Below are 57,671 nucleotides of genomic sequence, written 5' to 3'. Positions count from 1 at the left end.
CCCGGGCCGCGGCGGCCTCCAGGATCGCCCGGTGCTCGGCCGCCTCCAGCTCCCAGGAGGGCTGGCGCGACCAGGCGGCACTGGACAGCAGCGCGGTCTGGTCGCGCAGGTCGTCGAGCGACTTCACCAGCAGCGGGTTGCCGCAGCCCGCGTACAGCGCCCGGTGGAAGGCCCGGTTGGCCAGCGAGCGGTCCGCGGTGTCCGCCGCCCGGTCGGCCTGGTCCAGCGCCTCCGCCGCGTCCTGCCCGACCCGCCCGGCCGCGGCGCTGCGGGCGGCCGCCGCCGGTTCGAGCAGCAGGCGCATGTCGTAGACGCAGCGCGCGTGCGCCTGGTCGACCTCGCGGACGACGGCGCCCCTGTACGCGCTCGTGGTCACCAGACCCGACGCGGCCAGCGCCTTGAGCGCCTCGCGCACCGGGGTCTTGGACACCTGGAGCCGCTCGGCGAGGTCGGCTTCCACCAGCGCCTGACCGGGCTTCAACTCCCCGGTCAGGATCGCGTGTTTGAGGGAGCCCAGCACCGCCTCCGCGCGGGAGGGCGGGATGCCGGGGCGGGGGGACTGGCTGCTGTGGGCGAGAGTGTCGGACACGGTGACTGCTCCCAGGGCCGAACCAGGTCATGCCGCGAGATGGTGCATGGCATCTGATATATGATGTGCCGCAGACCGTAGGCGCCCCCGGGTGGGCGGTCAAGAGGTCGCGCAGCGGTCGATCCGTGGCGGGTGGCCCGGCGACCTGGGAGATGCCCTGTTGCTGACCGTTTGTCAGCCGGCGGCCGCAGCCGACTTCTTGCGGGCGCGGTAGGCCGCGGCCTTGATCTTGTTGCCGCAGGACTCCATGCCGCACCACTGCCGCCGCATCCCGCGCGAGCGGTCGATGTAGACCCGGGTGCACTCGGGATTGCCGCACTCCTTGAGCAGCGGCACGTCGGGGCCGCTCAGCAGCTCGATCGCCCGGCGGGCCACCGTGGACAGCGCCTCGGCGGGCGTCGCGTCCGTCCGCCGCCCCTCCGCGGTCAGCTGCGGGACCGCGGAGGGGGTGCGTGCGGTGCTGTTGACCAGGGCGAGCGCCCCGGGGTCGAACTCCTCCCCGAGGCGGCGGGCGGTGACCAGCAGGTAGAGCGCCTCCCGTACGGCCGTCGCCCGCGCCACGTCGCCCTCGTCGCCCGGCGTGACCGTGTCGACCACGCCGGACTCCACGTACCAGGCGTCCAGCCGCTCGGGCGAGGCGAACATCTCGAAACGCGCGGAGCGGCGGGCACGCAGCGTCGCGGCGAAGTCCAGGGCCGGGTCGCCGCAGACGAAGACGTGGTCCAGGTTCATGTCACCAGTCTGGCAGGTGACCGATGGCCCGGCAAGAATCGCCGCTTCCCACGGGACCGGGTCCATGGCTCGTACGGGACCGGGCACATGGCCCGTACGGGGTCGGGCACGCGGTCCTCTTCCCGCCCCCGCGGGTCCTCATCCCTCGGGGGCGCCGGTCTCCCGCAACTCGCCGCCGGACAGCCGCAGCCAGCGGTTCACCCCGATCTCCCGCAGGAAGCGGTCGTCGTGGCTGACCACGACGAAGGCACCCTGGTAGGAGTTCAGCGCGCTCTCCAGCTGGGCCGTGCTCGGCAGGTCGAGGTTGTTCGTCGGCTCGTCGAGCAGCAGCAGGTGCGGGGCCGGCTCCGCGCACAGCACGCATGCCAGCGTGGCGCGCAGCCGCTCACCGCCGGACAGCACCCCGACCGGGAGGTGCGCCCCGGCGCCGCGGAAGAGGAAGCGGGCCAGCAGGTTCATCCGCTCGGCTTCGGGCCGGTCCGGGGCGTAGGCGGCGAAGTTCTCGGCGACCGTGCGGTCCGGGTCGAGCAGGTCGAGCCGCTGCGACAGGTACGCGATACGCCCGTCCGCCCGCCTGACCTCGCCGCCGTCCGGGGCCAGGTCGCCGGTGAGCAGGCGCAGCAGGGTGCTCTTGCCCGCGCCGTTCGGCCCGGTCAGCGCGATGCGCTCAGGGCCGCGCACCGCCAGGTCCAGGCCCGTGAAGATCTCCCGGCCGCCGAGCCGCACCCGCAGCTGCTCGCCGAGGAAGACGCCCCGCCCGGCGGGCACGTGCGTGTCGGGCAGGTCGAGGGTCAGGCGCTGCTCGTCCCGCAGCGCCCGCCCCGCCTCGTCCAGACGCGCCCTGGCCTGGTCGACGCGTCCCGCGTGCATCTGCCCCGCACGCCCCGCGGACTCCTGGGCGCCGCGCTTCATGTTCCCGGCGAAGATCCGCGGCAGGCCCGCACTACCGAGGTTGCGGGCGGCGTTGCCCGCCCGGCGCTCGGCGCGCTCGCGGGCCTGCTGCATCTCCCGCTTCTCCCGCTTCAGCTCCTGCTCGGCATTGCGGACGTTCTTCTCCGCGACCTCCTGCTCGGCCTGGACGGCCTGCTCGTAGTCGGCGTAGCTGCCGCCGTACAACCGCAGCTCGCTCGCGCCGAGTTCGGCGATGCGCTCCATACGGTCGAGCAGCTCCCGGTCGTGGCTGACCAGCAGCAGGCAGCCGTGGAAGTCGGCGAGCACGTCGTAGAGCCGGTGGCGGGCCTCCCGGTCGAGGTTGTTGGTCGGCTCGTCAAGCAGCAGCACGTCGGGCCGCCTGAGCAGCTGCGCCGCGAGGCCGAGCGACACGACCTGGCCGCCGCTGAGCGTGCCCAGCCGGCGGTCCAGGCCGAGTCCGCCCAGGCCCAGCCGGTCCAGTTGCGCCCGGGTGCGGTCCTCGATGTCCCAGTCGTCGCCGATGACGGCGAAATGCTGCTCGCCCACGTCACCGGACTCGACGGCGTCCAGCGCACGGATCACCTCGGCGACGCCGAGCACCTCGGCGACGGTCAGGTCGCCGGCCAGCGGCAGCGTCTGCGGCAGACAGCCGAGCGTCCCGGCCACCGACACCGACCCGGCGCCGGGCCGCAGCTCCCCGGCGACCAGCCGGAGCAGGGTGCTCTTGCCGGCGCCGTTGGGCGCGACCAGCCCGGTGCGGCCCGGGCCGAGAGCGAAGGAAAGGTCCTGGAAGACGGGCGTGTCGTCAGGCCAGGAGAAGGACAGGTTCGAGCAGACGACGGAAGCGTCGGACATGGCAGTGACCTCGGAGAAGCGGGGCAGCGCAGACAGCTGTGCCCCGGCGGCAGACATGGAAAGAGCAGAAACGACGACATGGCCCCGTCGGCGGCGCACCTGCGCCCCACCCGGCGGCCTCTCCGTTCCGGGATTCACCCGGAGATGTCGTCGTCCACCATGCCCGCACTCCTCCACGAAACGATCAACGTCCCCGCAAGTCTAACAGCGCCCCCCGACATCCCCCCTGACCAGCCCCGACGCCCCGGCGCGCCGGGGCTGCGTCCGGTCGTCGCGGCCCGACCCGGTGCCGAAAGCGGGCATCTCTGGCACGATGACGTGATGTTCGATTTCGGCATCGCGGGCTACCAGCCGGCATGGTCGGAAGGCCGCAGCGGCGTCGTACGCCAGCACGGGCATCGTCTGCGTGGCCTGGCGGGCCGGACGCTCACGCGGGTCTGGATGGTCTGGGACCGTGAGGACGACGAGTGGTTCTGCGACTGCCCGGTGCTGTTCGACTTCGACGGTCAGCAGGTCGAGGTCAACCACCAGAAGCTGGGCGACCTCTCCCTGACGTGGAACACGATCGACCCCACCCGCCCGGTCCGGTGGCCCGGCTTCGACCTGCAGTGGCGCTCCGACCCCCTTCCCGGGCTGCTGGCTCTGCGGGGGCTGCCGCTCACGTCGGCCGAGCTGCTCGAATGGACCGGCAGGGACGTCGCCCACGGCAACGTCGACATCAGCTTCGCCTTCGAGACCGGTCGCGTGACGGTCTTCAACGCGCTCGACGAGAACGGCGTGAGCTTTGACCGCCCCGGTCCGAACCAGCGATCCCACCCCTTCCGCTGAGGCAGCAGGGGGCCTGCGGGCTGTCGACGGCAGCCGGCCCGACGTCCGGGCTGGGCAGGGTAGTTGGGCCGTCGGCGGCTCTAGACTGGAATCGCCGGGGCTGCCGTGCCGTACGGGTGCGGGTGCCTGGCCGGCGGGGGAGGGGCGTATGGGGGAGGACCCACCGGAGGAGTCGCACGGGGGCGAGCCCGGGCCGGAGGCACCTGCGGCGGACCGCGGGGGGCTCGCCGTCAGCGGGGACGTGCAGGTGCGGGCCGGGGGCGGCGGCGTGGCCGGCGGTGTCGTCAACGGCGACGTCCACATGGCGTCCCCTCGCCCGCCGGCTGCGACGCAGGGCTGACCGCATCCGGCACCGTACTTCCCAGCCCGCGGCCGGGCGCGGACCTGGCCGTCACCGCCGACCGCGGCGCCCTGGCGGCCCTCCGCGTCGACGCCGTGCACCAGCACTTCCACACGCCCGCCGGTGCGGGACCCGCGGCCCGCGTGCTGCCGCGGCCCGTCGGGCAGTGGACGGCGCTCCAGGCCGGCGTCCACCCCGCCGTACCAGGCGACGGGGGAGGCGGGAGCCGGTTCGTGCTGCCCGCCCACGTGGTGCGGGCGCACGACCGCGTCCTGCGCGAGCGGCTGGCGCAGGCCGCGGACAGCGGCAGGCCCGCGCTGGCGCTGGTACGCGGCGGAGCCTGCACGGGGAAGACCCGCAGCGCATGGGAGGCGGTACGCGCCTGCCTCGCCGACTGGCACCTGGCCTTCCCCAAGACGGCGGAAGAACTCCTCGACCTGCTCGCGAGCGGCGCCGCCCTCGGGCCGCGGACGGTCCTGTGGCTGGACGAGGCCCAGATCCATCTGGGCGGACCCGGCGGCGAGGACGCGGCCGCGGCCCTGCGCACCCGGCTGGAGCAGCGGGAGCCGCTCGTCGTCGTGGCCACGCTCTGGCCCAGCATCCACCGCGAGCTGACGACCAGGCCCGCGCCCGGGCGGCCCGACACCCATGCGCAGGCCCGCGCCCTGCTCGCACCCTGGCCCGCGGTGGACGTGCCCGCGGCGTTCAGCGCGGACGACCTGGCGCGGATGCGTACGCTCGCCGGCCCCGGCGGCGACCCGGCGCTCCGCGTCGCCGAACGGACCAGCCCGGACGGGGCCGTCGCCCAGACCCTGGCCGCGGGACCCCAGCTGGTGGACCACTACGAGCACGCCGAGGAGCCCCCCGGCTGCTACGGCCGCGCGCTGATCACCGCGGCGATGGACGCGCGCAGGCTCGGCTGGGAGTCCCCGCTGCCCGCGGCCTTCCTGCGGGACGCGGCCCCCGGCTACCTCACCGAGCGGCAGCGCATGCAGGCATCACCGGACTGGTTCGACCAGGCGATGGTGCACGCCAGGACCACGATCAAGGACGTCGTCCGGGCGCTGGACGACGTCCCGCACCCCACCGGCATGGGCGCCCTGCCCGGCCACCACCGGCTCGCCGACTACCTGGCCCACCACGGGCGCGCCACCCGGGTCTTCGACGTCCCGCCCGCCTCCTTCTGGGATGCGGTGCTCCACCACCCGCCGACGCCGGGCGAGTTGGCCGTACTCGCCAGGAACGCCGTCGACCGCGGCCGGCTGCAGGTCGCCGCCACGCTGGCCGAACTGGCCGTCGCAGCCGGCGACACGTCCTGCTTGCTGGAGCTGGCGGACCTCCACGAGCGGCGCGGCGACCTCGCCGCCGCGCTCCCGCTGACCGAGCGGGCGGTCGCCACCGACGGCACCTATGCCCTGGCCCGACTGGTGCGCCTGCACGACCAGTTGGGCGAGCACGAGGCGGCGGACCGGCTGCTTCCCGCGCCCGGGACACCCGGCCGCGCGGCGGTCGCGATCGCGCTGGCCTGGTCGCGGGAGGAGTCCGGCGACGAGGAGGGGGCCGCGCGGCTGATGGACGTCGCCGGGGAGGGCGACAGCGTCGTCATCCCCGTGATGGAGGCGCTGATCCATCTGACCGGTGGCCACGTCAGGCGGGGCGAGGAGGAGTTGCGCCGCGTGCTGCTCCTGCACGACGAGCGCCTCGACGCGGACCTGCGTACGGACTGGCTCCCGCTGTTCGCGTTGGACGACGGTGATGTCGGCACCATCGAGGAATTCCAGCGCGTCGCCCAGTACGAGGACTTCCCCGTGCTGCGCATCGTGCTGCTGAGTCTTCTCAACGGCCGCGAGGACCGGGCGGAACTCGAGATGCTCCACCGCCGGGCGGCGGAAGCGGGGAATCCCTACGCGGTCGTGCAGCTCATGCATCTGCGGTGGGAGGCCGGTGACCGCTCGGAGGCCGAGCGGCTGGGCCGTGAGGCGCTGGCCGCGGGGAACCCCCGGGCGCTCGTGGAGCTGGCGCTCCAGCGGGAGGACGCCGGACTGCCCTCCGAGGCCGAGGAGTTGGCCCGCCGGGCCGCGGGCGAGGGGCTGCCGCACGCACTCACCGAACTGGGCCGGAGCCGCAAGAAGGCCGGCGACCTGCTCGGGGCTCGCCGCCTCTTCGAGCTGGCGCTCGATGCGGGTGACCGCTACGCCCTGGGTGACCTGGCCCCCCTCCTGCCGGCCCCGCCCGCCCGCCACCTAGGCCGTGTTGTGGAAGTCCCGCCTGCCCCGCGGCGTCTGGCACGCACGCTCGCTGCGTTGTCGGAGTCGTCCGAGTAGGCCCACTACGAGGACGACCCTCCGCCTTGCGATCGCACGCACCGGACGCCGCGGGGCCCGCCCTGTGGGCGGACGGCGCTACTTCCAAAACACGGCCTAGGCCTCACCCCGGCGGGTGCCCCCGCGTCCCCCTGACCCCCGGCGACTGGTCGCGCCGTTCCCCGCGCCCCTGAAAAACGCTCACCCTCTTGTGCAGAGGGCAACCGCCAGGGGCGCGGAAAACTGCGCGCTCAGCCCCCACTGGGCGCGGGTCGTCACCGACCCGAAGGGGCAATTCGGTCCGTGCCGGACCACCGGCCGGTGGCGGGGAGGGCCCCCGCCGAAGGGTCAGCGGACCCCGCCCGTCAGGGCGGCCACGCGGCGGCGGTAGGTCCAGATCGCGTATCCGGCGATACAGGCCAGGATGCCCTCGAAGGCCACCACGTCGGTGCCGTTGAGGTCGACGCCGGCCAGGGACAGCAGGCTCGTGGTGCAGTCGCCCGCGGTGACGGCGAGGAACCAGACGCCCATCATCTGGCTGCCGTACTTGGCCGGCGCCATCTTCGTGGTCACCGACAGGCCGACCGGGGACAGCGCCAGCTCGCCGACGGTCTGGATCATGTAGATCGTGACCAGCCACATCGGGCTGACCTTGGTGCCGTCCGAGGCGATCGCCATCGGCACGATGAAGACCAGGAAGGACGCGCCGACCAGGAACAGGCCGAGCGCGAACTTCACGGTCGTGCTCGGCTCGCGGTTCCTGCGGGCCAGCCACACCCACACCCAGGCCAGCACCGGGGCCAGCGCCATGATCCACAGCGGGTTCACCGACTGGTACCAGGACGAGGGGAAGCCGAAGCCGAACAGGGTGTCCCGGCTCTTGGTGTCGCCGAAGATCGACATCGTCGAGCCGCCCTGGTCGTAGATCATCCAGAAGACCGCGGCGGCCACGAAGAACCAGACGTAGCCCTTCATACGGGAACGCTCGGTCCCGGACAGTTCGCGGTCGCGGCTGATCCGCACCAGGACGCCGACCGGGATGACCAGGCCGATCACGGTGATCGGCACCAGCGCCCAGTTCAGCGTGTAGACGCCGGTGGCGGCCACGACGCCGTAGAAGACGGCCGCGGCCAGCAGCCACAGCATGCTCTTGCGCAGCGTCGCGTCGCGCTCGGCGCGGCTGAGCGGCTTGGGCACGACGCTGCTGCGCTCGCTCAGGTGCCGGGTGCCCAGCAGGAACTGCACCAGGCCGAGGCCCATGCCCACCGCGGCCAGCGCGAAGCCCAGGTGCCAGCTGTAGTTCTGGCCGACGGTGCCGATGACCAGCGGGGCCGCGAAGGCGCCGACGTTGATGCCCATGTAGAAGACGGTGAAGCCGCCGTCCCTGCGCGGGTCGTCGGGGCCGTCGTAGAGGTGACCGACCATGGTCGAGATGTTGGCCTTGAGCAGCCCCGAGCCGATCGCGACCAGGGCGAGCCCGCCGAAGAAGGCGCCCTCGCCGGGCACCGCCAGCGTCAGGTGCCCGGCCATGATGATCGTGGCGGAGATCACCACGGTCTTGCGCGGCCCCCAGACCCGGTCGCCGAACCAGCCGCCCGGCATCGCGAGCAGGTAGACCATCGCCATGTAGATCGAGTAGATCGCGGTGGCCGTGGCCGCCGTCATGGCCAGCCCGCCGCCCTGCGAGCCCTTGTCGGCCGCGGGGCCGCCGGCGATCAGGTAGAGCGGCAGCAGCGCGCGCATGCCGTAGAAGCTGAAGCGCTCCCACATCTCGGTCATGAAGAGCGTGGCCAGGCCACGCGGGTGGCCGAAGAAGCCCTTCTCACCGCCGGGAGCCGCCGCACTGCTCTGCCGCGCGGCGTCCTTCGTCAGGCTGGACGCCATGGGTCGTTCCTCGCTCACTGGAGACGCGCCGCTTGAGCGGCGTTTTGCACATAAAGATGCCCGGGAATCCGGTACGGGTGCTTGATAACTTTATGGCAACGCGAGGTGTGGTATATGGCGGCTTGAGACCATGGTCACAGCCCGTGAACGCACCTGGGGTGTCCGCTAGGGGTGACGTGCGGCCGTGCGCCGCGCGGTGCAGGGCGGGAGATGGTCCGTGACCCACAGATGTACGAGCCTGCCCCAGGTGATCTGCTGGTCAACCAGTGACTCTCCGTCGTGTGCCACCAGGGTGACCCGCAAGGACGTCGTCGCGGCGTCGTCGGGCATGGCCGCGACCAGTGCGACGAGCCGTCTCGTGCTCTCCCGTACCAGCCGGAGGTTCTCCCGGAAGGCCTCCGGTGTCGGCACGCCGGTGCCTGCCGGACCGCCCATGGCCGGCCTGTTGTCGAACCGGACCGGCCGGCCCTTGCCGAGCTCTGCGGCTGCCGTCGCGAGAACGCCGTCGTTGAGCCGCACGCAGGCGATCGCACGGTCGGCAGCGGACCAGTCGGTCGTGTCCTCTCCGTCGCGGGCAGTGCTTACGTCCTCTGCGGCTGCGAGCAGGAACAGGTACGCGGTTTCCAGTGGTACGACATCCATGGGGAAGCCTCCGGGAGGGAAGGTGGGGGAGCTGCGGTCACGCGGCGGAGGTTTTTGCGGGTTCCAGGCCCGGGCGGTCCACGAATTCCGGAGTGGTTCGAGCACTCTTTTTCACGAACGGGGTGTCACCCGACTGCCATCCGAGGTACGAGTACGTTTTCGGCGCCAGAATGATGTAGTCGCGCGGTAGAGGGCGGCAGCGGCCCTCGGCGGCATGGCTTTGCACTTTGCGAAGACGTTCGGGATGCGCATGAACTGCTCGCTCGGCCCGTCACCTGCTCTCAGCGGAGTGCCGAAGTACGGGTCGGTGGTGATCTCCCGCAGGACTGCGCTCGGCTTGGTCGGTAGCTTCCCCAGTTCGTATGCGTCCCTGCGGGGACTGCCTCCCACGTGTGCCAGGGCGGACCGGGTCGTCGAACACGAGCCCGAAGGCTTCGGAGTCCCCGGCGTGCAGCCGGATCCGCAAACTCATCTCCGCACCCTTGGACTGTCCGGACCGCCGCGGGCGGTTCCGAGAAGGTGACCTACGTCACGGAGTGTGGTGCGTCGGGCTCGGGCTAGGTGTCCTCGGCCTTGCGGACTCCTGGCCAGTCCAGGCGGAGTTGCCGGGCGCGGGGGAGTTTGGCGACGATCAGGTCGTAGGAGTCCTCGACCAGCTCCTCGACCAGGGCGTCGGGGAGTGAACCGTCGAGCCGCACCGTGTTCCAGTGGCGCTTGTTCAGATGCCACCCCGGGGTGATCGCCGGGTGGGCCTCGCGCAGCCGCACCGCGATCTCGGGTTCGCACTTCAGGCTCACGCTGAGGGGGTCGGAGTCCAGGGCGCTGATCGCGAAGATCTTCCCGCCGACCTTGAAGACGGACGTCTCCGCGTCGAAGGGGAAGGTCTCGCTTGCCCCGTTCAGCCCCAGGCAGAGCGCTTTGAGCGCGTCGGGTGTCATGGGGACAGTGTGCCGTGCGGCACCGACAGCGGCGGGCACCGTCAGGCCTCTTCGGCCTGCCTGAGCACGTCGTAGCCCACGAAGGTGAACATGCGCGTGCCCGGCGTGAGCGGCTGCGGTTCGCGGGTGGAGCGGTGGACGCCGACGCCGTAGCCCGCCTCCGCGTCCGACAGCCACCGCCGCTCGAACCCGAGCCGCTCGAACTGGTCGCAGATCATCGGCACCCGGTCGGGCGCGCCGCGGTGCCGGGTCCAGATGACGGTGCCGCCGTTGCGGCACAGTTGGGCGCACGACGCGATCGTCCGCTCGATGTCCGCGTCGGTGATGTTGCCGAACACCCCGCAGACCAGGACGAGATCGGCGGGAACCATGCCGGCGTAACCGTCGACGAGCGAGGCGTCCGCCGTGACCACCTCCACCTGGTGCAGGCCCGCCGAGCGGGCCGACTCCTCGGCGAACGCGGTGTTGCGCGGGTCCAGTTCCACCAGCCGCGCGGACACGTCGTCGCGGCGCGGGTGGCCGGCCAGCACCTCCAGCAGGTCACGCCCCTGCCCGGCGCAGAGGCTGACGACCCGCAGGCGGCCGGGCGGGCTGCCGTCCAAGGCCTCCCGGATCTGCGCCTGTACGGCGAGCAGCCGCCGGGCCATCCAGGTGTCGGGCCGGTCGTACGCGTCGTGCCAGGTTCGCCAGTCCATGGCGGGACCTTAGAGCGCCCGCCGCTCGCGGGGCGACTCAATTCGGCGCGCTCAGCCGGTGACGGCCACCGGGGCGTCCCAGGCGTCGCGGTCGACGGTGATCGTCGCGCCGCCGTAGCTCTCCTTGGAGTTGACCTGGTACTGGTGGCCGCGGCGGTGGCCGGTCCACAGGCCGGAGGAGAAGGGGAAGCCGGCCGTCGTGCTGTCGTTGCCGTCGTAGCGGGCGTACCACAGGACGTCGGGCATGTCGGGGGTCGTCGGTTTGGCCTTGGCGACGACCGCGGCGCTGGAGGAGCTGAAGCCGTAGAAGCCGGCCCAGTAGCCGCGGGTGTGCAGGGCCTTGTCCCACGCCTGCACGTAGGTGAGCACGGAGGTGACGCACGCGCTGTCGCTCGCGTCGAAGGCCTCCATGTCGAGGTAGACGGCGCTGCCGCCGCGCATGCCCAGGGCCTTCGCCTTCGCGACCGCGTCGGCGCCGTCGGACGCGCCGAGGGAGGCCGCGTCGGCCGCGGTGATCCGCTCGGGGCTGCCGCTGGTCTGGCACGGCGGCTGGGCGCCGACGTAGATCGGTATGAGCTTCCAGCCGGCCGCGCTCGTGCTGCTCACCCAGGAGGAGGTGAGGTTGGGCTGCGAGCAGCCGCGGTTGCGGCCGCCGATGTAGACGGCGGCGCCGCCGTAGGGGCTGCTCGCCTTCCATGCGCTCATCTTGCTCGCGCTGGGGGCGGTGCAGGTGTCGAAGGCGAGGCCGGTGAAGACCCGGGCCGACGCGGGGTGCGGCGGCCCCGCCACCGTGGCGGGGGTCGCAGTGCCCGCGGGCGGTGCGGTGGTCTTGGCAGCTCCCTGCGCCGAGGGGGTCGCGCTCGCGGACGCAGTCGCCGTACCGGACGCGGACGCCGAGGCCCGGGCGGACGGGCTCGCGGACCCGCTCGGACGTGCGGTGCCGGACGCGGACGCGGCGGGCGAGGCGCCGGCCGGGAGGACGCCGGCGCTGTCGGCGCCCTGCGAGGCGGTGGCGCCGGCGGCCGCGGGGCCGCCCGACCCCGACCCCGACCCGGACCCCGATCCGGCTTCCGCGGCGACGGCAGCGCCCGCGCCGATCACGACGACGGCGGCGGCGATTCCGACATAGCGGTGCCACGCGGGTTTGGGCAGGCGGCGCTTCGACACGTGCGTCCTTGGGATGAGTGCGGCAGAGCGGAGCAAGTATGACCGCAGGCCGCAGACTTGACAATTCCGCTTCTGCGGGGGGTCGTCGCAGGTCGCAGCGGGTGGACGGACAGGTCGGCGGGCCGGACGGCCGCCTGGCGCGGGGGAGTCCGCGCGGCCGGGTTCCGGCCCCGGCGGGTCGGGTCAGCGGGGGTCGTCGCTGCGGCCGAGGGAGTCGGCAGGAACGGCGCCCGGGCGGGTCCACTGGGGGGCGGGGCGGCTGGTCGGCCCCCAGGTGGCGTTGCCGTCGGCGTCGGTACGCCAGTACCAGCAGGCCTGGTCGCCCTGCGCCGGGTAGCCCTCGCGGACCCGGCCGAGGACCGGGCGGCCCGCGGGGATGTCCTCCCAGGCCTCGCCGCGGCCGTAGGGGGTCATGTCGAGCAGTGCGAGGGAGCCGTTGACGGCCTCGTTGCCGCGGCCGGTGGTGGAGTACGTCAGGAAGGCCCGGTCGCCGTCGCGCAGGAAGCAGGACAGGTGGCCCATCTGCTCGCCTGCCGGCGCGGCCGGAACTCATCGGTGCGGCCGCGCGGTCTGCCGAGGCCGCGGTGTGCCGGAGCCGGGGGCTGCCAATGCCGGGGTCCGTCGTGCGCGTGCTCCTGACGTGGCGGCTGGGGCGAAGTTACGCTGCCGGGACGGTCGTCGAGTGGAGGCTCCGTCATGGGAAGCAACCGTCGCAAGTACCCGCACTCACCCCGGCAGCGCGTACGGCTCAGGGCCGTACGCGCGGTGGCCGCGCTCGCCGTCACCGCGGTGGCCGGCGCCCTCACCGCTGCCGCCCCCGCCCCCGCCCACCACGGCCCGGGGGCACCCGCGGCCAAGTCGCCGCTCGCGGTCGGCTACGGCGGCGCCGTGGTCAGCGTCGACGCCGACGCCACCGCGGCCGGGATCGAGGTGCTGCGGCACGGCGGGAACGCGGTGGACGCCGCCGTCGCCACCGCGGCGGCCCTCGGCGTCACCGAGCCGTACTCCTCCGGTGTCGGCGGTGGCGGCTACTTCGTCTACTACGACGCCCGACAGCACAAGGTCTTCACCGTCGACGGCCGGGAGACCGCGCCGCACAGCGCCACCGACCAGCTCTTCGTGGAGGACGGCAAGCCGCTGGCCTTCGCTGACGCGGTCACCAGCGGGCGCAGCGTCGGGGTGCCCGGCACCGCGGCGACCTGGCAGACCGCGCTCGACGCGTGGGGCACGCGGTCGCTGGGTGAGGTGCTGCGGCCCGCGGAGGCCATCGCCCGCAAGGGCTTCACGGTGGACGCGACCTTCAACTCCCAGACCGCGGCCAACCAGGACCGCTTCAAGGACTTCCCCGCCACCGCCGCGCTCTTCCTGCCGGGCGGGCAGCCGCCGGCCGTCGGATCCACCCTGCACAACCCTCAACTGGCCCGAACCTACGAGGAGTTGGGCGCCAGGGGCATCGGGGCGATCTACCACGGCGACATCGGCGCCGACATCGTCCGCACCGTGCGCAGGCCTCCGGTGGACCCGGCCGCCACCCGCGTGGTGCGCGCCGGCGACCTGACCGCCGCGGACCTGGCGTCGTACACCGCGAAGAAGCAGCCGCCGACCCACACCGCCTACCGCGGTCTCGACGTGTACGGGCCCGCGCCGTCCTCGTCGGGCGGCACCACCGTGGGCGAGGCGCTGAACATCCTGGAGGACACCGACCTCTCCGACGCCTCGCAGGTGCAGTATCTGCACCACTACATCGAGGCGAGCCGCATCGCCTTCGCCGACCGCGGGCGCTGGGTCGGCGACCCGGCCTTCGAGCAGGTGCCGACCGCCGGGCTGACCTCGCAGGCCTTCGCCGACTCGCGGGCCTGTCTGGTCAAGGACGACGCGGTGCTGACCAGCCCGCTCGCCCCGGGTGACCCCGCGCACCCCGCCGCGTGCGGCGGTACCGGAACGGCGGCGCCGACCACGTACGAGGGCGAGAACACCACCCACCTGACGGTCGCCGACAAGTGGGGCGACGTCGTCGCGTACACCCTGACGATCGAGCAGACCGGCGGCAGCGCGATCACCGTGCCGGGCCGCGGATTCCTGCTCAACAACGAGCTGACCGACTTCTCCTTCGTGCCCGCCAACCCGGCCGTGCACGACCCGAACCTGCCGGGACCCGGGAAGCGCCCGCGCTCGTCGATCTCGCCGACCATCGTGCTCAAGGACGGCCGCCCCGACTTCGCGATCGGCTCGCCCGGCGGCGCCACCATCATCACCACGGTGCTCCAGGTCCTCACCGAGCACGTCGACCGCGGACTGCCGCTGCTCGACGCCATCGCCGCGCCCCGCGCCAGCCAGCGCAACGCGGCCACCACGGAACTCGAACCCGCCCTGTGGAACAGCCCGTTGAAGACGGAGCTGGAGGGCATCGGCCACCGGTTCAAACAGAACCCGGAGATCGGCGCGGCCACCGGCATCCAGCGGCTGGCCGACGGCCGCTGGCTGGCCGCGGCGGAGCCGGTACGACGGGGCGGCGGCTCGGCGATGGTGGTGCGCCCGGGCCGGTAGGGGCGCAGGCGGCCGCCGGGGGCGTACGGAGCCGGGCCGCCGACGTGCCGGAAGCGGATCGGAAGCGGGCCGGTTCTGGCCGGGGAAGCGGCGCAGCCGGTGGGATCGACGGGTCAACAGCCCTTCCGCACACCGGCGCCGGCCGGCCCGGCCTCGCAGGCCGGACGGCGGCGGACCGGTGGGGGTCGCGCATCGGCCCCCACCGGCCTACTGACATTGGACGATATGGCAACAACCCGGTCACAGCGGGTGAAGCCGACGTGTAAGCAGGCGGGTGAGCGAGTCGGCGTACCACCATGACCGAGGGAGTCACCCGTGCACGATCCAGCACCGCCGCCCCCGATACCCCGCCCCGACCTGCCGCCCGACCCCGTCAAGCCGGGGCCGCCGGAGTCCTACCGCCACGTCGGGCTGGTGCCCGCCGCCGGACCCGCCCGCACCTGGGGCCTGGCAGTCGTCGGCGTGCCGCTGCTCGTCCTCCTGCTGATCGGCCTGGCCGTCGGCGGGTCGGGCGGCGGCTCCGACTCGGCGGCCCCGCACGGCAGTTCCGTCGTCCTGGGCGCCGACACCTCGGCGGGCGGCGCCGTCGCCGACTCCTCCTCCGGCGGCGACCTCCTCCCGACGTGGACACCGCAGGACCTGCCCGGCCCCGCGACCACGGCGCCCGAGGAGGACACACCCGCACCGGAGACGACGGCGCCGACCGACCCGGCCGGTGGCACGGACGTCACCACCGATCCGGCCGCCGACCAGGCCACCGACACGGCGAGCAGCACCGACACGCCCACCGCATACGCCGGTTCGCAGGCGGTCGTCGCCGCCTACTTCGACGCGATCAACAACCGCGACTACCGCACCGCCTGGAATCTGGGCGGCAGCAACTTCGCCGCGGACTACGACTCCTACGTCGCCGGCTTCTCCACCACCTCGTCCGACGCCGTCACCTTCCGGTCCGTCCAAGGGGACGTCGTCCAGGTGTACTTCGACGCCTGGCAGACCGACGGTACGGCGGACTCCTACGACGCCACCTTCACCGTCAGCGGCGGCCGGATCACCGGCGGCAAAGTGACCCCGACCTCCTGACCATCCCGCGCCCGCACCCCGCGCGGGTGCGGCGGCACAACCGGAGCGATCCACCGTGACCATCATCCAGGCACCGCACCACCGTCCCCCCGACCCGCCGCAGACGCCGCCGCCGGCCCGTGCGTACGCGCGCACCAAGGCCACCCGGCTGCTGTCCGCCGGCACCTACCTCGACCCCGGCTACCGCAAGGCGGTCATCCGCGAACTGGTCAAGAACCGCTTCCGGGTCGTCGCGCCCTCCTACGGCTACGACGCCGTGTCGGTCCTCGCGCACGCCCTCGCGGCCCGCCGGCTGCGCCGCCTCCAACTCTGGCTCAGCGCGGGCTCGGTGGCGCTCTTATGGATACTCCGCGACAGCGTGAACCTGCTGACCGCGGTGCTGCTGATGTGCTGGGCGGTGTGGGCGCTCGCCTACCTGCGCCGGATCGCCACCCTGCACATCCTGATGGGCCCGCTCAAGGAGACCGGCACCGACGGCGGCTTCGACGGGGCCTACCCCGCCAACCGCACCCTGACCGCCCCGCTGATCCACAAGATCGACAGCGAGCAGTCGGCCAGCGAGAGCCTGGTCTTCTACGGCGGCTTCGTGCCCTTCGTCGGCGCGGGATACGGCACCCGCGACTGGGCGAACGCCCAACTGCTCATCGGCGCCCGCAAGTTGCGCGTCACGCCGAAGGACCGCGGCGCGAACGGGGAGGGCGCGGGCCGGAGCCGGGGGATCGGCGTGGACACCGATGAGCGCAAGCCCGTCGTGCCCTTCACCGTGGACGAGATCACCGGCTACGTCGCCCGCCGCATGGCGGAGGACCTGCGCGAGCGGGCGCGGCACGACGAGCGCATCGAGGGGCTGACCGTCGAGCGGCGCCGTTTCACCACCGCGGTCAGGACCAACGACCGCACCCGCAGCCCCGGTTGGTCCCGGCTGCCCGGCCTCGACGACCTGCCGGACGTGCACTGGCGTGAGGACTACGACGCGGCCCGCGAGTACCTGTGCGTGCGGATCGGCTCGTGGAACGAGGAGCTGGTGACCTCGATCTTCGTGGGTTTCGACCTCAAGGGCAGCACCCTGCACACCGAGTTCTACCCGCACGTCCTGGGGCCGCTGGTCGAGGACTTCCACCTCGTGGACCGGCTGCCCGACGCCTTCGACGGCCGGCTGGCGGTGCGGGTGGCGTGGGACATGGTCACGTCGGCGCCGCTGTGGGTGCTGGGCCTGGGGCTCTTCCCGCTGCGGGCGGTCCCCGACCGGTACCTGCCCTCGGGGATGCGGTCGCTGGTACGCCCCGGGCGGCGCGGAAGCGCGCTCAGCGTGGGCGAGGAGGCGGCGCAGAAGTCGGACAGCAGCGAACTGCGCCTGGGCCGCTACGTCACCAAGTCCGTCAACTGCGGTGCGCTCACCAGCGTGCGGGAGATGGCGACGAACGACCACTACCACCACTTCTTCCAGCGCTCCGACGCCCTCAAGTACACCCAGATCGTGGAGCGCCGGCTGCTGGAGATCATCCGCACCTTCCTGGACGAGCACAACGTGGACCTCACCGACCACGACCGGGCGCAGAACAACATCCTCAACTACGAGGACAAGAGCATGAACGTGTCCGGCGGGAACAACAGGAACTTCAGCTACGAGCACGGACCGTCGGACGGCGGTTCCGCAGGAAGCCAGGGGGAGTGACGCCCATGGGCGACAACGACGGCGACGGCTACCAGGACCGGCGCATGACCGTCTCGGGCGGCAGGAACAGCGACTTCGGCTACGTCTACCGTCCGGGACGGACCAGCCGGGCTCAGGACAGCGGTACGTCGGGCACGCCGAGCGCGTCCGGCACGGTCCAAGGCGACCGCAGCCGCAACGTGTTCGTGGTGCACGGCCGCGACGAGGAGGTGCGGCGGGAGATGTTCGCGCTGCTGCGCCGGCTCGACCTGCGCCCGCTGGAGTGGGAGGAGCTGGTGCGGGCCACCGGCAAGACCTCGCCCTACCTGGGCGAGGTCGTCGCCAACGCGCCCTCCCAGGCGCAGGCCGCCCTGGTCCTGCTCACCCCGGACGACACCGCCAAGCTGCACCCGGACCTGCTGGGCGACGAGGAGCGCGCCGACGAGATCCGCTACACCGGCCAGCCGCGGCAGAACGTGCTCATCGAGCTGGGCATGGTGCTGATGGCCTACCCCGAGCGGACGGTCATCGTGGAGGTCGGGCGGCTGCGGCACGCGGCCGACATCGAGGGGCTCAACGTCATCCGCTTCGACGGCTCGCTGACCTCCCTCGCCAAGATCGCCGCACGGCTGGAGCTGGCCGGCTGCCGGCTCGACGACTCAGGTCCCGAGTGGCGGGAGACCCGGCACTTCCGCGACCTGGCGGCCTACCGGCGCCTGGCCTGAGGCGCAACTGCCGCAGCGGGCGGCGGGAAGGGCCGGCCCCTTCCCGCCGCCCGCTGTTCGTCCCCGGCGGGCGGCCTCACCCCCGGTCCAGCCCCGACGCCAGTGTGCGCAGGAAGGCCGCCACCTCGGGCATGTTGATCCGCGCCAGGTCGGCCGGGCGTACCACGACCCGCAGTTCGCGGCAGATCGCGCCCTCGCGGGAGCGGGCGACGAAGGACATCAGGATCAGCCGGAGCAGGCTCTCCTGGTCCAGGTGGTCGAGCCGGGACAGCCCGGAGCCGACCAGCGGCATCGCCACCGCTTCCGGCCGGGCGTGCCGACTCACCGTGTCCCACAGGCGGTTGAGGCTGAACCACAGGTCCTCGACGCTGGAGGCGGCCACGAGGTCGTTGCCGATACGGCTGTAGGCGGTGGCGAAGGTCAGCCGCGGCCGGGCGCCCAGCACCGCGACGGTGCCGACCGGGTAGCGGTCCAGCTTGCCCAGCGGCTTGCCCGTGCGGTCCTCGCGCGCCACGGGCTCGACACCGCCGAGCGCGCTGTCCAGCGCCGCGTCGAGCCTGCGCACATCGCCGCCGTAGCGCCGCAGCAGCAACTGCGCCTGCACACTGGACCCGTCGATGACCGCCCCGCCGTCCGACGCGGTGTCGAAGGTGTCGCAGAAGCCGACCACGAGGCTCGCGTCCTGCTGCTCGAACAGGTCGCCCTCCTCGACCACGATCGCCATGTCGGGCCGACGGAACTCCTGCCGCACCCGCCGTACCGGCCGGGCACGGCTGAGCCCCCACACCAGGCACGCGGCCAGCGACACCGCGGCCACGGGGCCGGAGTCGGGGAAGCTGCGCGGGAAGAACTGGGCCACGAACTGCAGGACCGCGGATATCCCGCCGAAGGCCGCCATGGCATTGCGCAGCAGCACCTGTCGCCCGCGCCGCGTCAGCACGTCCGCCCCCGCTGCCCTGCCCCGTCCGGCAGTTGCCGAACGCCTACGGCGGGATTCCCGTAACGCAGGGTTTGTCCCGGGTGTGTTGGTAATCTGGCGGACGCTCCCGGGGGTGTCCGGTGCGGGGGCAGGGGCGGGCGGTGGTGGCGATGACGCGGATCCGGATCAGGGTGCTGGGGCCGGTGCAGCTCGAAGTCGACGGCGCCGAGGTCCGGTTGACGCCGCTGACCACCCGGCTGCTGGTCCGGCTCGTCGCCGCGGAGGGCGAGGCGGTTCCCGTACGCACACTGCGCCGCGACGTGTGGGGGATGGCCGACGAGCCGCGGCATCTGGCCCAGCGCGGGCGCAACGAGGTGCAAAAGCGCGTCCTGGAGCTGCGGCGCGCCCTCGACCCGCGGCAGGACGGCACCGCAGCCCGGGTCCTGCGCACCGAGCAGCAGGTCACCGTGGCAGGCCCGGAGACCGCCTACCGCCTGGTGCCGGGTCCTGGGGAGGTGGACAGCGAGGAGTTCACCGCGGTCGTCGGCGCCGCACTGCTCGCCCCGCCCGCCACCGCGGCCCACCGGCTGGGCGAGGCGCTGGCCATGGTGCGCGGCCGGCCGCTGGCCGAGGTGCACGGCGAGGAGTTCGCGGCAGCGTACATCCGCCGGCTTGCCGCACTGCAGGACTCGGCCCGCCGTGAACTGGTGAGTGCCAGGACCCGGCTCGGCCGTCCCGACCTGGCGCTGCCGGTCGCCGAGTCGATCGCCCGCGACCACCCCGACGACCGGGAGGCGGCCCGCACCCTCGACGCGCTGCGCGCCGAGCTGCGGGCGCGGCACGGGGACGAACTGCTGCGGCACGCCGTGCCGCTGCCCGGCCGGCGGGTGGACGTCGTGCTGCTGCGCGGCGACCTGTTCGAGCAGCAGGACGCCAACCTCGTGGTCGGCTTCACCGACACCTTCGACACGGCCACCGACCAGGACGTCGTGATCAGCCGCGGGAGCGTCCAGGGGCAGCTGGTCGACCACCTCTTCGCCGGGCAGCGCCGGCTGCTGGACGAGAAGCTGCAGGCAGGGCTGCGCGGGGTGCCGGCCCTCGGCACCGAGAGCGTCAGGGACAAGCCGCGCGGCCGGCGGGTGCGCTACCCGGTCGGCACCACGGTCGCCGTCCCGGTGGACGGCCGCCGGGTGTTCGCGACCGCCTACTCCCGGCTCGGCAACGACCTGGTGGCCCGCTCCCGGCACGAGGACCTGCGGACCAGCCTGGAGAGCCTGTGGGCAGCGGTGGCCGTGCACGGCCAGTTCAGGCCGCTCGCGCTCCCGCTGATCGGCGCGGGCCTCGCCCGTGTCACGGAGCTGGACCGGGGCCAGCTCGCGGCCCTGATCGTCGACTCCTTCATCGCCGCCTGCCGCCGCGATCCCGCGCTCACCCCCGAACTGCGGATCGTGATACGGGCCGAGGACCTTGCGGGCACCGACCTGGGGCCGGTCGAGAAGCGCTTCCAGCAGGCGGGGCCGGGAGAGGGCGAGACTTAGCCGGGGCGGGGCCGGGCGGCGTGACCGCGGCCGGTGCGGACCGTTCGACAGGTGCATCCGCATCCCCCCGACCCCACGCGGCATGGTCCTGCCGGTCCCCGAGTGCCGGTCCCGAACGCCGGCCGCGGCGGCCCGGCCCCGCAGACCCAGTGGACCCCCGCGACCGCTTCCGCGGGTAGCCGCGCCCCGCTTCCGGTCCGCTTCCGGCGGCGCCGCGGGCCGGCTCGGCCCGTGACGCCGCCGGCCCTGCCGCGCCGCCCGGCGCAGGCCCGAACCGCCGCCCCCGCAGAGCCCGTTCCGGGCGGCGGGCCGCACCGGCCGCCCGGGGGAGAGCCGGCCGCCCTGGCACATATGAGACGTGGCGCTTTCGTGCCAGCCGAACGCCGTTCCCTTCCGCCGCCGGCGGCCGGTAGGACCTGCGCATGACCTCCCTCACACCTTCCCGCAGACGTGGCCGGCGGGCAGCGACGGCGACGGCCGCCACCCTTGTGGCCGTCCTCGCGTCGCTGTCGGGGCCGGCCGGACCGGCGGCAGCGGACACCCCCGCACCGGCCCCGGCGCCCGCGGCCCCCGCGGCGGGCGGCCCGCACACCGTCACCCTGCTCACCGGCGACGTGGTCCGGGTGTCGGGACCCGGCACGGGTCCGCAGCAAGTCGACGTCACCCGCCCGCACGGCGCCACCGGCGGGGTCAGGACCGAGGTCGTCGGGGGCGACCTGTACGTCTACCCCGACGAGGCGATGCCGTACCTGGCCGCCGACCGGCTGGACCGGCGGCTCTTCGACGTCACCGCGCTGATCGGGCAGGGCTACGACGACCAGCACAGCGACGGCATCCCGCTGATCCTCGGCTGGCGCCCGGGAGCGGCCCAGCCGCTGGCGACGCGCACCCTGCCCAGCGGCAGCACCCGGGTGCGGTCGCTGCCCAGCATCGACGGGACCTCGGTCAAGGCCGCCAAGAAGCACGCCAGGCAGCTGTGGACCTCGGTCGTCCCGGCCCCGGCGGCACCGCAGGCCGTGGCGACGGCCGCCACCGGGACCCCGGCGCCGCTGCTGCGGGACGGCCTGGCCAAGGTCTGGCTCGACGGCAAGGTCCGCGCCGACCTGCAGGACAGCACCGCGCAGATCGGCGCCCCCGCCGCCTGGGCGGCGGGCGACGACGGCAAGGGCGTCAAGGTCGCCGTGCTGGACACCGGAGTCGACTCCCACCACCCCGACCTGGCAGGCCGGGTCAGCGAGGCCGTCAGCTTCGTGCCCGGTGAGTCGACGCAGGACGGCAACGGCCACGGCACCCACACCGCATCCACGGTGGGCGGCAGCGGTGCCGCCTCCGGCGGTGTGGAGAAGGGCGTGGCGCCCGGCGCCGACCTGCTGGTGGGCAAGGTGCTCTCCGACGAGGGCTCAGGCGACGACTCCTGGGTGATCGCCGGTATGGAGTGGGCGGTGGCGCAGGGCGCCAGGGTGGTCAGCATGAGCCTGGGCGGCACCGACCCCAGCGACGGCACCGACCCGATGAGCCAGGCGGTGGACCGGCTCTCGGCGCAGAGCGGCGCGCTGTTCGTGGTCGCCGCGGGCAACACCGGCGCCGAGGCCTCGATGAGCGCCCCCGGCACCGCCGACTCGGCGCTGACCGTGGCCGCCGTGGACTCCGGTGACCAGCTCGCCTCCTTCTCCACCCTCGGCCCGCGCTTCGGCGACTACGCCCTCAAGCCGGACATCGCCGCCCCCGGTGTCGACATCGTCGCCGCCAAGGCGGGCGGCAGCGCGGAGACCGGCTGGTACCAGACGATGAGCGGTACGTCGATGGCGACGCCGCACGTGGCGGGCGCGGCCGCGATCCTGGCGGAGGAACACCCCGACTGGACGGCGCCGCAGCTCAAGGACGCGCTGATGAGCACCGCCAAGGAGCTTCCCGGCAGCACCGCCTACCAGGTGGGCGCCGGCCGCGTCGACGTGCCCGCCTCGCTCGGCGCGGCCGTGACCGCGACCGGCTCCGCCTACTTCGGCTTCGACAGCTGGCCCTACGATGACCAGGCGCCGGCCGAGCGCACCGTGACGTACCGCAACAGCGGCTCCGGCGCGGTCGACCTGCACCTGTCGCTGAGCGCCGAGGTGGCCGGCGGACCCTACGACGTGGACCCGGGCGCCGACGCCGGCACCCCCGCACCGGCCGGGATGTTCACGCTGTCCGCCGACACCCTGACGGTGCCCGCGCACGGCTCCGCATCGGTCACCGCCACCGCCCGGCCGCACCTCGGCGCGGCAGGCCGCCGCTACCTGGGGCAGGTCACCGCGAGCGACGCCGCGGGCGCGGTGCTGACCCGCACCCAGGTCGGCCTGTACAAGGAGGACGAGCGGCACGCGCTGGACATCACCGTCAAGGACCGGGCGGGCAGGCCCGCCGCCGCCCTGGTCGAACTCCAGCAGTTCGGCACCGACGCCGACCCCCAGCTGATCCAGGTCGGCGACACCGGCCGGCTCACCGTACGGCTGCGCTCGGGCACCTACAGCGCACTGACCTACCTCGACGTCGCCGGCAGCCACGGCCCCGACTCGGTGGGCATGGCGCTGCTCGGCGACCCGGAGATCACCCTCGACCAGGACCGGCAGCTGGACCTGGACGCGAGCCAGGCACGCGAGGTCACCGCGCAGGTGCCGCGCACCACCGAGGACCGGACGCTGTACATGGACTGGCACCGCTCCGACGGCGGGCTGAGCACCCTGGACTCGCAGTACCTGCTCGGACCCGCCTACGACAGCATGTTCGTGCAGCCCACCCGGCAGGTCACGCAGGGCATCTTCGAGTACGAGACGCGCTGGCGCAAGGCCCAGCCGCTGCTGACGCTCACCCGCGACGGGAAGCCGGTCACCGTACTGGCCCAGAGCGGCAGCGCCTTCTACGACGGCAGGAAGCGGCTGGACACCGTCTACGCGGGAGCCGGCGCCCCCGCCGACTACAGCGGCCTCGACGCCGAGGGGAAGGCGGTGCTGGTCACCCGCAGCGACGCGGTCACCGGCTCCCAGCGGGCACAGGCCGCAGCCGACGCGGGTGCGGCCCTGCTGGTCGTGGTGAACGACACCCCCGGCAAGCTGCTGGAGTGGGTCGGCACCGACGCGGGCGACTACAGCGCGGTGCCCGTGGTGACGGTGACCGCACGCGAGGGGGCACCGCTGGTCGCCCAGGCCCGCCGCGGCGGGCTGCGGCTGGCCGCCGACGGGGTGCCCAACTCGCCGTACGTCTACGACCTGGCCGACCCGCACCCGGGCCGCATCCCGGCCACCGGTCTGACCTACCGGCCCAAGCCGTCGGAGCTGGCCACCGTGGACATGCGCTTCCACGGCACCACCTCCTACCCCAGCGGCGAATTCCGCTGGGACTACCGGCCCTACCGCACGTACTCGCTCGGCTCCCCGCTGCGGATCGACATGCCCGGCACGCGCACCGACTACGTCTCGGCGCAGCCCGGCACCACCTGGGCCGGGGACGCGATCACCGGTCCCGGCATGGCCCTGGAGTCCAACGGCGCCATCACCGCGTACAAGGCGGGCAGCAAGGTGACCGAGGACTGGTTCGCCCCCGTCGCGCACCCGCGCAACGGCGGCGGCTACTGGTGGTCGGAGCGGCAGCAGGGCTTCCTGTCCTTCAACGTCCAGCCCTGGACCGACAGCGCCGGCGGGCAGGAGCACGGCGGCACCATGCAGGACGGCAGCGACACCCTGGCCTTCACCGTGTGGCAGGACGGCGAGCAGGTCGCGACCTCGGCCTGGCCGTCGGCGACGCTCTACCCGATCCCGACGACACCGTCCACGTACACCCTCGACCTCAAGGCGGAGCGCGACCCTGCCGCCTACCGGCTCTCGCCCCGCACCCACACGGTGTGGACGGTGAAGTCCGCCCCGGTCACGGACCCGGACCGGATCGACCGCATGGCGCTGCTCCAGCTCGACTACGGCGTCGCCACCGACCTGGCGGGCGACGCGCACGGCGGCCGGCAGACCCTGCGGCTCACCGGCAGCCACCTGCCGGACGCGGCAGGCGCCGGCCGGATCAAGGGCGCCACGCTGGCCGTCTCCTACGACGACGGGCGCAGCTGGCACCCCGTCGCCCTGGACGAGGCGGCCGACGGCAGCTGGACCGCCCGCTACGACGCGCCGCACCGGGGCTTCGTGTCGCTGAAGGCGCAGGTCTGGGACGACGCGGGCAACCGCATCAGCCAGGAGGTGACACGGGCCTACGGCCTGACGTGACCTGGCACGGGGCCGCCCGCCGCCCACCGGACACCCGGTGTCGGGGCCGCGGGCGGCCTCCGTATCCTCCAGGGACTTCCATCCGCACCACAGGGGGTCCCATGCTCGCCGCGCTCGGTCTTGCCCGCGACGAGGAGGAGGTCTACCGCCTCCTCGTGTCCCGCGCCGGCACCCGCCCCCAGGAGCTGGCCGCCGAGACCCGGCGGGCGCCCGCCGAGGTGCTGCGGCTGCTGACCGCGCTGGCGGAACGCGGTCTCGCGGTGGCCGACGCGCCCGCCGCCGCGCAGGGGCCCGCGACCCTCTTCCGGGCCGCGCCGCCCGCGGTCGCGCTGGGCGGGGTGCTGCGCTCGCGGCGCGACGAACTGCACGCGGCGGAGCTGGAACTGCTCGTGCTGGCCGACCAGCACAGGGCCGCCACCGCCGGCGGCAGCGTGGTCGAGGTGATCACCGACGTCGAGGCGGTCAGGCACCGCTTCGCCCAGCTGCAGGAGTCCGCGCGGCACGAGGTGCGGTCGATGATGGTGCCCGAGCTGAGCGTCGTACCGCCGCGCAGCAACGCGGCCGAGGAGTCAGGGGTGCGCCGCGGGGTGCTCTACCGCACGATCGTGCAGCGTGACGCGCTCCAGGAGCCGGGGATGGTCGCCCAGGCGCTGGCGGCGCTCTCGGCCGGGCAGCGGGTCAGCGTCACCGACGTGGTGCCGGTGAAGTTCATGATCGCCGACCGCGAGCTGGCGATGCTGCCGCTGCTGCCCGGGCGCAACACCGACGCCGCCTCCGTCCTGGTGCACGCCGGCGGACTCCTGGAGGCGCTGGTCGCCTACTTCGAGCTGGCCTGGGAGCAGGCCTACCCGCTGTCGCTGAACATGATCGGCGACGCGGTCACCGAGGCCCGGCCCGACGCGATCGACCCGCTCGACGCCCGGGTGCTGAACCTGGTCCTCGCCGGGCTGACCGACCAGGCGGCGGCGAGCCAGCTCGGCGTCTCCCGGCGCACCGTCCAGCGGCGCATCGGCGAGCTGATGGTCAAGGCCGGGGCGGAGAGCCGTATCCAGCTCGGCTGGATCGCCGCCCGCAAGGGCTGGGCCTGAACGCGGTCCGTGCGGGGCCGCCTCAGGCGACCGCTTCCGCCAGCAGGTCCACCTGGTCGGGCCCGGAGCCGGTCGGGACCAGGATCAGCTCGTCGCAGCCGGCCTCGGTGAAGGCGGCGACGTAGGACTTCACCATGTCGGCGGTGACCGCGGCGCCCGCCGCGACCTGGCGGGCGCCGTCGCCCATGTAGCCGTAGTAGTGCAGCAGGTACCGGTCGGCCTGGGCGCGGGCGTCGGGTCCCAGCGCGAAGTAGGCCAGCGACAGCTTGCGCGGGGTGCCCTTGCGGCCCGCCTCCTGCCAGGCGGCGTCCACGCCCCCCGCGGCCTCGGCGAACATCTCCGGGGTGCCGCCGCCCATGATCCAGCCGTCGGCCAGCCGGGCGACGCGGCGGAAGGTGGTCGCGGTCGCCCCGCCGAGGATCAGCTCGGGGCCGCCGTCGCGTACGGGCACCGGCCCGATCGCCCCTGCCACCCCGCGCTCGCCGCCGGCCCACACGTCCTTCATGTCGGTGATCTGCTCCTCCAGGCGGTGCCCCCTGCCCTGGGTGGACATCCCGCCGGCCGCGTAGTCGTCGTCGCGACCGCCCAGGCCGACGCCCAGGACCAGCCGCCCGCCGGAGAGCCGGTCGAGTGAGGCGGCCTGCTTGGCCAGCAGCGCGCTGTTCTCGTACAGCGGGCCGATCAGCACGCTCGTCGTGAGCCGGATCCGCCGGGTGACGGTCGCCGCTGCGGTCAGGGCGATCAGCTCCTCGTACCCCGGGTACACCAGCCGGCCGATCGTGCCGAGGGTGCTGAAGCCCGCCGCCTCGGCGCGCTGCGCCCAGCCGGTGAGTGCGTCCGGTTCCGTTCCTGGAACCGCGTTCGGCAGGCCGATCCCGATCTCCACCACATGCCTCCAGCCACCAGCAGGGACACCCCTCCCAGCCAGCATGCGCGACGGCGGCAGGTCCCGCCTTCGCTCGCGGCCGGGCGGGTCGGTTTGGGACACTGGAAGTGCAGCGACGGAGGAAGAAGACGAGGCGGATGACCTCCCAGGCGGTCACGGTGCCCGTCGGCGACGCCGACCTGGCGGGCGACCTGGAGCTGCCCGCCGCCGCGCGGGCGGTGGTGCTGTTCGCGCACGGCAGCGGCAGCTCCCGGCACAGCCCGCGCAACCGCGCGGTCGCAGCAGAGCTGCGCACCGCCGGTCTCGGCACCCTGCTGATGGACCTGCTCAGCGCGGACGAGGAGCGGCGGGACCGGGCGACCGGTGAGCACCGCTTCGACATCGCGCTGCTGGCCCGCAGGCTGGCGGCCGCGGTCGGCTGGCTCGCGGATCAGCCGGCGACCCGGGACCTCCCCGTGGTCCTGTTCGGCGCCAGCACCGGTGCGGCTGCGGCCCTGGTCGCCGCGGCGGAGCGCCCTGAGAAGGTGCTCACCGTGGTCTCCCGCGGGGGACGCCCCGACCTGGCGGGCGGCGAGGCGCTGCGGGCCGTACGCGCCCCGGTCCTGCTGATCGTCGGCGGGCGCGACGGCCACGTCCTGCGGCTGAACGAGGAGGCCGCCCGCAGCCTGGGCGGCCCGCACACCCTGCAGGTCGTCCCCGGCGCCACGCACCTGTTCGAGGAGCCGGGAGCGCTGGAGGAGGTCGCGGCATCGGCCCGGCGGTGGTGCGAGGAGCACCTGGGGTGACCGCGGACACGTCCCGGGGGGCAGAGAGGAGTGGCAGCCGCCATGCAGTTCCACGACCGGCAGCAGGCAGGGCGGCGGCTGGCGGAGCAGCTGGCCGTCCGGCAGGAGCGGGGCGCGCTCCCCGACCCCGTCGTCCTCGCCCTGCCCAGAGGCGGGGTCCCCGTGGCGCGGGAGGTGGCCAGGGAGCTGGCCGCCCCGCTCGACGTGCTCGTCGTCCGCAAGATCGGCGCACCCTTCCAGCCGGAGTTCGGCGTCGGCGCGATCACCGGGGACGGTGAGCCGCTGTTCGACGAGGCCGTCCTGGACCGGCTGGGCCTGAGCCGCGCCGACCTCGCGGCGACGGTCGCGCGGGAGCGTACGGAACTGCGGCGCCGCGAACAGCTCTACCGGCAGGGCAGGCCGCCCGCCGACCTGCGCGGGCACACCGCGGTCGTGGTGGACGACGGGCTCGCGACAGGCGTGACGGCCCGCGCCGCGGTGCGTGCGGTGCGGCGGCAGGCGCCGTCCGAGCGGGTCGTGCTGGCGGTGCCGGTCTGCTCGCCGCAGGCGTCGGCGCTGCTGCGCACCGAGGCGGACGACGTCGTGTGCCTGCACTGCCCGCCCGCCTTCACCGCGGTCGGCCTGTGGTACGACCGCTTCGACCAGCTCTCCGACCAGGACGTGCTGGACGCGCTGCACACCGGCGCCGGGCGGTGACCTGCCGATCGCGGAGGCGCGCTTCCCGCTGAGCTGAACTCCGACGGTGGCGGCGGCACTTGCCCGGTTCTGCCCTTGTGGCCCGACTGAGCGGCTCCTGATACTGGTGTGTCGTGCCGATGTGTCAGGTCCATGGCGTGTACGGGCACCGGTCCGTGGCGTCCACAGGGGCCAGTGCGGCACGGCGACGCGACCCGCCCACCCAGGAGGTCCTGTTGAGGATCGGACACCGCTTCACCGCCCGGGCCGCCGCCCGCCGCATCGGCCTCGCCGCGGTCGCGCTCGCCGCCGTCGCGGGCGGCCAGACCGCGGCCGCGGCCACACCTTCCGCCCAGGCCGCCCCCTCGGCTGCGGCCGCTTCTTCCGTCTCGGCCGCCACCGTACGGCCGCAGGTCTCCGCAGGCGACACGATCTACGCGGACAACGGCACCGCCTGCCGCACCGTGGTCAACGCCCGCAACGCGAGCGCCTACTTCATCATCATGCCCGGCCACTGCACCCTGGGGACCTCGGCCTGGTACGCGTCCCCCGCCCTCACCACCTACATCGGCCCCACCGTCGCCACGTCCTTCCCCGGCAACGACTACGGCCTGATCCGCTACGACAACCCGGCCGTCCCGCACCCCGGCGGCGGCTACACGCCCGGCAGCCCCTACGTCGGCGAGCGGGTCTGCCGTACGAGCCCGGTCAGCGGTGTGCACTGCGGCACGGTCACCGCACTCAACGCCACCGTCAACTACGGCGGCGGCCAGATCGTGACCGGCCTGATCGCCACCACCGTCTGCACCGAGCCCGGCGACACCGGCGGCCTGCTCGTCGCGGGCTCCACGGCCCTCGGCCTCTTCTCCGGTGGATCGGGCAACTGCACGTCGGGCGGCACCAGTTACTACCAGCCCCTCGCCGAGGTCCTGGCCGCCTACGGCCTGACCCTGTACTGAGCCCGTATCGGGCACGTACCGAGCCGCACCCGCGCGGCCGGTGACGTACACGCCGCCGACATCGCCGTACGCGTGCAACTAGGCCGTGTTTTGGAAGTAGCGCCGTCCGCCCACGGGGCAGGCGGGACTTCCAAAACACGGCCTAGGCCTGCGCGACGGCTGGTTGTAGAGTTTTCCAATCAGCGGGAATTCGTGCAGCCACCGGAGGCGGTCGATGGGGGAGCAGGGGCAGGGCAGTACGCAGCGGAGCTGGCACGGGGTGCACAAGGCGCTCGCCGACCCGTTGCGCATCCGGCTCCTCGAAGCGCTGTGGGAGGAGCCGCGGTCCGCACGCGAACTCGCCGACCGCACCGGCCTCCCCGCCGACCGGCTCTACTACCACCTGGGCCGGCTGGAAGCGGCAGGCCTGGTCGGGATCGCCGAATACCGCCCGCTCGCGCACGGCAAGGTCGAGCGCGTCTACGCCCCCGCCGTCACCGAACCCCCCGGCGACGCCGCGACCCCCGAGGAGATGGCCGACTTCCTCGGCTCGATGCTGGACGCCACCCGGGCCGACATCAGCGCCGCCTACCGCTCGCGGCAGGCCGGCGGCCGCCGGGAGGTCGACCTGCACCGCGGGGCGCTGCGGCTGACCGACGAGGCGCTCGCCGACCTCCGCGAGCACATCGCGGGCCTCGCCGAGCGCTTCGGGGACCGCGACGCTCCCGGCTCCTGGACGCGGGTGGTCGTCGCGCTCGTCGACCTGCAGGACCGCCCGCCTCCGCCCGACCCGCACACCCCGCCCGCCGCAGACCTGCCCGGAAGGCAGCCATGACGGACCACGAGGAGCACCTGGCGCCCATACGCGCCTCGGACGCGGAACGCGACGCCGTCGAGGCGCTGCTGCAGCACCACTACGCCGTCGGCCGGCTGACCCTGCCCGAGCTGGAGGAGCGCGTTGCCCTGGCCTACCGGGCGCGCAGCCGCGCCCAACTGGACGCCCTGGTACGGGACCTGCCCGCCGAGGCGGAGGCGACCCGGCAGGGCGGGGGCGTCGACTCCCGCCTGCTGGTCGTCCTGCTGTGCGTCGCGCCGCCCGCCGCGCTCGTCTACTGGCTGATCGCCCGCCGCCCGGCCCCCGGCAGGAGACCGAGCGGGGGCGCGGCCACCGGGCAGAGCTGAACCTGACGCCCGGAACTGGCGGTTGTCATTCCATGGAACTGGGCGACTACCTGCGGAATCCGCGGCCGGGTCGGCCCTCCGGGTGACTTTGACCAGGCGAACCGGCACGCTGCGGCAGCGCAGCAGAACGGCCTTGTATCCCTTGGGCGTCGGGTGAGCCGAGGGAAGGCCGGGAGAGATGGTCGCACGCAGGAGAGTCCTCATGGCCGGTGCCGCGGGAGGCGCCGCCATGCTGCCACTGGGCGCGGCGGAGGCGCAGGCGCGGGTGCCCGCGATGGGGGGCGGGACGGCCGCGGACACGGCCATCCCGACGACACCGCCGCTGGAGAAGTTCGTCGACCCGCTGCCCGTACCGCCGACGGCCGTCGCCGACACCTCGGCCTATCCGGGGGCGGACTACTACGACATCACCATGCGCCAGGGCTCGTGGTGCTTCCACCGCGACCTGGGACCGGCCACGGTGTGGGGCTACTGGGCGGCGAACCCGCACGACCGGCACCAGCCGATCGGCATGGGCTACCTCGGGCCGACCCTCGACGTGACGGTGGACCACCCCACGGTCGTCAAGTGGCGCAACGAACTGCCCACCGAGCACCTGTTCCCCGCGGTGATCGACGCCATCCGCAGCGGCAACCCGCAGCTGACTCCGACCCCGCCGCCGCCCTACCAGCCGGTGCAGCCCTTCCCCGCCGACGTCGACGTGTGGAACGTCGTCCACCAGCACGGCGGTTACACGCCACCGCAGTCCGACGGCATGCCGAAGCAGTCCTACAGCCCGCGCGGTGTGCACGCCGAGTCGTACTCCACCCTGGACCCCGAGCACGCCGCGCCCAACGAGGCGATCTACGCCTACACCAACCACGACGATTCCTGCCTTTTGTGGTATCACGACCACGCCATGGGGATGACCAGCGTCAACGTCTACGCGGGCCTCGCCGGGCTGTACGTCGTCCGCGACCCGGCGGACGAGCGGCTCGGGCTGCCGCAGGGCGAGTTCGAGGTCCCGCTGGTCATCCAGGACCGGACCTTTCGCGACGACGGCACCCTCGCGTACACGATGATGGATCGGCAGGGCGAGGACACCCCGGTCGTCAACGGCAAGGCCTACCCCTTCCTGGCCGTCGAGCCACGGCGCTACCGGCTGCGGGTGCTCAACGCCTCCAACGAGCGTTTCTGGCGGCTGCAGTTCGTCACCCCCGACGACGTCCTGCCGCAGCCCACGCTGCCGTTCTGGCTGATCGGCACCGACGGCGGCTTCCGCAAGCCGCTGCAGATGCTGAACTTCCTGATCAGCCCGGCAGAACGCTACGACCTGCTCGTCGACTTCAGCGCGATGCCGATGGGCACCAAGATCCAGCTGACCAACTACAACGCGCCCGTCCACTTCCCCGGCGGCGACGGCCCGGAGATCGGCGAGGTGATGGAGTTCCAGGTCACCAAACCGCTGTCGGGCGCGGACCGTTCGACACCACCGGACAAGCTGCGGCTGCCCGACGTCGTCCCGCCGGTCGAGGTCACACCGCAGACCAGGCGCCGGCAGTGGGTCGTCTACCAGCACCAGCTCTTCCACACCATGACCTTCAACGCGGTGCCCTTCGAGGAGCCCTCCCAGGACTTCGTCGAGAACGGTGCGAGCGAGGTGTGGGAGTACGTCAACCCCAACCACGACGCGCACCCCATGCACGTCCACCTCATCAACTTCCAGGTGCTGAACCGGCAGCCCATCGACGCGACCGCCTACCAGGCGCAGTACGAGAAGTGGATCGACGGCGGGCGCAGGCCGCAGGACCTGCCGGTGCTGGAGAACTACCTCACCGGGCCGCCCTACCCGCCGGACCCCGACGAGGCGGATTCCAACAAGGACACCGTGCGCGCCTACCCCGAGCAGGTCACCAGGATCGTGATCCCGGACTTCACCCCGCCGACGCAGCCGATCGCGTCGATCCCCGGCAGCGGCGCAGAACTCCCGGCGACCTACGTCCACCACTGCCACATCCTCGAACACGAGGACGACGACCTGATGCGCCCGTGGACGATCGTGCAGCCCAACGGGTGATCCGCCCTGCGGCCCGGCCGGGGCGCTACTTCCCGCCGGGGACCGACCTGGCCGTGTGCGCCGGTCCGGTCGGGGTCTTCTCGCCCGCCTCGACCGGCACCGGCAGCCGGTTGCCGGCCGGCGGCAGCGGGCAGGTCGCCAGGTCGGTGTAGGCGCAGGGCAGGTTGGAGGCGCGGTTGAAGTCGACCAGGATACGGCCCTCGGGGTCCGGCACGTCGATCGACAGCGAGCGGCCGGCGGCGTAGGTGGTCACCCCCGAGGTGGCGTCGGTGAACAGCACCAGCAGGCTGCCGGGGGCCTGGCCGTTGAAGGCGGTCAGCCGGTGGGTCGTGCCGTCGATCTCGATCTCGACCTCGCCCGGGGCGTCGTAGACGTGCTGGAGGCCCTCGACCGCGGCGCCCACCGTCGTCGGCCGGGGCTGCGGTGGTGTCTGCGTGTGCGGTCATGACGACTCCTCGGGTCCGGTGGGACGGGGGGTGGCGGCGGGATCTTCCAGCCGCCGGAAGCGGCTGCCGTGGAAGGCCAGCGGTGCCGCGGTGCGGTCGGCGGAACGCGAGGCGAGCTGGGCCGCGGCGCCGGTGGCGTCTACCTGGCCCACCGAGAAACGGGCCTCGGCGACCTCCTGCCGGCCGAGGCCGGGCTCTTCCTGGTGCCGGCCGCCGCGGCCGGCCGCAGGAAGAGCCGCCGCCTCGCGCCCGCGGCCTTGCGGCGGTCCGTGCTGCTCGAACTCACCGGCCTCACCGCCGTCGTCGTCCTCTGGGCACTGCTGGCCGGCACACCCCCGCCCGGCCGCTGAGAGCTGGCACCATGGCCGTATGTCGACCGACATCAGCGGCATGATCGAGTGCCGGCCGGGCGCCCGCCTGTGGGGTCCCGACGACGAGGACTCCGTCTGGGTCGCGGGAATCGACCTGTTCCTGCTGAACGGCGGGAACGCCTACGACGGCCTCGCCTGTCTCTTCGGCGTCCGCAACTCCTTCGGATTCCGCCCGCTGGCAGAAGGCCGCGGCTTTCCCGGCGACGCGTCGCAGGCCCTGCGCGCCGCGTACGCGCCCTCCGCGGAAGCGCCCGGCGACGTGTACGGCACCACGCACGTGACCTGGGCGGAACTCGCCGCCGCCGACTGGCAGGAGACCGACGCCTCCGGCGCGCGCACCCGGGCAGGGGCCGCGGGGGACGGCATCGACTGGGGACCCGTCTGGACCGTGATGCGCACGCTCGGTGCGCTTCACGGAGCGGACAACGTACGCCTCGTCGTCTGGTTCTTCTGACACGTTCTTCCGACCCCGCGCACCTCACCGTGCCCGCCTTTCCTGCTGATTCGCCGAACGCGCGTGCGCAGGATCCGTATGCTCCGGACATGAAACTCTTCCGGTCGCGCGGTCGGCACGATGCGCCGGCGGCGGCGGGGTCGCCGCTCGACCAACCCGTCGGCCTCTACAAGGCGGGCCGCTACGTCGCGGCGGAGTCCGCGGCACGCGCTGTCGCCGAGTCGCGCTCCACGTTGCGCGACGACCAGGTCGCGCTCGTTGCGTGGAGCCTGGTCGGGCTCGCGACGAGCGCGCAGGGGCGGCACGCGGAAGCCGTCGCCGTGTACGACAGGCTGCTGCCGGACTTCGGCAGGGTCTTCGGCGCGGAGGCCGTCCTCACCCTCAAACTGCGTTCGGACCGCGCCCAGGAGCTGGCCCGGCTGGGCCGGTACGCCGAGTGCGAGGCGGAGTGCGCGGCCGTCGCCCGGATCGCGGAGCGGGGCGGCTCGGAGGAGACGGGGTTCGCGGCCGCCGCCGCACGCAACGGCCTGGCCTTCGCGCTCACCGAGCAGGGCCGGCACGAGGAGGCCGAGGCGACCGCACGCGAGGCGCTGGCGGCGCTGGGCGCCCAGCAGGACAGGTTCACCGTCACCCTGCTCGCAGTCCTGGCCCGCAGCCTCAACGGCCAGGCCCGCCACGAGGAGGCGCTCGCCGCGGCGGAACGCGCCGACGCGCTGTGGCAGGCTCTGCCCGAGGGTGAGCGGCACGCCGAGTCCGGCGCCGCGGGCCTGGCCAGGGCCACGGCGCTCCTGGGCCTGGGCCGCACAGCCGAGGCGCGGACCCATGCGGCGGCGGCCCACCGGGCGCGGCTGGCCGCCCACGGCCCGGAACACCGCGGCACCGCCGACGCGCAGGCGCTGCTGGACCGCATCGGTTCCGCCTGAGTGCGGGCCGGCCGCCGGGCCCGCGAGTAGCAGCGCCCTGGGAATGGGTGTAACGAAGAAGTATGCGGTTCCCGTGGTCGGCGCCTGGCAAGGACACCGGCTGGTCCTGGCAGTCGAACCGGGGCCTGGTGGCGATCCCGATCGCCTTCATCGTGGTGATCACCGTCGCCGACGTGCTGGCACCGCAGGAGGTGCACCTGGGGCCGCTGCTGGTCGTCGCACCCGCGCTCACCGCGTCCTTCGGCAGTTCCCGGCTGACCGCGCTGATCGGCATCCTGGCCACCGCCGCGCTGTTCACGATAGCCGCGGTGCGCAACAGCATCACCACGTCCAACCACGAGAGCCAGCTCGCCTCGCTCATCGTGATCTCCGCCTTCACGGTCTTCTTCTGCCGGCTGCGCGAGCGGCACAGCGCCGAGCTGAGACAGGTGCGCTCGGTGGCCGAGGCCGCACAGCGGGTGGTGCTGCAGCCGCTGCCGCCCCGTATCGGCCCGCTGTCGGTCGCCTTCCGCTACGAGGCCGCCGCCGACCAGGCCCGTATCGGCGGCGACCTCTACGCGGCGGTACGCACCCGCCACGGGACGCGGCTGCTCATCGGGGACGTCCGCGGCAAGGGCCTGACGGCCGTGGACGACGCGGACCTGCTGCTCGGTGCCTTCCGCAGCGCCGCGCACCGGGAGCTGCCGCTGCGGGCGCTGCAGTCGGAACTGGAGGCGGTGGTCAGCTGGGGGCTCGCCCGCCCGAGCCGGCAGGGTCCGGACGCCGCGGAGTCCTTCATCACCGCGGCCCTGATCGACGTCCCCGACCGCGAGGCGCACATCAGCGTCCTCAACAGCGGCCACCCGGCGCCGCTGCGCCTGCACGACGGCCGGGTCAGCACACTCTCGCCGCGGCAGTACGCGCCCCCGATCGGCGTACTGCAGCCGCGGGTGTCCTGCGCGGAGCCCGACGTCTTCGCCTTCGAGCCCGGCGACACGCTGCTGCTCTACACCGACGGCGTCACCGAGGCCCGCGACGGCGACGGCCGCTTCTACCCGCTGGCCGACCGGCTGCCCCTGCTGGTCGACGGGGAGGTCCGCCCGGTCGACCTGCTCGGCGTGCTGCGCGAGGACCTGCTGCATTACACCGCGGGCTCCCTCGGCGACGACGCGGCGATGGTCGCGGTCCGCCACGACCTCCCGGGCGATTTCCCCGCGCCGGAGCCCGAGCGGGCGCCCGCCCGCTGCAAGGTCGCGGAGCACCGGCGGCCTCCCGCGTAGGGGTTACGACACAGGGCCGCCGAGACCCGCCAGGAGCTCCCGTACGCGGTCCGCGTCGGCCGTGCGGTGCTGGGCGGTGTAGAGGGCGCGGGCCTGCTCCCAGGCGGTGCGGGCCTCGGCGGGGCTGCGGCGGGCCAGGTGGGTCTCGGCGGTGCGGTGCAGGACGTCGGCCTCCAGGTGGCTGTGACCCTGGGCGCGGCAGATGGCCAGCGCCCGCCGGTAGTGGCCGAGCGCCGTGTCGTACTCGCCGAGGCGGTGGGCGATGTGGCCGAGGCTGTCCAGGGTGCTGGACTCGCCGAGCTGGCGGTGGTCGGCCGGGTGCTGGAGCAGCAGGGCCAGGGCGGCGGTGCAGTCGGCGCGGGCCGCCGTGTGGTCGCCGAGCCGGGTCCGCAGCCAGCCCACGGCGTTGAGGGCGCGGGCCTGCCGGTAGGTGTCGCCCAGGGCCTGGAAGACCGCGAGCGCCCGGCGGGCGTGCTCCAGGGCGCGGCGGTCGTCGCCGTGCCGTTCCCAGGCGCCGCCGAGGCTGTGGTGGATCTCGCCCTGACCTGCGGTGTCGCTGGTCAGCTCGGCCAGTTCCAGGGCCTGGGCCAGGTGCCGCAGGGCGTCGGCGGTGCCGCCGAGCTGGGCGTGGGCGTCGCCGAGCATCTGGTGGGCCTGGGCGCGTGGCGCCGGGTCGCCCAGCCGCCCGGCCGCGGTCACCGCCAGCTGCCAGGCCGCGGCGGCGTCGGCGAGGTGGCCGCGGCGGCGGTGGTAGGGGTCGAGCGCCCGGGCCAGGCGGCAGACCTGTGCGTCCCAGCCGTGGCCGGCGGCCGCCTGCTGCGCGGCCAGTAAATTGGTGTGCTCGGCGTCGAACCAGTCCATCGCGGCTGCCGCGTCCGGCAGCGGAAAGGGCGGGCTCCCCGGCTCGTACCCGCCGGGCAGCGGCGCCGGGTCGTGCGGGGCGAGGACGCGGGCGCCCGCGCAGGCGGTGTCGGTGTAGTGGCCGATCGCCCGGCGCAGCGCCGCGTCCCGCTCCGCGGGGGTGTGCCGGTCGCGGGCCTGCTCCGCCGCGTGCAGGCGGAGCAGGTCGTGCATGCGGTAGCGGCCTGCCGCGTCGCGCCGGACGAGGTGGGCGTGGTCCAGCTCGCGCAGCAGGGCGCGGGCCGCCGGGTCCGGCAGGCCGAGCAGTGCCGCGGCTGCCGCGGGGGCGATGTCAGGTCCCGGCGCGATGCCCAGCAGCGCCAGTGCGCGGGCGGCGCCGGGGGACAGGGCGCGGCTGGACCAGGACAGGACGGCCCGCAGGTCGGCCTGCGGTTCCCCGGCGTCCAGCGCGTCGAGCGGGTTGCCGGCCAGCTCGGCGGCCAGCGCCCGCAGCGACAGGTCGGGGTGGGTGGCGGCGCAGGCCGCGACGATGCCGAGCGCCAGCGGCAGCCCCGCGCAGCAGCCCAGCAGGGCCGCCGCCGCGGCCGGCTCCCGCTCCAGCCGGGTGCGGCCCAGGTGCCGGGCGAGCAGCCCTGCCGCCTCCTCGCCCGGCAGCACGTCGAGGGCGACGGGGCGGGCGCCGTGCGCGGCGACCAGGCCGGTGAGCCGGCGGCGGCCGGTGACCAGCACCCGGCAGGCCGCGCCGCCCGGCAGCAGCGGCGCGACCTGTGCGGTGTCGCGCGCGTTGTCCAGCACGAGCAGCATCCGCCGGCCCGCGGTGAGGCTGCGGAAGAGCGCGGTCGCGGCCTGCTGCCCGACCGGGATCGCCGCGGGCTCCACGCCCAGGGCGTCGAGGAAGCCGTGCAGCACCGCGGCCGGCTCGGCGGGGCGGCCCGAGGGGTCGAAGCCGCGCAGGTCCGCGTACAGCTGGCCGTCCGGGAAGCGGTCCTGGCCCGCGTGCGCCCAGTGCAGGGCCAGCCAGGTCTTGCCGATCCCGCCCATCCCGCTCACCGTGCAGATGCCGGGTGCGCCGGGAGTCTGCGGTGCGACGTCCAAGGCGGCGTCCAGGTCGGCAAGTTCGCGGGCGCGACCGGTGAAGGTCCCCGGCGGGGCGGGCAGTTGGCGCGGCACGGGCCGGGGCGGCACGGTCCGGGGAGGCGGGGGGATCGCGACAGGGCCGGCCTTGCGGCGCCTGGCCTTGCGGGCGGCCTCCTCGATACGGTCCCGTGCGGTGGCCAGCGCGCGCTGCTCGGCCGGGGTGGCGCTCAGCACCTTGAGCAGCGCGTCGAAGCGGTCGGTCGGCGGCAGGGTGCGGGCGGTGAAGTACTCGGCGATCGCCGTCTGGGACCAGCCGGTCCTCAGGGCGAGTTCGCGGTAGGTCAGGGTGCTGTCCCTGCGGCTGCGCGCGTGCCGGCGGCGCAGGTCCCGTAACAGCGCGGCCAGTTCCTCCAGGGTGCGCGCACCGGCCGCGGCCGAGGCGGGCGAGCCGGTCGGCTCGGGTAAGGGCTCCTGCACGCCATGCGCCATCACCGCACCGCTCTCCGTCGACTGCGAAGTGAGCACGAATCGAACACTGATGGCGTGACCGCAGCATAACAGCCGCCTGCGCAGCGGCAGTCGGCCTTCGCCGCTCTTCGGCGGAATTCGGCGGCGTTCGGAATCCGCGCCCGCCGCGGCGGGCGGCACCCACCATGGGGCGCACGCCCGCACGTTCGGCGTCCGCGTCCCCCCATGCCCTGTGCCGTGCACGCCTGAAAGGACACCGGTGTACCCATGACCACACGTCGTTCGCGCAGGAGGCCGGCCGCCGTGCTCGCGGCGGCCGGCGCCGCCCTGCTCCTGGCGGCGGCCGTGCCGCAGACCGCATCGGCCGCCACCACGCGCACCCTCCAGCTGGCGCTGACCTGCTCCACCGGCCTGCCCTACGGCCTGAGCGTCGACAACGGCTCCGGCTGGTACTACCCCGACGGGTCGAGCTACGCCTCGGGCCTCGTCAAGTACTTCACCGTCTTCATCCCCTCGGACGCCACCGCGCTGGCGATCAACACCGGCTTCTGCGACAACCAGCCGCAGACCCCGATGTGGGAGGGGTACCGCTACGCGATCACTCCCGGCACCTCCACCATCACCGCGAACGGCAACTGCCAGGACATGTACGTCTACCCCGGCCCCTACGTCCGCTACTGCTCGCTCAGCGGGGTGACCTACAGCTGACCCGGCGCCGCTGCGGCCGGCTCCGACGGTTCCCGCACAGGGAGGTCCGCGGGCCGGCTCAGCGGGCCGCGGCGCAGCAGCGAGCCGCACACGAGGGCGCCGGCCACGTAGATCCCGGCGCACCACCAGAAGACCGTCACATAGCTGTGGATCGCCGCGGCCTGCAGCAGCTGCGGGGTCGGCCGCCCGTGCAGGTGGTCCGCGGCGTAGTGCGTCGAGGCGCTGGCCGCGATGGTGTTGAGCAGCGCGGTGCCGATCGAACCGCCCAGCTGCTGCCCGGTGTTGATGCTCGCCGAGGCCACTCCCGCGTCCTGCGGCGCCACACCGAACGTACCCGTCGCGGCGACCATGCCGAAGATCAGGCCGTTGCCCGTACCGCTGACCATCAGCGGACCCAGCAGCGCGGAGGCGTACCCCGAGTGCGCGCCGATCCGGGTGAGCCACAGCATGGCCGCGGCATTGAGCAGCATGCCCGCGACGACCATCGGCTTGGGGCCGAAGCGCGGCAGCAGCCGGGTGTTGCCGATCGTGGCGCCGGCCCCGGCGAGGACCACGGTCGGCAGCATGGCCACACCGGAGCGCACCGCCGAATACCCCAGGGTCACCTGCATGTAGTAGATGAGGAAGAGGAAGAGCCCGAAGGTCGCGGCGCCGAAGACCAGGACGGTCAGGTAGGCGCCGCCGCGGTTGCGGTCCAGGACCACGCGCGGCGGCAGCAGCGGGTGCGCGGCACGCGACTGCCAGGCCGCGAACACCGTCAGCAGCGCGACGCCCGCGATCAGGAAGCTCCACGTCGAGGGCGTGTGCCAGCTGTGCGAGGCGGCGTTGGCGAAGCCGTAGACCAGGCAGAACATGCCGCCGGAGACGGTCACTACGCCCGGCACGTCCAGCCGGCCGGCCGGTGCCTTCTGCTGCCTGCCGATCAGCAGGACGCCGCCGGCGATGGCGACCGCGGCGAAGCCGGTGTTGATGTACATGCACCACCGCCAGGACAGGTACGTGGTCAGCGCCCCGCCGACCAGCAGCCCCAGGCCGCCGCCCGCGGCGGCGACGGCGCCGAAGACACCGAAGGCCTTGGCCCGCTCCTTGGGGTCCTTGAAGGTCGTGGCCAGCAGCGACAGGGCGGACGGCGCCAGCAGCGCGCCGAAGACGCCCTGGCAGGCGCGGGCCGCCACCAGCATCGAGAAGCTGGTCGCGGCGCCGCCGACGGCCGAGGCGGCGGCGAAGCCGGCGAGCCCGGTCAGGAAGGTGACCTTGCGGCCCACCAGGTCGCCCAGCCGGCCGCAGAAGAGCAGCAGGCCGCCGAAGGACAGGGCGTACGCGGTCACCACCCACTGCCGGTCGGCGGTCGAGAAGCCGAGCGCGCGCTGCGCCGACGGCAGCGCGAGGTTCATCACGGTCAGGTCGAGGACGACCATGAGCTGGGCGGCGGCGATGACGGCGAGAACCAGCCACCGCCTCGGATCCTGGTCCGCCGCTCCTGCCGGCTTGGGGCCGGTCCCGGCCGCGGGGGCCGCACTGTGCGCTGCCACGATCATCTCCTTGTCACACACGGAACGCCGAACGGTTCGAGCCGCCGGGGGACGCCCGCCGCACGGCGGTGGCGCCGCGTCCCGGCGAAAAGGTGATGCGGCGCCGCGGCACGCTGTGACACGTCGGACATGTGACCTGGGCCACCGGCGGGAGGTGTCACAAAGCGGTGGCGGCCGGCGTCTGGTGCGTGTGGGATGCGCGGAGCGGACGGCAGGGAGCCAGGCATGAGCGACAGCAGCACACCGACCACGGACGCGGCGGAACTGCCCGGCAGCGCCGACCGATCGGCAGGCCGTGCGGGTGACCGACGCCTGGACGGCCTGGAGTCGGTGGACGTGGCCACCGCGGAGTTCGTCGCCCACCGCAACCTGCTGTTCACCGTCGCCTACGAGATCCTCGGCTCCGCAACCGACGCCGAGGACGTCCTGCAGGAGACCTGGCTGCGCTGGGTGGGCGTCGACCCCGACACCGTGCACGCCAAACGCGCCTACCTGGTGCGGATCGTCACCCGCCAGGCGCTGACCCGGCTGCGCGCCCTCGACCGGCGCAAGGAGTCCTACGTCGGCCCGTGGCTGCCGGAGCCGCTGCTGACCTCGCCCGACGTGGCCGAGGACGTCGAGTTCGCCGAGAGCGTCTCGATGGCGATGCTGGTGGTGCTGGAGACGCTGGCGCCGACCGAGCGTGCGGTGTTCGTGCTGCGCGAGGTCTTCGACGTCGAGTACGGCGAGATAGCCGCCGCCGTCGACAAGACCCCGGCCACCGTGCGGCAGATCGCCCACCGCGCCCGCGCGCACGTCGCCGCCCGCCGCCCGCGCGGCACCGTCTCGCCGGCCGAGACCGACGCCGCGCTCCAGGCCTTCCTGGGGGCGGTGCGCACCGGCGACGTGCAGCGCCTGCTGGACATCCTCGCGCCGGACGTCGTCGCCTTCAGCGACGGCGGCGGCGTCAAACAGGCCATGCTGCGGCCCGTCGAGGGCGCGGAGAAGGTGGCAAGGCTGCTGTCCGGGCTGTGGGGCAAGCGCGGCTTCGAGGTCACCATCGAGCCGATGCAGGTCAACGCGGGCCCCGGGCTGCTCGTCCGGATCGACGGCGGACTCGACAGCGTGCTCGCGGTGCGCTTCGACAACGGCCGCGTCTCCGGCCTGTACAACGTCCGCAACCCCGAGAAGCTGTCGCGTGTCGAGCAGGAGACCCCGGTCAGCCGCTGACGCGGCAGGTGCAGGAGCGGGCATCATCGCTGCCATGGGCGATGAGGGAACCGGGCGTACGCACGGCATGCACGTGGTCCACGACGGCTCGCCGCAGGCGCCGCCGCTGCTGCTCATCCACGGCTCGGGGGCGTCGGGCGGCTTCTGGAACCCGGTGGTCCCGGCACTCGCCGCCCGCCACCACGTGATCCGGGTCGACCTCCCCGGCTGCGGCCGTTCGCAGCCGGCCGCCTCCTACGACGTGCGCTCGCAGGCGGGCCGGGTGGCGGAGCTGCTCGACGGCCTCGGGGTGCGCGCGGCCGCGGTCGCCGGGCACTCCAGCGGCGGCTACGTCGCCACCGCCGTCGCCGAGGCGCGCCCCGACCTGGTGGGCTCGCTCGCCCTGGTCAGCACGGGGCCGAGCCCCGAGGCCTTCCGCCGCCAGCCGCCGGTCCTGCGCGCGCTGACGGCCCCGCCCTTCGGCCGGCTCCTGTGGGCGGTGCGTTCCGACGCGGCGATCCGCCGGTGGATCGCCGCGATGTCCGTACGCCCCGTGCAGGTGCCCGACGACGTGGTCGGCGAACTGGAGGGCACCACCTACCGCGCGCTCACGGCGGTGCTGCGCGGCAACACCGCCTACATCAGCGAGAGTTCCGTGCCGCGGCGGCTCGCGGGCCTGGGGATTCCGCTGCTGGTCGTCTTCGGCGGCGCCGACCCCCGCTGGGAGCCGGCCTCGGCGCACACGTACGCCGCGGTGCCCGGCGCCCGGGTCGCGGTGCTGCCGGGCGTCGGGCACCTGCCGATGGCCGAGGCGCCCGACGCGACCGCGCAGCTGCTGCTGGAGTTCACCGCGCGGCGGTGACGGGGGCCGCCGTCAGGAGCGGCCCCGCCACCGGGCTGGGCGGCTAGGCCGTGTTTTGGAAGTCCCGCCTGCCCCGCGGCGTCTGGCACGCACGCTCGCTGCGTTGTCGGAGTCGTCCGAGTAGGCCCACTACGAGGACGACCCTCCGCCTTGCGATCGCACGCACCGGACGCTGCGGGGCCCGCCCTGTGGGCGGACGGCGCTACTTTCAAAACACGGCCTAGCCGGCGTAGGTCTCGAACTCGGCGACCTTCGGGGTGCCGGACGAGCTGGTGATCTCGAAGGTGACCTTCTTCAGCGAGGTCTGCGGGAAGCTGATGGTGCCGCCCGCCCCGCTGCCCGAGGTCAGCACGGCCCCGGTGTCGGCGTCGATCACCCGCCAGGCGCCGATGCTGCCCGCCGAACCGGACGCCTCGCGGATCACGATCTTCGAAATGCTGGTGGCCGAGCCCCACTTGATCGAGATGGAGCCGGTGGAGCCGGCCGGCGACCAGTAGGTGCCCAGGTCGCCGTCCCGCACGTTGCCGTAGCTGGTGCCGCTCGCCTTGCTCGAACCGTCCGAGCCGGCGCCGAGGCTGAGGTTCGTGCCGCCGGGCTGGCCGGTCGGCGACTGGGTGGGCGACTGGGTCGGGGACTGGGTCGGGCTCTGCGTCGGCGACTGCGTCTGGCAGCTGCCGTTCGACACCTGCAGGCCCTTGTTGGCGCCCGCCGTCTGCGTCACGATGCTCGGCACGCAGCCGGCCGCGTCCAGGGCGTAGGAGTACGGGATGCTGACCGTCGTGTTGGACTGCGGGTCGGGGCCTGCCGGGTGGTTCTCGGTGCCGTCGGCGGTCCACGTCACGTTGTCGTAGACGTTGCCCGCGACCTGCCAGTAGCCGGTCAGGTCGGTGTAGAAGGTGCCGAGGACGTCCTTGGAGTCCTTGAAGTAGTTGTTCTCCACCTTCACGTGCGCGCCCGCCCGGGAGTTGATGCCGGACTTGGTCAGGCCCACGAAGTAGTTGTCGTAGGTGTGGGCGGTGCCGCCGCGCAGCAGCGGGGTGCGCGAGTCGATGTTCTCGTAGAGGTTGTGGTGGTACGTCACGAAGCTGCTGTCCAGGTCGCTGTCGCTGGACCCGACCAGGCCGCCGCGGCCGGAGTTGCGCAGGGTGCTGTAGGACAGCGTCACGTACTGGGTGTTGTTCTTCAGGTCGATGAGGCTGTCGTAGCCCTCGTCCTCGCCGCCTGACGCCAGCAGGCTGACGTGGTCGACCCAGACGTTGTGGACGTTGCTCTCCATGCCGATGGCGTCGCCGCCGTTGGAGGTGGGGGAGCCGGACTTCTTGACGTTCTGGACGGTCACGTTCTGGATGATGATGTTGCTGGACTCGCGGACGTGGATGCCGATCTGGTCGAAGACGGCGCCGCTGCCGACGCCGACGATCGTGACGTTGCTGATCTGCTTCAGCTCGATCACGCCGTCCGCGGTGTTGCAGCTGCTGCCGGACACCTTGCTGGTGTTGCCGACGGTGATGGTCCCCTCGACCTGGATGGTGATCGGGGTGCTGCTGGTGGCGCGTCCGCACAGGGCCGCGTGGATCGCGGTGCCCGTCGTGGCCCGCACGGTCTGGCCGCCGGCGCCGCCGGTGGTCCCGCCGTTCTGGCTCGCGTAGCCGGTCGCGCCGGCGGTGGCCGCGGACGCGCCGGGCATCAACAGGACTGCCGCTGTCGCGGCTGACAGGGCCGTCGTGGCCAGTGCCGCGGAGAGTCGCAGCGCGACTGGTCGCCTCATCCTGGTCTCCTCTGGGCTTTCTTCGTGGGGGGTGTGGGGGCCGGGTGCTGTCGGCCCGTTAAGAAAGCGCTTTCTGGGCCGTGAGCTTAAAGTCCCCTTAGGATGTTGGCAATAGCTCGGACACGAACAGAAAGCGCTTTTCTACGCCTGCGTCACATCAGGCCCGCTGCCTGCCGGTCGGGGCCCGGCGATTGCGCCGGGGTCGTTGGGCCGTTCGGCGGAGTCGGCGCCGGCCGGCGGATGACGCCCGCGAGTCGCCGGGCGGCGCCCGCAGGCGCGCGTGATTGAGTCACCGCACCGGGGAGGTCCCCGAGGATCCGTCACCCGCGGGAGGCGCGGCCTTGACCGAGAACCAGGTGATGGCAGGCCTGGGACTGATCGTCGTGCTGGCGGTCGGCTCGCAACTGCTGGCGTCCCGGCTGCGCGTCCCCGCGCTCCTGGTGCTGCTGCCCGCGGGATTCACCGCGGGCGCCCTGACCGACGACGTCGACCCGAACCGGCTGCTGGGCCATGCCTTTTCGCCGATGGTCTCGCTCGCGGTCGCCGTGATCCTCTACGACTCCGGCCTCGGCCTCGACCTCGGCGGCCTGCGCGGCCACACCCGCCGGGTGGTGGTCCGGCTGCTGTGGATCGGCACCCTCGTCACCTGGGTGGCCGCGACCCTGCTCGCCGACCCGCTGCTGGGCATGTCGAAGCAGGCGGCGGTGATGCTCGGCGCGATCCTGGTCGTCTCCGGGCCGACGGTGGTCGGCCCGCTGCTGGACTTCGTCCGCCCCCGTGAGCGGCTGCAGCGCATCCTGATCTGGGAGGGCGCGCTGATCGACCCGATCGGCGGCATCCTGGGCGCGCTGGTCTTCCACGGCGTCGTCGCCTCGCAGCGCAAGGGCGCCGCCGCGCAGGTGGGGGCGTTCATGGCCAGCGCCGGCATCGGACTTGCCGGCGGGGTGGTCGGGGCCGCCCTGCTGTGGCTGCTGCTGCGGTACGTGCCGCTGGGCGAGGTGCTGGGGACGACGGTGCAACTGGCCGCCGTGGTCGGCGTGGCCGCCGCCTGCGACGTGCTCAGGGGCGACACCGGCCTGATCGCCGCCGTGACCATGGGGATGGCGCTGGCCAACCTGCCGGGCCTCGACCTGCCCGCCCGCCGGCCCTTCCTCGACACCCTGGTCTCGATGATCATCGGGCTGCTCTTCGTCTCCATCTCGGCGACGGTCACCCCGCACTCGCTGCGGCACGTGGTGCTGCCCGCGCTCGCGCTGGTCGCGGTGCTGGTGCTGGTGGTCCGCCCGCTGGCAACCGCGGTGGCCACATACGGCACCGATCTCCCGCGCCAGGAGCGGCTGTTCGTGGCCTGGATGGACCCGCGGGGCATCGTCGCCGCCTCCACCGCGTCGACCTTCTCGGCCACTCTGGTCGGCAAGGGCATCGGCGGCGCGGCCAAGATCCTCCCGGCCACCTTCGTGGTGATCGTCGCCACCGTCACCCTCTACGGGCTGACGGCCCATCCGGTCGCGCGCAGGCTGGGCGTGCTGCGCCCGGCCCGCTCGCGCCCGCTGCTGGTGGGCGGCGCCGCATGGGTGCTGGACCTGGCGCGGGCGCTGCGCTCCGCCGGGCTCGACGTGCTGATGTGGGCGGGCCTGCCCGCCCAGCGCGAGAAGATCGCCGCGGCCGGCCTGCCGCTGGCCCCCGGCGAACTGCTCGCCGACGCCAGCGGGGCGGGCGCGGAGCTCGAGGGCGTCACCGTGGTGCTGCTGCTGACCGACGAGGACGACTTCAACGCCCTCGCCTCGATGACGCTGCGCCAGACCACCGAGGGCGCCGTCCACCGCCTCGCGGCCCCCAGCGGCGCGCACGGCGTGGTCGCCCCCTACACCGGGGGTCCCGCGCTCTTCGGCAGCGACCTGAGCAGACCGGAGCTGAACCGGCGCTACGAGGCCGGTGCGCGGGTCGGCACCCTGCCCGCGCCCGGCGAGCTGCCCGCAGGCCACGAACTGCTCTTCGTGGTGCGGGCGGACGGCCTGCTCGTCCCGGTCACCCAGGGCTCCCGCCCCGAATCCCGGCCCGGCGACACCGCCGTCGTCCTGGTCCCGCAGACGGCCGCAGGACCGCCCGACACGCCCGGCGGATAGCCGTACGGGACGCCCCGCGCGGCCCGCCGGGCACCCCGCGGCGTACTGCCGCTACAGCGGGAGGATGGTCAGGACGGTGGCGTAGTCGAGGCTGGTCACACCGGTGTCGGTGGCGCAGTCGGCGAAGGCCAGGTTGGCCGCGGTGAAGGTCTCCACCACCTTCTCGCCGAGGAACTCGCCGGACGTGACGGTGCCGGTCTCGGTCAGCACGGTGTCGGACGCGATGTGCGCGGCCGTGGCGGTGAAGGTGAACGACGTCGACTGCCCGTCGTCCCAGATGATCGTCTCGGTGCCGGTCTCGGTGAGGATCGCGTTGCAGCTCACGTCGAGCAGTGCGGTGACGTCGCGTGTCCCGGACGTGGCGGAGGAGCCGAGCGCCAGACAGCTGCCGGTCGGGCTGTGCGGGCCGACGACGTTCAGCCGCCCGGCCACGGTCACCGTCGTCGGCCGTACGGTGCTGGTCAGCCCGGGGCTGTAGGTGGTGTAACTCCAGCCGGTGCAGGAGATCGTGCCGCCCGCGGCCCGCGCGGGCGTGGCGGTGAGGGTGACGCCGGCCAGTGCGAGTGCGGCCAGGCCGGCCCAGACGGTGAGCCGCTTGCTTCCGATCACGGGGGGACCTTTCGGTCGGAACGGAAATCTGCGGGCTCACCGTAGCGTCGCGGCATCGGCGGATCCGCGCGAATCCTGCGTATCGGCCGAAAACCGCCCATGAGTCGCGGCAACCCGGCCACGGGCCGGGCCTCGGTGGCGGCGGCCTCCGTGCGGCCGGGCACGGGTGTGGCCGGGGGTCCGTGCGGCCGCCGCTTGGCGCTGCCGGGTGACCTGGGCGACGCTTGATGGAAGGAGGTCCTGCCATGAACTCCCACGCCGACGCGGCGCAGCAGTCGCAGACCGAGGACCTTGCGCGGCGCATCGGCCAGCGCCGGGTGCAGCTGGGGATGAGCGAGAACGCGCTGGCCGTGCAGTCCGGCATGGCGCCGCGCTATCTCCAGGAGCTGCTGTCCCAGGGCCCGGGCTTCGACCCCGGCGGCTTCATGCGGATCGCGGCCGTCCTCGGGATGAGCTACCAGGAGATGCTGGAGGGGCGCAGCGATCCCCGGGGAGTACCGGGTGCGGGGGCCACCCACCCGGTGCTGACGCACCTGTCGGAAGCCGAGTCCTGGGACATGCTGCGCACCCACGAGGTGGGGCACATCGCGCTGCCGGGCGACCCGGCGCCGGTGGTGCTGCCCGTCAACTACGTGGTGGAGGCGCACTCGGTCCTCTACAGGACCGAGCCCCAGGGGCCGGCCGCCCCCGCGAGCGGCGCCGAGGTCTCCTTCCAGGCCGACCGGATCGACGAGCGGCTCAGCGAGGGCTGGAGCGTCCTGCTGACCGGGACCGCCGAGCGCATCGACGACCCCGGCACGGAACAGCGCCTGGACGAGCAGTACCCGGCGCAGCCGTGGGCGGGCGGCGACCGCCGCCAGTGGATCCGCGTCGAGGCCGCCGAGATCACCGGGCGCCGCATCACCGGCATGTGACCTGCGAGGCAGCCGGGAGGAGCGGTGGCACCGGACATACCGCCGTCAAGTGCAAAGGAGAGGGTCCATGAAGGCGCTGGTGTACCACGGTCCCGGGCGGTCCGCCTGGCAGGACACGCCCGACCCCGAGATCCGCGACGCGGCGGACGCGATCGTCCGGGTCGAGGCGGCCAGTATCTGCGGCACCGACCTGCACATCCTCAAGGGCGACGTGCCCGACGTGCCGCCCGGCACGGTCCTCGGCCACGAGGCGGTGGGCGAGGTCGTCGAGACCGGCAGCGCGGTGCGCGGGGTGCGGCCCGGCGACCGGGTGCTGGTGTCGTGCATCTCCGCGTGCGGCAGCTGCCGCTTCTGCCGCGAGGCCGCGTACGGGCAGTGCACCGGCGGCGGGGGCTGGATACTCGGCCACACCGTCGACGGGACGCAGGCCGAGTACGTACGGGTGCCCTTCGCGGACATGTCGCTGCACCCGCTGCCGGAGTCGGTGGACTCCCGGGAGGCGGTGCTGCTGGCCGACATCTTCCCGACCGCCTACGAGGTCGGCGTGCTGGCCGGCCGGGTCAGGCCGGGCGACACCGTGGCGGTTGTCGGCTGCGGCCCCGTCGGGCTCGCCGCGATCGCCACCGCCCAGCTCTTCTCGCCGTCCCGCATCGTCGCCGTCGACGTGGCCCCGACCAGGCTGGAGGCCGCCAAGCGGCTGGGCGCGGACGCGATCGCCACCGCGGGCGAGGCCGAACAGCTTGTCGCGGACCTGACCGGCGGGCTCGGCGCGGACGTGGCGATCGAGGCGGTCGGACTGCCGGCGGCCTTCGAGCTGTGCGCCCGCATGGTCCGCCCCGGCGGGCACCTGGCGAACGTCGGCGTCCACGGCAGCCCGGCCGCGCTGCACCTGGAGGACCTGTGGAGCCGGAACCTCACCCTGCGCACCGGCCTGGTGGACACCTCCTCCACCCCGACCCTGCTGCGCATGCTGATCGACGGCACCCTCCCGGCGTCCTCGCTGGTCACCCACACCTTCGAGCTGGGGCGGACGGCGGAGGCCTACGACGTCTTCGGCCGCGCCGCCGACACCGGCGCGCTCAAGGTGGTGCTGCTCGGCGAGCCGCCGCACGACACCCTCAGCGTGCGCACCGGCGAACCGGTCTGACCTCTCTGCCAGGTCATGCGGCCCCCGCGGTGCTCCACGTGCCGCCGTCCGCCGCGACGGCGAAAGCCCGGGTGCCGGGCAGCGACTCCAGCCACGCGCGGGCACGCCCGCCCATGGCGTAGCCCGCCGTCGCGTGGACGTCCGCGTCGGTCAGGCCGCGGCAGACCACGGTGAGCGAGGCGAGCGGTTCGGCCGGGGGCCGCCCGGTGCGGGGATCGAGGATGTGGCAGCCGCGCTCGGCAGGCCCCGAGGTGGCGACGGCCAGCTCCCCGTCCGCTTCGACGACGGTCGCCAGCGCACCCTTGCGCAGCGGGTCGCTCACCCCGATACGCCACGGGCCGCCGTGCACCTGGACGTCGCCGCCGCCGTTGACGCACACCGCGTCCGCGCCGGCCGAGGCGACCATCGCGGCCGCCCGCTCCACCGCCCACCCCTTGACCAGCCCGGTCGGGTCGAAGCCGCCCGCGTAACCCGCGCTGAACCAGCCCCCGGTGTTCCGCTCCGCGGCCTCGCACAGCCCGAGCACCTCCCACACCTCGGGCGAGCACCCGGACAGCGCCAGCGTCCCGGCCGCCAGCCGGCTGACCTGGCTGTCCTGCCGGTAGGTCGAGAAGACCTCGTCGACATGGCACAGCCAGGCCGCCGCCGCCTCCAGGGCCGCGGCGGCCCGGGCGCCGGCGCCGCGCACGTCGAAGGAGAAGACGGTCCCCATGGTGTGCTCGACCCGCCGCAGCCGGCCGCCGCACCGCTCGGTCCCGGCCTCCGCCTCAGCCACCTGACCGGTCCAGGGCGCTCTGCAGGGACTGGACGTAGCCCTCGCTGGTGTACGTCGCCCCCGAGACGGTGTCGATGTGCGCGCTCTGCGCCGCCAGGGCCTCCTGCGTGAGCTGGGGCACGGCGAAGCCGCTGATCTCCTGGTCGCGGGGGCTGTCCTGGGGTACCTGCACGGCCGTCACCGCGGTGATCCTGCCGCCTTGCAGGGTGACCCGCACCTGGACGGGGCCGTAGCGGGTCTGCACGGTGTCGCCCTCGACGGTGCGGGTGCCGGAGGCGGTACCCGCACCCGTACCGGAGCCGGCGCCCGTACCCGGGCCCGCCGTCGCGGAAGGGGAGGGTGCGGGCGCGCCGGTCGCTGCCGCACCGCCCGCGGCCGCCGCTCCTCCCGTCGTGTGCGGCTTGAGGCTGAGCAGGAGCAGCACGCCCGTGGCGGTCGCCAGGGTGCTGAGCAGGATGCGCCGCAGCGGGCGGCGGGTCGGGGAGTTCACCGGCGGCTCACAGTTCGAAGGACTCGTGGTGGATGCGGCGGGCCGGGACACCCGCGGCACGCAGCGCCTCGTAGGAGGCGGCGGCCATGCCGGGCGGCCCGCACAGGTAGACGTCGTGCCCGGCGACGTCCGGCAGCCAGCCGCGCAGGGCCTGCGCGGTCAGCCGCGGGCTGCGGCCGCCGGCCTGGTTGAGCAGGTAGTGCAGGCGGGCGCCGCGGGAGCGGGCTATCGCCTCCAGCTCGCCGCGCAGCGCCAGGTCCTCCGCGCTGCGCGCCCGGTAGACCAGCGTCAGGTCGCCGGGCCTGGCAGGCAGCGACTCGAAGAGGGCACGCAGCGGCGTGACCCCCACCCCGCCCGCGAGCAGCAGCACCTTCTGCCGGGTCCTGCGGTCCGCGGTGAGCGCGCCGTACGGACCCTCCGCCCAGATCCGGGTGCCGGGCCGCAGCCCGGCCAGGGCCGCGCTGTGGCCGCCTACCGCCTTGACGGTGATGCGCAGCAGGTCGGGCCGCGGCGCCGTGGACAGCGAGTACGGGCTCGCCGTCCACCGCAGCCCGGGCGCCAGGAAGCGCCAGCGCAGGAACTGGCCTGCCCGGGCGGCCAGTTCCGGCAGCCGCTCGCCGGTCACGATGACCGACACCACGCCCGGCGCCTCCGGCACCACCCGGTGCACCCGCAGCCGGTGCCGCAGGTTCAGCCGCAGCGGCGCCGCGAGCCGGTACCAGAGCACCGCCGCGGCCGCCGAGCCGTAGAGCGCGTACCAGAAGGCCCGGGCCGCCGGGTGCGCGGCGAAGTCGGCGCCCAGGGCCAGCTGGTGCCAGAAGGCAAGGAAGACCGCCAGGTAGGTGAGCAGATGCAGGTGGTACCAGGTCTCGTAGCGGACCGTGCGGCGTACCGCCCGTACCGAGAGGACGCCGACGGCGAGCAGGACCACCCCGCCGACCGTGCCCTTGAGCATCTCGGGGTATGTCAGCACGACCGTCGCCGTCTCGCCGAGCACGCCGGTGCGGGCCTGGACCGCGTAACCCCACAGGACCAGCGTGACGTGGACGGCCAGCAGGCACACCGTGTAGCGGCCCAGCGCCGCGTGCCAGCGGGCCACCCGGTCGCTGCCCACACCCCGCTCCAGGACCGGGACCCGGGCCATCAGGCCGACCAGCAGCGCGCAGCTGTAGCCGCACAGCAGGCCCGCGATGCGGCCGGCGCCGAGCAGCCAGTCGGCGCGGCCTACGACGGCCCCGGTGTCCTGCCACCACAGGGCCACCGCCCCGGCGGCGCCCGCCCAGCACAGAGCGAGGACCACGGCGGCGGGGGAGCGCCGGCCGGCGGGCGCCACCGCGTGCCGCGCCGGGCGCGGGCTGTAGGTGGTGGTCATGCGGCGGCTCCTCTCCTTGGTCTTGCAGGGCCACTGTGCAGGCGAAACCTCTCAATCAGCTCTGAGTCCGCCCGCGAAGCGGAAGCTCACAGCCGATTCAGAGCCGGCGGCCCGCCCTTGCCGCGGCCCGGGCGAGGCATGCTGGGAGGACCATGGACGACACCGCATCACACACCGGGCACGCAGCACCCGCACCGCACGCCGGGCCGGTCCCGCCCGCGAAGCCCGCAGCGCCCGCGAAGCCCGCAGCGCCCGCGAAGCCCGCAGCGCCCGCGAAGCCCGCGCCCCTCACCCGGCCCGACGGGTCACCGGTGCGGGTCCTCGTCGTGGACGACGAGCCGGACCTGGCCGAGGTCCTCGCGGGCGTGCTGCGCTACGAGGGGTGGCAGGTGCGCACCGCGGGCGACGTCGCCACCGCGCTCGCCCGCGCCGCCGACTTCCTGCCCGACGCCGTCGTCCTCGACATCATGCTGCCCGACGGCAACGGGCTCGCCGCGCTGCGCGACCTGCGGGCGGCACGGCAGGACCTGTGCGTGCTCTTCCTCACCGCCAGGGACTCCGTCGAGGACCGCATCGCCGGCCTCACCGCGGGCGGCGACGACTACGTGACCAAGCCCTTCAGCCTGGAAGAGGTGCTGGCCCGGCTGCGCGGGCTGCTGCGCAGGGCCGGCATGACCCGGGCACGCAACGACGCGGCGCTGCTGGAGGTCGGCGACCTCACCCTCGACGAGGACGCGCGCGAGGTCACCCGCGGCGGCGACGCGATCGACCTGTCGCCGACCGAGTTCGAGCTGCTGCGCTACCTCATGCGCAACCCGCGCCGGGTGCTGAGCAAGCCGCAGATCCTCGACCACGTGTGGTCGTACGACTTCGGCGGCGAGGCCCACGTGGTGGAGCTGTACATCAGCTACCTGCGCAGGAAGGTCGACGCGGGGCGCGAACCGATGATCCACACCGTGCGGGGTGCGGGATACGTCCTGAAGGCCGCACCGCGGTGAGGCGGCTGCTGCCGCGCACCCTGCGGGCCAGGCTCACCTGCGGCCTGGTGGTGCTGCTCGCGCTCAGCTGCGCCGCGGTGGGCATCGCCGCCGTCGTCACGCTGCGCTCCTTCCTCACCGACCGGCTCGACCAGCAGCTCGCCGAGGCCGGCGGCACCTTCCCCGCCAGCCTCGAACACCGCGGACCGCAGGAACCCGACGCGGACAACGCGCACGTCGACACCCGCAGGCAGGCCCCCGGCACCTTCGGCGCCCGGCTGCTGCACGGCCAGGTCACCGCGGCGGGCGTCGTGCGCTCCGGCGCGGGCACCACGGTGTCGCTGACCGCGGGCGACCGGGCAGCCCTCGCCGCGGTGCCCGTCGACGGGCGCAGCCACCGCGTCGAGCTGTCCGCGCTCGACGACTACCGGGTGCGGGCCGTCGTCGGGGACGACGGGGACGTCCTGGTCACCGGGCTGCCGCTGAGCGGCGTCGAGGACGCCGTGACCCGGCTGGTCGCCGTCGAGGCCGCGGTCTTCGGCGGCGCGCTGCTCGTCGCGGGCGCGGCCGGGGCGCTGTGGGTGCGCTGGTCGCTGCGCCCGCTGCGGCGGGTCGCGGCCACCGCGGCATCGGTGACCGCGCTGCCGCTGGCCAGCGGCGAGGTGGCGCTGCCCGACCGGGTCCCCGACACCGACCCGCGCACCGAGGTCGGCCAGGTCGGCATCGCGCTCAACCGGATGCTCGGCCACGTCGAGAGCGCGCTGGCCAAGCGGCACGCGGGCGAGGAGCGGCTGCGGCGCTTCGCCGCCGACGCAAGCCACGAGCTGCGCACCCCGGTCGCCTCGATCCGCGGCCACGCCGAGCTGGCCAGGCTCCACCCCGACCCGGTGCCGCCGGGCGTGTCGCGCGCGCTGGAGCGGATCACGGCCGAGTCCTCACGCATGGGCGGCATGGTCGACGACCTGCTGCTGCTCGCCCGCCTCGACGCCGGCCGGCCGCTGGCCAGCGAGCCGGTCGACCTGACCCGGCTGGTCCTGGACGCCGTGGACGACGCGCGGGCCGCGGGACCCGGCCACCGCTGGGTCCTGGACCTGCCGCAGTCCCCGGTCACCACGACCGGCGACCCGCTGCGGCTCCAGCAGATCACCGGCAATCTGCTCGCCAACGCCCGCCGCCACACCCCGCCCGGGACCCGGGTCACCGTCCGGCTCCGCCAGGACGCATCCGCCGCCTGCCTGGCCGTCGAGGACGACGGCCCCGGCATCCCCGAGGACATCCGCGCCACCGTCTTCGACCGCTTCACCCGCGCCCACCCCCCGCCCCCCGGCTCCCCCGAGCCCCACGGCGCGGGCCTGGGCCTGGCGATCGTCACGGCGGTGACCGCGGCCCACGGCGGCACGGCCACGGTCCGCAGCCGCCCGGGCGCCACGGTCTTCACCGTCACCCTGCCGGGCTGACCGGCCTTCTGCCCTGCTCAGGGCCGCCCGCAGCTCGCGTACGGCGGCGACGACCGGGATGCAGGCGCGTACGAGCGCGGCGAGGGCGGGCGGAATCTCGGCAAGCGCACCGAAGACGACGACGGCGGCGCCGATGACGGCGAGAATGGTGGTCATGCGAAGCTCCCTCGGGTCGGACCTGGCGCGGTGAGACCAGCAAGCCGCAGCCCGCGGCACGCCGGCCCGCCGTGCGCCCGTGTACAGGGCGTAAGCCCTGGTCAGCGCCGGGGAGTTGTTTTCCGGACCGGAACGGACCGGACACGCCGCGCCGCGGGCGGTGCCCCGGAAGGCGTCCGGGCCGGAGCCCGGCACCGTGCTCCGGGCGGGTTGCGGTGACCCGGGGCGCCCGTGCCGAGTTCAGCGATCGGCTGGGCGCGCTGCTCGACGCCTCGGGGCTCCAGCAGCAGCAGGCCGCCGCCCGCACGATGCGACGCCGCCCGCGCGGCGCGTCCTGGGCGGTGACGGGCCGGCAGATCAGCGCGTGGAAGAACGGCAGCCACCTGCCCGCCGTGGACGACGCCTTCCTCATGCTGGTCCGCGTCCTCACGGAACAGGCCCGCGGGCGTGCCGCGTCGGGCCACGCCGGCGGCGAGCTGCTGGACGAGGCCGGCTGGACCCGGCTGCTGCGCCGGGCCAGGACCGCACCGCCCGGGTCGGCGGCACCCGCCTGGGCCGACGCCTACCTCAGGTCGCTGCGCGAGGAACTGGCCCCGCTGCGCCGGGCCTTCGTCCCCTTGCAGGCCACCGTGCCGCGACCGGCCAGGAGCGAGCGCGAAGCTGAGCTGCTGCCCACCGAGCGGGAGGTCCTGGAAAGCTTCCGCAGCAGCCGGTCCGACCTCGCACCGGACCTGGAGCCCGCACCCTTCGACGCCCTGCAACGGCTCTCCGGCCTGCGCCAGGGCAACGCGGCACTCGTCGGCGGGCCCGGGGCGGGCAAGTCCACCCTGCTGGAGCGGGTCGCGCTGGCACAGGCCGACCGCTGGGCGGAGGACAGCACCTTGCCGCTGCCCGTCGTACTGCCCCTGCGTCACCTCGGCGGCTCGGTTCCCGATCTCGCGGCCGCGGTTTTCCTACGGCACCGGTGCACCGTCCCGGAGGCCGAGGTGCGCGAACTGTTCGCGGCCCGGCGGCTGCTGGTGCTGCTCGACGGCATGAACGAGCTGCCGTCCGCCGCGGCCCGCAAGGCGCTGGCCGCCTTCCTCGACACCTACCGGCCGCAGGTGGTCGGCACGGGCCGCGACCCGCTGGACTGTGCCCCCATCAAAGGCGCCCAGGTCCTCAGGGTGCTGCCGATGAGCCGACGGAGTGCCGAGCAGTTCACCCGCAGCCGGCTCGGCGGGCGCAGCGCGTCCTTCTGGGCGGCGGCCTCCGAGCGCACCGCGGGCATGTCCGGGATCCCGCTGCTGCTGATGATGCTGTGCACCATCTACCGGGAGCGCGACGAACTGCCCGCCAACCTCGGCCTGGCACTGCGCTGGTTCGACCAGGTCTACGAGCGCCGCCTGAAAGCCGAGGTGTACGTGGACGACAGCGTGCGGCTGTGGTGGTCGCAGGCCCTGGCCGTCCTGGCACACGAGATGACGGCCAACGGCGGCAGCCTCGACGCGAGTCTGACGGTCGCCGCCGACAGCGCGCTGCGGGCCGTCACCGGCCATCTCGCGGAGCGCTCACTGCACGCGGCCGACCTTGCCGCCCGGTGCCTCGAAGCGCTGCGCCGCTGCCACCTGCTCACCGAGGTGTCGGGCCGCCTGCAGTTTCCCCACCAGGTCCTGCAGGACTACTACGCCGCCGAGCACCTGCTCCGCATCCTGCCCGCACTCGACGACGACACGTTGTGCGCGTCCTATCTCAACCAGCTCAAGTGGACCGAGTCCCTGATCCTGGCCATGGGCCTCACCGGCGACCCGGCCACGCAGGCGCGCCTGGTCCGGCTCGCCTTCGCCCGCATCGACCCCGTGGTCGGCGCCAGGCTGGGCGCGGCCGGCGGCGACGCGGCGCAGCGGCTCGCCGTGGAACTCGTCGCGGCGCTGCCCGCAGAGCGCAGACGGGCCACGGTGCCCTTCTCCGACGGGAGTTGGCTCGACTGGCCCATGGGGCCGTACCGCAGGCAGCTGGAGTTGATGACCCTGACCCGTTCCGACCACGCCGTTCCCCACCTGCTGGCCTCGCTCCTGACGGAGTGTCCGAAGGAGCCCCGCATTGCTCGGTAATCCCGTGATCGATCTCCTGCTCGATCTCGGCCCGGCGGGGGACGAGGGCCTGGTCCGCTGCCTGGCCCACCCGAACGAGCACATACGGGAGAACGCGTGCCTCGCGCTGGAGAAGATCGGCGAGCGCAGGCAGCCGGCGGCCCCGGGGGCCAGGAGCGCGCTGGCGGGCCTGCTGGACGAGCCCGGTCGGATCAGTGGGTTCGCGGCCAAGGCGCTCGGCGAACTCGGTGACGCATCGGATCTGCCGCTGCTCGACCGCTACCGGGACGCGCCTGACGAGGACATGCGCTCCGCGGTCGCGGAGGCGGTGGCCCGTATCGGATCGCGGACCTGCCGCACGTCCGCCGCGGATCCCGAGCCGGGCGACGAACCGGCGCGGCTGCTCGCGGACCTGCGCTCGGCCGACTCGAAGTCCCGCAACTCCGCGGCATGGGCGCTGGAGGGCTGGCCGACAGCGGAGGTCGTCCAGGCTCTGGTGCGGACGGCTGGCGCGGACGAGGACACCTGGACCCGCTGGGCAGCGGCGGCAAGCCTGGTGCACATCGGCGGCGAGGCGGCCGTCGAGGGCCTGGCCGGCCTGCTGGCGGGCGGCGACGGCAGCCGGCAGACCGTGGCGCTCGCGGCGTATTCGCTGGCGGAGATCGGCGGGCCGCGGGCCCGTGAGGTGCTGCTCGCGCACTTCCCCGGCGCCGCGGCGATCCCGCCGGCCGGGCGCTGGGGGACGGCGGGGGAGGCGGCGGTGCTCGCCCTGGAACCGCTGGCCCGCGACGAGGACGACACGCTGCGAATCCTCTGCGCCTACGCGCTGGGGGACACCGGGAGCCGGAATGCAGCCTCGCTGCTGGTGCCCCTGGCGATGGACGAGGATCCGGGCGTGGTCCTGTCGGCGGTGCAGGCCCTGACGGGCATGGGCGAGGTGCCGGTGGGCGAATGGCTGATCGAGGCCGTGCTGACCGGCGACCCGGCGGCGGAGAGGATCAGCGAAGGCCTCGGCCGGCTGATCCGCGCGGAACTCGCCCGCAGCGGGGCGCAGGCTACCGTGCAGGCTCGAGCAAGGACCGCCTTCCTGGCCGAGGTCGTAGGCACTGAGCGTCCCACGCAGCGCACAGAACTGCTCGCCGCGATCGCCGGACCCGCGCTGACCCCGGAACTGCTGGACCTGCTTGCAAGCGGCGACTACCGGTGGGCACGGGCGGCGGCCGGCCTGCTCGCCGACCGCCCCGACCCGTCGCTGCTCCCGCTGCTCGTCCCGCTGCTGACCGGCGAGACTGCCGCGGACGCCGCCCAGGTGGTCGGTGCGATCGGCGGCGGTGAGAGCGCCGCTGCCCTCGTCGGTGCCCTGCGGGCGGCAGGCCCGTACGACTCCGCCCGGGACGGCATCCTCAAGGCCCTGGCCGCGACAGGCCGCGCCGAGGCGGTGCCGGTGCTCA

At 74.0% G+C, this 57,671-nt stretch carries 47 protein-coding genes and 2 pseudogenes (2 of these 49 cut by a window edge); 30 read left to right on the top strand and 19 right to left on the bottom strand.

Going from position 1 to position 57,671, the window contains the following annotated elements; translation table 11 throughout:
• The 3 genes from JT723_RS29150 to JT723_RS29140 all read right to left on the bottom strand — a co-directional run.
• A protein-coding gene (locus JT723_RS29150; protein WP_307794059.1) for a GntR family transcriptional regulator crosses the window boundary here: on the bottom strand, positions 1-589 show its 5' portion. The gene continues 80 nt to the left of window position 1, outside the view; the window shows 589 of its 669 coding nt (coding positions 1-589); it begins with the start codon at positions 587-589; the stop codon falls past the left edge of the window.
• Positions 590-763: 174 nt separating this feature from the next.
• On the bottom strand, positions 764-1,321 hold the full coding sequence (locus JT723_RS29145) for a CGNR zinc finger domain-containing protein (RefSeq protein WP_205047815.1): 558 nt from the start codon (positions 1,319-1,321) through the stop codon (positions 764-766).
• Positions 1,322-1,459: 138 nt separating this feature from the next.
• Positions 1,460-3,088, bottom strand: coding sequence for an ABC-F family ATP-binding cassette domain-containing protein (locus JT723_RS29140; RefSeq protein WP_205047814.1), 1,629 nt, complete (start codon positions 3,086-3,088; stop codon positions 1,460-1,462).
• Positions 3,089-3,409: 321 nt separating this feature from the next.
• On the opposite strand from JT723_RS29140, the gene JT723_RS29135 reads away from it, so the two are divergent.
• From JT723_RS29135 to JT723_RS29125, 3 genes are all read left to right on the top strand, one after another.
• On the top strand, positions 3,410-3,916 hold the full coding sequence (locus JT723_RS29135) for a hypothetical protein (protein ID WP_205047813.1): 507 nt from the start codon (positions 3,410-3,412) through the stop codon (positions 3,914-3,916).
• Between the two features lie 148 nt (positions 3,917-4,064).
• On the top strand, positions 4,065-4,256 hold the full coding sequence (locus JT723_RS29130) for a hypothetical protein (RefSeq protein WP_205047812.1): 192 nt from the start codon (positions 4,065-4,067) through the stop codon (positions 4,254-4,256).
• A 95-nt stretch (positions 4,257-4,351) separates the two neighbouring features.
• On the top strand, positions 4,352-6,580 hold the full coding sequence (locus tag JT723_RS29125; RefSeq protein ID WP_205047811.1) for a tetratricopeptide repeat protein: 2,229 nt from the start codon (positions 4,352-4,354) through the stop codon (positions 6,578-6,580).
• Positions 6,581-6,907: 327 nt separating this feature from the next.
• Here JT723_RS29125 and JT723_RS29120 read toward each other — a convergent pair whose 3' ends face one another.
• From JT723_RS29120 to JT723_RS29095, 6 genes and pseudogenes are all read right to left on the bottom strand, one after another.
• The gene (locus tag JT723_RS29120; RefSeq protein ID WP_205047810.1) at positions 6,908-8,443 is read right to left on the bottom strand and encodes a peptide MFS transporter; all 1,536 of its coding nucleotides are present in this window, start codon (positions 8,441-8,443) and stop codon (positions 6,908-6,910) included.
• Between the two features lie 165 nt (positions 8,444-8,608).
• Positions 8,609-9,085: a hypothetical protein gene (locus tag JT723_RS29115; RefSeq protein WP_205047809.1), complete on the bottom strand. Its 477-nt coding sequence runs from the start codon at positions 9,083-9,085 to the stop codon at positions 8,609-8,611.
• 557 nt (positions 9,086-9,642) lie between these two features.
• A complete protein-coding gene (locus JT723_RS29110) occupies positions 9,643-10,023 on the bottom strand; it encodes an MmcQ/YjbR family DNA-binding protein (protein ID WP_205047808.1) in 381 nt (126 codons plus the stop codon).
• 41 nt (positions 10,024-10,064) lie between these two features.
• A complete protein-coding gene (locus tag JT723_RS29105) occupies positions 10,065-10,718 on the bottom strand; it encodes a methyltransferase domain-containing protein (protein ID WP_205047807.1) in 654 nt (217 codons plus the stop codon).
• Between the two features lie 51 nt (positions 10,719-10,769).
• A complete protein-coding gene (locus JT723_RS29100; RefSeq protein WP_251513218.1) occupies positions 10,770-11,507 on the bottom strand; it encodes a glycoside hydrolase domain-containing protein in 738 nt (245 codons plus the stop codon).
• 561 nt (positions 11,508-12,068) lie between these two features.
• A pseudogene (locus tag JT723_RS29095) lies at positions 12,069-12,425 on the bottom strand (DUF899 family protein); the annotation flags it as partial.
• Positions 12,426-12,581: 156 nt separating this feature from the next.
• On the opposite strand from JT723_RS29095, the gene ggt reads away from it, so the two are divergent.
• The 4 genes from ggt (at position 12,582) to JT723_RS29075 (ending at position 17,894) form a co-directional block, all read left to right on the top strand.
• Positions 12,582-14,432: a gamma-glutamyltransferase gene (ggt, locus tag JT723_RS29090; protein ID WP_205047806.1), complete on the top strand. Its 1,851-nt coding sequence runs from the start codon at positions 12,582-12,584 to the stop codon at positions 14,430-14,432.
• Between the two features lie 315 nt (positions 14,433-14,747).
• Positions 14,748-15,515, top strand: coding sequence for a hypothetical protein (locus tag JT723_RS29085; RefSeq protein WP_205047805.1), 768 nt, complete (start codon positions 14,748-14,750; stop codon positions 15,513-15,515).
• A 55-nt stretch (positions 15,516-15,570) separates the two neighbouring features.
• A complete protein-coding gene (locus JT723_RS29080; RefSeq protein WP_251513203.1) occupies positions 15,571-17,190 on the top strand; it encodes an AbeC-like domain-containing protein in 1,620 nt (539 codons plus the stop codon).
• 5 nt (positions 17,191-17,195) lie between these two features.
• A complete protein-coding gene (locus JT723_RS29075; RefSeq protein WP_240166345.1) occupies positions 17,196-17,894 on the top strand; it encodes a TIR domain-containing protein in 699 nt (232 codons plus the stop codon).
• A 76-nt stretch (positions 17,895-17,970) separates the two neighbouring features.
• Here JT723_RS29075 and JT723_RS29070 read toward each other — a convergent pair whose 3' ends face one another.
• Positions 17,971-18,834, bottom strand: a complete 864-nt coding sequence (locus tag JT723_RS29070) for a macro domain-containing protein (protein WP_251513201.1) — start codon at positions 18,832-18,834, stop codon at positions 17,971-17,973.
• A gap of 149 nt (positions 18,835-18,983) precedes the next feature.
• Here JT723_RS29070 and JT723_RS29065 point away from each other — a divergent pair, with 149 nt between their 5' ends.
• From JT723_RS29065 to JT723_RS29055, 3 genes are all read left to right on the top strand, one after another.
• On the top strand, positions 18,984-20,351 hold the full coding sequence (locus tag JT723_RS29065; protein ID WP_205047804.1) for an AfsR/SARP family transcriptional regulator: 1,368 nt from the start codon (positions 18,984-18,986) through the stop codon (positions 20,349-20,351).
• 422 nt (positions 20,352-20,773) lie between these two features.
• Complete coding sequence (locus tag JT723_RS29060; protein ID WP_205047803.1) at positions 20,774-24,598, top strand: S8 family serine peptidase; 3,825 nt, start codon at positions 20,774-20,776, stop codon at positions 24,596-24,598.
• Between the two features lie 101 nt (positions 24,599-24,699).
• A complete protein-coding gene (locus tag JT723_RS29055; protein WP_205047802.1) occupies positions 24,700-25,686 on the top strand; it encodes a helix-turn-helix domain-containing protein in 987 nt (328 codons plus the stop codon).
• A 22-nt stretch (positions 25,687-25,708) separates the two neighbouring features.
• Here JT723_RS29055 and JT723_RS29050 read toward each other — a convergent pair whose 3' ends face one another.
• Complete coding sequence (locus tag JT723_RS29050; RefSeq protein ID WP_205047801.1) at positions 25,709-26,572, bottom strand: LLM class flavin-dependent oxidoreductase; 864 nt, start codon at positions 26,570-26,572, stop codon at positions 25,709-25,711.
• A gap of 137 nt (positions 26,573-26,709) precedes the next feature.
• Between JT723_RS29050 and JT723_RS29045 the strand changes: the two genes are divergently transcribed.
• The 6 genes from JT723_RS29045 to JT723_RS29020 all read left to right on the top strand — a co-directional run bounded on the left by JT723_RS29045 (position 26,710) and on the right by JT723_RS29020 (position 32,208).
• Entirely contained in the window at positions 26,710-27,357 is a 648-nt protein-coding gene (locus JT723_RS29045; protein WP_205047800.1) for a dienelactone hydrolase family protein, read from the top strand.
• A 42-nt stretch (positions 27,358-27,399) separates the two neighbouring features.
• Positions 27,400-28,053: a phosphoribosyltransferase gene (locus tag JT723_RS29040; protein ID WP_205047799.1), complete on the top strand. Its 654-nt coding sequence runs from the start codon at positions 27,400-27,402 to the stop codon at positions 28,051-28,053.
• Positions 28,054-28,268: 215 nt separating this feature from the next.
• Complete coding sequence (locus tag JT723_RS29035) at positions 28,269-28,991, top strand: S1 family peptidase (RefSeq protein ID WP_205047798.1); 723 nt, start codon at positions 28,269-28,271, stop codon at positions 28,989-28,991.
• Between the two features lie 214 nt (positions 28,992-29,205).
• Positions 29,206-29,805, top strand: coding sequence for a winged helix-turn-helix domain-containing protein (locus JT723_RS29030; RefSeq protein ID WP_205047797.1), 600 nt, complete (start codon positions 29,206-29,208; stop codon positions 29,803-29,805).
• Positions 29,802-30,152 carry a DUF1707 SHOCT-like domain-containing protein gene (locus JT723_RS29025; RefSeq protein ID WP_205047796.1) on the top strand — a complete coding sequence of 117 codons (351 nt, stop codon included), beginning with the start codon at positions 29,802-29,804 and terminating at the stop codon, positions 30,150-30,152. Before JT723_RS29030 ends, JT723_RS29025 begins: the two co-directional genes overlap by 4 nt.
• 202 nt (positions 30,153-30,354) lie before the next feature.
• Positions 30,355-32,208 (top strand): multicopper oxidase family protein, encoded by a 1,854-nt coding sequence (locus tag JT723_RS29020; protein WP_205047795.1) that lies wholly within the window; start codon positions 30,355-30,357, stop codon positions 32,206-32,208.
• A 25-nt stretch (positions 32,209-32,233) separates the two neighbouring features.
• Here JT723_RS29020 and JT723_RS29015 read toward each other — a convergent pair.
• Positions 32,234-32,629: pseudogene (locus JT723_RS29015) on the bottom strand (DUF1684 domain-containing protein); the annotation flags it as partial.
• A 93-nt stretch (positions 32,630-32,722) separates the two neighbouring features.
• Between JT723_RS29015 and JT723_RS29010 the strand changes: the two are divergent.
• From JT723_RS29010 to JT723_RS28995, 4 genes are all read left to right on the top strand, one after another.
• Positions 32,723-33,004 carry a hypothetical protein gene (locus tag JT723_RS29010; protein ID WP_205047793.1) on the top strand — a complete coding sequence of 94 codons (282 nt, stop codon included), beginning with the start codon at positions 32,723-32,725 and terminating at the stop codon, positions 33,002-33,004.
• Positions 33,005-33,023: 19 nt separating this feature from the next.
• Positions 33,024-33,479 carry a hypothetical protein gene (locus JT723_RS29005; protein WP_205047792.1) on the top strand — a complete coding sequence of 152 codons (456 nt, stop codon included), beginning with the start codon at positions 33,024-33,026 and terminating at the stop codon, positions 33,477-33,479.
• Between the two features lie 89 nt (positions 33,480-33,568).
• On the top strand, positions 33,569-34,402 hold the full coding sequence (locus JT723_RS29000; RefSeq protein WP_205047791.1) for a tetratricopeptide repeat protein: 834 nt from the start codon (positions 33,569-33,571) through the stop codon (positions 34,400-34,402).
• A gap of 62 nt (positions 34,403-34,464) precedes the next feature.
• Positions 34,465-35,661: a PP2C family protein-serine/threonine phosphatase gene (locus tag JT723_RS28995; protein WP_205047790.1), complete on the top strand. Its 1,197-nt coding sequence runs from the start codon at positions 34,465-34,467 to the stop codon at positions 35,659-35,661.
• A gap of 3 nt (positions 35,662-35,664) precedes the next feature.
• On the opposite strand, the gene JT723_RS28990 is transcribed toward JT723_RS28995, so the two are convergent.
• On the bottom strand, positions 35,665-38,124 hold the full coding sequence (locus JT723_RS28990) for an ATP-binding protein (RefSeq protein ID WP_205047789.1): 2,460 nt from the start codon (positions 38,122-38,124) through the stop codon (positions 35,665-35,667).
• A 210-nt stretch (positions 38,125-38,334) separates the two neighbouring features.
• Here JT723_RS28990 and JT723_RS28985 point away from each other — a divergent pair, with 210 nt between their 5' ends.
• Positions 38,335-38,775 carry a hypothetical protein gene (locus tag JT723_RS28985; protein WP_205047788.1) on the top strand — a complete coding sequence of 147 codons (441 nt, stop codon included), beginning with the start codon at positions 38,335-38,337 and terminating at the stop codon, positions 38,773-38,775.
• Here JT723_RS28985 and JT723_RS28980 read toward each other — a convergent pair.
• A complete protein-coding gene (locus JT723_RS28980) occupies positions 38,766-40,313 on the bottom strand; it encodes an MFS transporter (RefSeq protein WP_265749827.1) in 1,548 nt (515 codons plus the stop codon). The genes JT723_RS28985 and JT723_RS28980 overlap by 10 nt on opposite strands.
• A gap of 219 nt (positions 40,314-40,532) precedes the next feature.
• Here JT723_RS28980 and JT723_RS28975 point away from each other — a divergent pair, with 219 nt between their 5' ends.
• Positions 40,533-41,516, top strand: coding sequence for an RNA polymerase sigma-70 factor (locus tag JT723_RS28975; protein WP_205047787.1), 984 nt, complete (start codon positions 40,533-40,535; stop codon positions 41,514-41,516).
• Positions 41,517-41,550: 34 nt separating this feature from the next.
• Positions 41,551-42,357, top strand: a complete 807-nt coding sequence (locus tag JT723_RS28970; RefSeq protein ID WP_240166343.1) for an alpha/beta fold hydrolase — start codon at positions 41,551-41,553, stop codon at positions 42,355-42,357.
• A 220-nt stretch (positions 42,358-42,577) separates the two neighbouring features.
• On the opposite strand, the gene JT723_RS28965 is transcribed toward JT723_RS28970, so the two are convergent.
• The gene (locus JT723_RS28965; RefSeq protein WP_205047786.1) at positions 42,578-44,125 is read right to left on the bottom strand and encodes a pectate lyase family protein; all 1,548 of its coding nucleotides are present in this window, start codon (positions 44,123-44,125) and stop codon (positions 42,578-42,580) included.
• Between the two features lie 341 nt (positions 44,126-44,466).
• Here JT723_RS28965 and JT723_RS28960 point away from each other — a divergent pair, with 341 nt between their 5' ends.
• Positions 44,467-46,251, top strand: coding sequence for a cation:proton antiporter (locus JT723_RS28960; protein WP_205047785.1), 1,785 nt, complete (start codon positions 44,467-44,469; stop codon positions 46,249-46,251).
• A 51-nt stretch (positions 46,252-46,302) separates the two neighbouring features.
• Here the strand turns inward: JT723_RS28960 and JT723_RS28955 are convergent, their stop codons facing one another.
• Positions 46,303-46,860: a hypothetical protein gene (locus JT723_RS28955; RefSeq protein WP_205047784.1), complete on the bottom strand. Its 558-nt coding sequence runs from the start codon at positions 46,858-46,860 to the stop codon at positions 46,303-46,305.
• Positions 46,861-47,105: 245 nt separating this feature from the next.
• On the opposite strand from JT723_RS28955, the gene JT723_RS28950 reads away from it, so the two are divergent.
• Entirely contained in the window at positions 47,106-47,774 is a 669-nt protein-coding gene (locus JT723_RS28950) for a pyridoxamine 5'-phosphate oxidase family protein (protein WP_205047783.1), read from the top strand.
• Positions 47,775-47,841: 67 nt separating this feature from the next.
• Positions 47,842-48,921 carry a zinc-dependent alcohol dehydrogenase family protein gene (locus JT723_RS28945; protein WP_205047782.1) on the top strand — a complete coding sequence of 360 codons (1,080 nt, stop codon included), beginning with the start codon at positions 47,842-47,844 and terminating at the stop codon, positions 48,919-48,921.
• 13 nt (positions 48,922-48,934) lie between these two features.
• Here JT723_RS28945 and JT723_RS28940 read toward each other — a convergent pair whose 3' ends face one another.
• The 3 genes from JT723_RS28940 to JT723_RS28930 are packed head-to-tail and all read right to left on the bottom strand — an operon-like array spanning position 48,935 to position 51,558.
• On the bottom strand, positions 48,935-49,633 hold the full coding sequence (locus JT723_RS28940) for an FAD:protein FMN transferase (protein ID WP_205047829.1): 699 nt from the start codon (positions 49,631-49,633) through the stop codon (positions 48,935-48,937).
• A gap of 55 nt (positions 49,634-49,688) precedes the next feature.
• On the bottom strand, positions 49,689-50,186 hold the full coding sequence (locus tag JT723_RS28935) for an FMN-binding protein (RefSeq protein WP_205047781.1): 498 nt from the start codon (positions 50,184-50,186) through the stop codon (positions 49,689-49,691).
• A gap of 7 nt (positions 50,187-50,193) precedes the next feature.
• Positions 50,194-51,558, bottom strand: coding sequence for a ferredoxin reductase family protein (locus JT723_RS28930; protein ID WP_205047780.1), 1,365 nt, complete (start codon positions 51,556-51,558; stop codon positions 50,194-50,196).
• A gap of 152 nt (positions 51,559-51,710) precedes the next feature.
• On the opposite strand from JT723_RS28930, the gene JT723_RS28925 reads away from it, so the two are divergent.
• The 4 genes from JT723_RS28925 to JT723_RS28910 all read left to right on the top strand — a co-directional run.
• On the top strand, positions 51,711-52,556 hold the full coding sequence (locus tag JT723_RS28925; protein WP_205047779.1) for a response regulator transcription factor: 846 nt from the start codon (positions 51,711-51,713) through the stop codon (positions 52,554-52,556).
• A complete protein-coding gene (locus JT723_RS28920; protein ID WP_205047778.1) occupies positions 52,553-53,992 on the top strand; it encodes a sensor histidine kinase in 1,440 nt (479 codons plus the stop codon). Before JT723_RS28925 ends, JT723_RS28920 begins: the two co-directional genes overlap by 4 nt.
• A 371-nt stretch (positions 53,993-54,363) precedes the next feature.
• On the top strand, positions 54,364-56,241 hold the full coding sequence (locus tag JT723_RS28915) for an NACHT domain-containing protein (protein WP_205047777.1): 1,878 nt from the start codon (positions 54,364-54,366) through the stop codon (positions 56,239-56,241).
• Positions 56,231-57,671, top strand: the 5' portion of a protein-coding gene (locus tag JT723_RS28910; protein WP_205047776.1) for a HEAT repeat domain-containing protein. 71 nt of this gene lie beyond the right edge of the window; 1,441 of the gene's 1,512 nt are visible here — the first part of the coding sequence; its start codon is at positions 56,231-56,233; its stop codon lies beyond the right edge, outside the window. Before JT723_RS28915 ends, JT723_RS28910 begins: the two co-directional genes overlap by 11 nt.

Source organism: Actinacidiphila bryophytorum (genome assembly GCF_016916835.1).
Lineage (GTDB): Bacteria > Actinomycetota > Actinomycetes > Streptomycetales > Streptomycetaceae > Actinacidiphila > Actinacidiphila bryophytorum.
The sequence above is the reverse complement of the archived record's forward strand: the minus strand, read 5'-3'. Positions and strand labels throughout refer to the sequence as shown.

Bases quoted from the DNA above. Each gene is read 5' to 3' on its own strand.
- JT723_RS29145 (WP_205047815.1), bottom strand. From the start codon at position 1,321: ATGAACCTGGACCACGTCTTCGTCTGCGGCGACCCGGCCCTGGACTTC.
- JT723_RS29140 (WP_205047814.1), bottom strand. From the start codon at position 3,088: ATGTCCGACGCTTCCGTCGTCTGCTCGAACCTGTCCTTCTCCTGGCCT.
- JT723_RS29135 (WP_205047813.1), top strand. From the start codon at position 3,410: ATGTTCGATTTCGGCATCGCGGGCTACCAGCCGGCATGGTCGGAAGGC.
- JT723_RS29130 (WP_205047812.1), top strand. From the start codon at position 4,065: ATGGGGGAGGACCCACCGGAGGAGTCGCACGGGGGCGAGCCCGGGCCG.
- JT723_RS29120 (WP_205047810.1), bottom strand. From the start codon at position 8,443: ATGGCGTCCAGCCTGACGAAGGACGCCGCGCGGCAGAGCAGTGCGGCG.
- JT723_RS29115 (WP_205047809.1), bottom strand. From the start codon at position 9,085: ATGGATGTCGTACCACTGGAAACCGCGTACCTGTTCCTGCTCGCAGCC.
- JT723_RS29110 (WP_205047808.1), bottom strand. From the start codon at position 10,023: ATGACACCCGACGCGCTCAAAGCGCTCTGCCTGGGGCTGAACGGGGCA.
- JT723_RS29105 (WP_205047807.1), bottom strand. From the start codon at position 10,718: ATGGACTGGCGAACCTGGCACGACGCGTACGACCGGCCCGACACCTGG.
- ggt (WP_205047806.1), top strand. From the start codon at position 12,582: ATGGGAAGCAACCGTCGCAAGTACCCGCACTCACCCCGGCAGCGCGTA.
- JT723_RS29075 (WP_240166345.1), top strand. From the start codon at position 17,196: ATGGGCGACAACGACGGCGACGGCTACCAGGACCGGCGCATGACCGTC.
- JT723_RS29065 (WP_205047804.1), top strand. From the start codon at position 18,984: ATGACGCGGATCCGGATCAGGGTGCTGGGGCCGGTGCAGCTCGAAGTC.
- JT723_RS29060 (WP_205047803.1), top strand. From the start codon at position 20,774: ATGACCTCCCTCACACCTTCCCGCAGACGTGGCCGGCGGGCAGCGACG.
- JT723_RS29055 (WP_205047802.1), top strand. From the start codon at position 24,700: ATGCTCGCCGCGCTCGGTCTTGCCCGCGACGAGGAGGAGGTCTACCGC.
- JT723_RS29045 (WP_205047800.1), top strand. From the start codon at position 26,710: ATGACCTCCCAGGCGGTCACGGTGCCCGTCGGCGACGCCGACCTGGCG.
- JT723_RS29040 (WP_205047799.1), top strand. From the start codon at position 27,400: ATGCAGTTCCACGACCGGCAGCAGGCAGGGCGGCGGCTGGCGGAGCAG.
- JT723_RS29030 (WP_205047797.1), top strand. From the start codon at position 29,206: ATGGGGGAGCAGGGGCAGGGCAGTACGCAGCGGAGCTGGCACGGGGTG.
- JT723_RS29025 (WP_205047796.1), top strand. From the start codon at position 29,802: ATGACGGACCACGAGGAGCACCTGGCGCCCATACGCGCCTCGGACGCG.
- JT723_RS29020 (WP_205047795.1), top strand. From the start codon at position 30,355: ATGGCCGGTGCCGCGGGAGGCGCCGCCATGCTGCCACTGGGCGCGGCG.
- JT723_RS29005 (WP_205047792.1), top strand. From the start codon at position 33,024: ATGTCGACCGACATCAGCGGCATGATCGAGTGCCGGCCGGGCGCCCGC.
- JT723_RS29000 (WP_205047791.1), top strand. From the start codon at position 33,569: ATGAAACTCTTCCGGTCGCGCGGTCGGCACGATGCGCCGGCGGCGGCG.
- JT723_RS28995 (WP_205047790.1), top strand. From the start codon at position 34,465: ATGCGGTTCCCGTGGTCGGCGCCTGGCAAGGACACCGGCTGGTCCTGG.
- JT723_RS28985 (WP_205047788.1), top strand. From the start codon at position 38,335: ATGACCACACGTCGTTCGCGCAGGAGGCCGGCCGCCGTGCTCGCGGCG.
- JT723_RS28980 (WP_265749827.1), bottom strand. From the start codon at position 40,313: ATGATCGTGGCAGCGCACAGTGCGGCCCCCGCGGCCGGGACCGGCCCC.
- JT723_RS28975 (WP_205047787.1), top strand. From the start codon at position 40,533: ATGAGCGACAGCAGCACACCGACCACGGACGCGGCGGAACTGCCCGGC.
- JT723_RS28970 (WP_240166343.1), top strand. From the start codon at position 41,551: ATGGGCGATGAGGGAACCGGGCGTACGCACGGCATGCACGTGGTCCAC.
- JT723_RS28965 (WP_205047786.1), bottom strand. From the start codon at position 44,125: ATGAGGCGACCAGTCGCGCTGCGACTCTCCGCGGCACTGGCCACGACG.
- JT723_RS28950 (WP_205047783.1), top strand. From the start codon at position 47,106: ATGAACTCCCACGCCGACGCGGCGCAGCAGTCGCAGACCGAGGACCTT.
- JT723_RS28945 (WP_205047782.1), top strand. From the start codon at position 47,842: ATGAAGGCGCTGGTGTACCACGGTCCCGGGCGGTCCGCCTGGCAGGAC.
- JT723_RS28940 (WP_205047829.1), bottom strand. From the start codon at position 49,633: ATGGGGACCGTCTTCTCCTTCGACGTGCGCGGCGCCGGCGCCCGGGCC.
- JT723_RS28930 (WP_205047780.1), bottom strand. From the start codon at position 51,558: ATGACCACCACCTACAGCCCGCGCCCGGCGCGGCACGCGGTGGCGCCC.
- JT723_RS28925 (WP_205047779.1), top strand. From the start codon at position 51,711: ATGGACGACACCGCATCACACACCGGGCACGCAGCACCCGCACCGCAC.